At 38.1% G+C, this 57,671-nt stretch carries 54 protein-coding genes and 1 rRNA gene (1 of these 55 running past the window's edge); 14 read left to right on the top strand and 41 right to left on the bottom strand.

Translation table 11 applies throughout. From position 1 onward, the window contains the following. From AC3WSK_RS19895 to AC3WSK_RS19880, 4 genes are all read right to left on the bottom strand, one after another. A protein-coding gene (locus tag AC3WSK_RS19895) for a hypothetical protein (protein ID WP_427484557.1) crosses the window boundary here: on the bottom strand, positions 1-549 show its 5' end (the start). The gene continues 927 nt to the left of window position 1, outside the view; 549 of the gene's 1,476 nt are visible here — the first part of the coding sequence; its start codon is at positions 547-549; the stop codon falls past the left edge of the window. Positions 550-1,051: 502 nt separating this feature from the next. Beyond that, positions 1,052-2,410 (bottom strand): acetamidase/formamidase family protein, encoded by a 1,359-nt coding sequence (locus tag AC3WSK_RS19890; RefSeq protein WP_427484558.1) that lies wholly within the window; start codon positions 2,408-2,410, stop codon positions 1,052-1,054. A gap of 397 nt (positions 2,411-2,807) precedes the next feature. Further along, entirely contained in the window at positions 2,808-3,842 is a 1,035-nt protein-coding gene (locus AC3WSK_RS19885; RefSeq protein ID WP_427484559.1) for a DUF4179 domain-containing protein, read from the bottom strand. Further along, complete coding sequence (locus AC3WSK_RS19880) at positions 3,839-4,405, bottom strand: sigma-70 family RNA polymerase sigma factor (protein WP_427484560.1); 567 nt, start codon at positions 4,403-4,405, stop codon at positions 3,839-3,841. The genes AC3WSK_RS19885 and AC3WSK_RS19880 overlap by 4 nt, the downstream gene beginning before the upstream one ends. A gap of 263 nt (positions 4,406-4,668) precedes the next feature. Here AC3WSK_RS19880 and AC3WSK_RS19875 point away from each other — a divergent pair, with 263 nt between their 5' ends. Together AC3WSK_RS19875 and AC3WSK_RS19870 are read left to right on the top strand one after the other, a co-directional pair. Beyond that, the gene (locus tag AC3WSK_RS19875; protein ID WP_079562780.1) at positions 4,669-5,391 is read left to right on the top strand and encodes a response regulator transcription factor; all 723 of its coding nucleotides are present in this window, start codon (positions 4,669-4,671) and stop codon (positions 5,389-5,391) included. After that, positions 5,388-6,779 (top strand): sensor histidine kinase, encoded by a 1,392-nt coding sequence (locus AC3WSK_RS19870; protein ID WP_427484561.1) that lies wholly within the window; start codon positions 5,388-5,390, stop codon positions 6,777-6,779. Before AC3WSK_RS19875 ends, AC3WSK_RS19870 begins: the two co-directional genes overlap by 4 nt. 27 nt (positions 6,780-6,806) lie before the next feature. Here the strand turns inward: AC3WSK_RS19870 and AC3WSK_RS19865 are convergent, their stop codons facing one another. The 7 genes from AC3WSK_RS19865 to AC3WSK_RS19835 form a co-directional block, all read right to left on the bottom strand. Then, positions 6,807-7,169, bottom strand: coding sequence for a YxeA family protein (locus tag AC3WSK_RS19865; RefSeq protein WP_079562778.1), 363 nt, complete (start codon positions 7,167-7,169; stop codon positions 6,807-6,809). A 1-nt stretch (position 7,170) separates the two neighbouring features. Next, complete coding sequence (locus AC3WSK_RS19860; protein WP_492414384.1) at positions 7,171-9,039, bottom strand: FtsX-like permease family protein; 1,869 nt, start codon at positions 9,037-9,039, stop codon at positions 7,171-7,173. After that, positions 9,026-9,793 carry an ABC transporter ATP-binding protein gene (locus AC3WSK_RS19855; RefSeq protein WP_427484562.1) on the bottom strand — a complete coding sequence of 256 codons (768 nt, stop codon included), beginning with the start codon at positions 9,791-9,793 and terminating at the stop codon, positions 9,026-9,028. Before AC3WSK_RS19855 ends, AC3WSK_RS19860 begins: the two co-directional genes overlap by 14 nt. 272 nt (positions 9,794-10,065) lie before the next feature. Then, a complete protein-coding gene (locus tag AC3WSK_RS19850; RefSeq protein ID WP_427484563.1) occupies positions 10,066-10,539 on the bottom strand; it encodes a glutathione peroxidase in 474 nt (157 codons plus the stop codon). A gap of 18 nt (positions 10,540-10,557) precedes the next feature. After that, positions 10,558-11,892, bottom strand: a complete 1,335-nt coding sequence (locus AC3WSK_RS19845) for an FAD-dependent oxidoreductase (RefSeq protein ID WP_079562774.1) — start codon at positions 11,890-11,892, stop codon at positions 10,558-10,560. 13 nt (positions 11,893-11,905) lie between these two features. Then, on the bottom strand, positions 11,906-13,051 hold the full coding sequence (locus AC3WSK_RS19840) for a VanZ family protein (protein ID WP_427484565.1): 1,146 nt from the start codon (positions 13,049-13,051) through the stop codon (positions 11,906-11,908). Between the two features lie 331 nt (positions 13,052-13,382). After that, positions 13,383-13,670, bottom strand: a complete 288-nt coding sequence (locus AC3WSK_RS19835; protein ID WP_079562772.1) for a DUF6509 family protein — start codon at positions 13,668-13,670, stop codon at positions 13,383-13,385. A gap of 154 nt (positions 13,671-13,824) precedes the next feature. Between AC3WSK_RS19835 and AC3WSK_RS19830 the strand changes: the two genes are divergently transcribed. Further along, entirely contained in the window at positions 13,825-15,009 is a 1,185-nt protein-coding gene (locus AC3WSK_RS19830) for an alanyl-tRNA editing protein (protein ID WP_427484566.1), read from the top strand. 426 nt (positions 15,010-15,435) lie between these two features. On the opposite strand, the gene AC3WSK_RS19825 is transcribed toward AC3WSK_RS19830, so the two are convergent. The 11 genes from AC3WSK_RS19825 to AC3WSK_RS19775 all read right to left on the bottom strand — a co-directional run bounded on the left by AC3WSK_RS19825 (position 15,436) and on the right by AC3WSK_RS19775 (position 24,928). Then, on the bottom strand, positions 15,436-16,251 hold the full coding sequence (locus AC3WSK_RS19825) for a metallophosphoesterase (protein WP_079562770.1): 816 nt from the start codon (positions 16,249-16,251) through the stop codon (positions 15,436-15,438). A gap of 257 nt (positions 16,252-16,508) precedes the next feature. Next, the gene (locus AC3WSK_RS19820) at positions 16,509-17,231 is read right to left on the bottom strand and encodes an amino acid ABC transporter ATP-binding protein (protein WP_079562769.1); all 723 of its coding nucleotides are present in this window, start codon (positions 17,229-17,231) and stop codon (positions 16,509-16,511) included. Continuing rightward, positions 17,224-17,883: an amino acid ABC transporter permease gene (locus AC3WSK_RS19815; RefSeq protein WP_079562768.1), complete on the bottom strand. Its 660-nt coding sequence runs from the start codon at positions 17,881-17,883 to the stop codon at positions 17,224-17,226. Before AC3WSK_RS19815 ends, AC3WSK_RS19820 begins: the two co-directional genes overlap by 8 nt. Before the next feature lie 84 nt (positions 17,884-17,967). Further along, the gene (locus AC3WSK_RS19810) at positions 17,968-18,765 is read right to left on the bottom strand and encodes a transporter substrate-binding domain-containing protein (RefSeq protein ID WP_079562767.1); all 798 of its coding nucleotides are present in this window, start codon (positions 18,763-18,765) and stop codon (positions 17,968-17,970) included. A gap of 396 nt (positions 18,766-19,161) precedes the next feature. Next, positions 19,162-19,521 (bottom strand): Na+/H+ antiporter subunit G, encoded by a 360-nt coding sequence (locus AC3WSK_RS19805; RefSeq protein ID WP_079562765.1) that lies wholly within the window; start codon positions 19,519-19,521, stop codon positions 19,162-19,164. After that, positions 19,499-19,783 (bottom strand): Na(+)/H(+) antiporter subunit F1, encoded by a 285-nt coding sequence (locus AC3WSK_RS19800; protein ID WP_079562764.1) that lies wholly within the window; start codon positions 19,781-19,783, stop codon positions 19,499-19,501. The genes AC3WSK_RS19805 and AC3WSK_RS19800 overlap by 23 nt, the downstream gene beginning before the upstream one ends. Beyond that, positions 19,783-20,265, bottom strand: a complete 483-nt coding sequence (locus AC3WSK_RS19795; RefSeq protein WP_079562763.1) for a Na+/H+ antiporter subunit E — start codon at positions 20,263-20,265, stop codon at positions 19,783-19,785. Before AC3WSK_RS19795 ends, AC3WSK_RS19800 begins: the two co-directional genes overlap by 1 nt. Further along, positions 20,265-21,770 carry a Na+/H+ antiporter subunit D gene (locus AC3WSK_RS19790; RefSeq protein ID WP_079562762.1) on the bottom strand — a complete coding sequence of 502 codons (1,506 nt, stop codon included), beginning with the start codon at positions 21,768-21,770 and terminating at the stop codon, positions 20,265-20,267. The genes AC3WSK_RS19795 and AC3WSK_RS19790 overlap by 1 nt, the downstream gene beginning before the upstream one ends. Further along, positions 21,763-22,101 (bottom strand): Na(+)/H(+) antiporter subunit C, encoded by a 339-nt coding sequence (locus AC3WSK_RS19785; RefSeq protein WP_079562761.1) that lies wholly within the window; start codon positions 22,099-22,101, stop codon positions 21,763-21,765. The genes AC3WSK_RS19790 and AC3WSK_RS19785 overlap by 8 nt, the downstream gene beginning before the upstream one ends. A gap of 3 nt (positions 22,102-22,104) precedes the next feature. Next, positions 22,105-22,527: a Na(+)/H(+) antiporter subunit B gene (locus AC3WSK_RS19780; protein ID WP_079562760.1), complete on the bottom strand. Its 423-nt coding sequence runs from the start codon at positions 22,525-22,527 to the stop codon at positions 22,105-22,107. Next, a complete protein-coding gene (locus AC3WSK_RS19775) occupies positions 22,514-24,928 on the bottom strand; it encodes a Na+/H+ antiporter subunit A (RefSeq protein WP_427484568.1) in 2,415 nt (804 codons plus the stop codon). The genes AC3WSK_RS19780 and AC3WSK_RS19775 overlap by 14 nt, the downstream gene beginning before the upstream one ends. Positions 24,929-25,758: 830 nt before the next feature. Between AC3WSK_RS19775 and AC3WSK_RS19770 the strand changes: the two genes are divergently transcribed. Then, a complete protein-coding gene (locus AC3WSK_RS19770) occupies positions 25,759-26,448 on the top strand; it encodes an adenine nucleotide alpha hydrolase family protein (RefSeq protein ID WP_079562758.1) in 690 nt (229 codons plus the stop codon). Positions 26,449-26,559: 111 nt separating this feature from the next. Here AC3WSK_RS19770 and AC3WSK_RS19765 read toward each other — a convergent pair whose 3' ends face one another. Continuing rightward, on the bottom strand, positions 26,560-27,762 hold the full coding sequence (locus tag AC3WSK_RS19765; protein WP_079562757.1) for an MFS transporter: 1,203 nt from the start codon (positions 27,760-27,762) through the stop codon (positions 26,560-26,562). Positions 27,763-27,877: 115 nt separating this feature from the next. On the opposite strand from AC3WSK_RS19765, the gene AC3WSK_RS19760 reads away from it, so the two are divergent. Next, positions 27,878-28,597: a YetF domain-containing protein gene (locus tag AC3WSK_RS19760; RefSeq protein WP_079562756.1), complete on the top strand. Its 720-nt coding sequence runs from the start codon at positions 27,878-27,880 to the stop codon at positions 28,595-28,597. A 237-nt stretch (positions 28,598-28,834) separates the two neighbouring features. Here AC3WSK_RS19760 and AC3WSK_RS19755 read toward each other — a convergent pair whose 3' ends face one another. From AC3WSK_RS19755 to AC3WSK_RS19735, 5 genes are all read right to left on the bottom strand, one after another. Then, positions 28,835-29,617, bottom strand: a complete 783-nt coding sequence (locus AC3WSK_RS19755) for an ABC transporter permease (protein WP_079562755.1) — start codon at positions 29,615-29,617, stop codon at positions 28,835-28,837. After that, a complete protein-coding gene (locus tag AC3WSK_RS19750) occupies positions 29,614-30,507 on the bottom strand; it encodes an ABC transporter ATP-binding protein (protein ID WP_492414385.1) in 894 nt (297 codons plus the stop codon). The genes AC3WSK_RS19755 and AC3WSK_RS19750 overlap by 4 nt, the downstream gene beginning before the upstream one ends. Next, positions 30,504-30,707 (bottom strand): PLDc N-terminal domain-containing protein, encoded by a 204-nt coding sequence (locus AC3WSK_RS19745; RefSeq protein ID WP_079562753.1) that lies wholly within the window; start codon positions 30,705-30,707, stop codon positions 30,504-30,506. The genes AC3WSK_RS19750 and AC3WSK_RS19745 overlap by 4 nt, the downstream gene beginning before the upstream one ends. Before the next feature lie 213 nt (positions 30,708-30,920). Further along, positions 30,921-31,352 carry a protein-tyrosine phosphatase family protein gene (locus AC3WSK_RS19740; RefSeq protein WP_492414386.1) on the bottom strand — a complete coding sequence of 144 codons (432 nt, stop codon included), beginning with the start codon at positions 31,350-31,352 and terminating at the stop codon, positions 30,921-30,923. A 20-nt stretch (positions 31,353-31,372) separates the two neighbouring features. After that, positions 31,373-32,320 carry a carbohydrate kinase family protein gene (locus AC3WSK_RS19735; RefSeq protein WP_427484571.1) on the bottom strand — a complete coding sequence of 316 codons (948 nt, stop codon included), beginning with the start codon at positions 32,318-32,320 and terminating at the stop codon, positions 31,373-31,375. A 237-nt stretch (positions 32,321-32,557) separates the two neighbouring features. On the opposite strand from AC3WSK_RS19735, the gene AC3WSK_RS19730 reads away from it, so the two are divergent. Together AC3WSK_RS19730 and AC3WSK_RS19725 are read left to right on the top strand one after the other, a co-directional pair. After that, complete coding sequence (locus AC3WSK_RS19730) at positions 32,558-33,121, top strand: GNAT family N-acetyltransferase (RefSeq protein ID WP_079562750.1); 564 nt, start codon at positions 32,558-32,560, stop codon at positions 33,119-33,121. Positions 33,122-33,138: 17 nt separating this feature from the next. Continuing rightward, positions 33,139-34,056: an EamA family transporter gene (locus AC3WSK_RS19725; RefSeq protein ID WP_079562749.1), complete on the top strand. Its 918-nt coding sequence runs from the start codon at positions 33,139-33,141 to the stop codon at positions 34,054-34,056. A 281-nt stretch (positions 34,057-34,337) separates the two neighbouring features. On the opposite strand, the gene AC3WSK_RS19720 is transcribed toward AC3WSK_RS19725, so the two are convergent. Next, positions 34,338-34,685, bottom strand: coding sequence for an isochorismatase family protein (locus AC3WSK_RS19720; RefSeq protein ID WP_427484572.1), 348 nt, complete (start codon positions 34,683-34,685; stop codon positions 34,338-34,340). A gap of 692 nt (positions 34,686-35,377) precedes the next feature. On the opposite strand from AC3WSK_RS19720, the gene AC3WSK_RS19715 reads away from it, so the two are divergent. The 5 genes from AC3WSK_RS19715 (at position 35,378) to AC3WSK_RS19695 (ending at position 42,061) form a co-directional block, all read left to right on the top strand. Continuing rightward, positions 35,378-36,478, top strand: a complete 1,101-nt coding sequence (locus AC3WSK_RS19715; protein WP_492414387.1) for an extracellular solute-binding protein — start codon at positions 35,378-35,380, stop codon at positions 36,476-36,478. A 292-nt stretch (positions 36,479-36,770) separates the two neighbouring features. Beyond that, entirely contained in the window at positions 36,771-37,841 is a 1,071-nt protein-coding gene (locus AC3WSK_RS19710; RefSeq protein WP_492414388.1) for an ABC transporter ATP-binding protein, read from the top strand. 12 nt (positions 37,842-37,853) lie between these two features. Further along, a complete protein-coding gene (locus AC3WSK_RS19705) occupies positions 37,854-39,575 on the top strand; it encodes an ABC transporter permease (RefSeq protein ID WP_079562745.1) in 1,722 nt (573 codons plus the stop codon). A gap of 27 nt (positions 39,576-39,602) precedes the next feature. Beyond that, a complete protein-coding gene (gene argH / locus AC3WSK_RS19700; protein WP_079562744.1) occupies positions 39,603-41,117 on the top strand; it encodes an argininosuccinate lyase in 1,515 nt (504 codons plus the stop codon). Then, positions 41,114-42,061: an N-acetylglucosamine kinase gene (locus tag AC3WSK_RS19695; RefSeq protein ID WP_492414389.1), complete on the top strand. Its 948-nt coding sequence runs from the start codon at positions 41,114-41,116 to the stop codon at positions 42,059-42,061. Before argH ends, AC3WSK_RS19695 begins: the two co-directional genes overlap by 4 nt. A 213-nt stretch (positions 42,062-42,274) precedes the next feature. Here AC3WSK_RS19695 and AC3WSK_RS19690 read toward each other — a convergent pair whose 3' ends face one another. The 4 genes from AC3WSK_RS19690 to AC3WSK_RS19675 all read right to left on the bottom strand — a co-directional run bounded on the left by AC3WSK_RS19690 (position 42,275) and on the right by AC3WSK_RS19675 (position 46,130). Continuing rightward, positions 42,275-43,582 (bottom strand): transglutaminase domain-containing protein, encoded by a 1,308-nt coding sequence (locus tag AC3WSK_RS19690; protein WP_492535116.1) that lies wholly within the window; start codon positions 43,580-43,582, stop codon positions 42,275-42,277. A gap of 100 nt (positions 43,583-43,682) precedes the next feature. After that, positions 43,683-44,837, bottom strand: a complete 1,155-nt coding sequence (locus AC3WSK_RS19685) for a transglutaminase domain-containing protein (RefSeq protein WP_079562741.1) — start codon at positions 44,835-44,837, stop codon at positions 43,683-43,685. A gap of 247 nt (positions 44,838-45,084) precedes the next feature. Next, positions 45,085-45,345 (bottom strand): metal-sensitive transcriptional regulator, encoded by a 261-nt coding sequence (locus AC3WSK_RS19680; protein WP_010857552.1) that lies wholly within the window; start codon positions 45,343-45,345, stop codon positions 45,085-45,087. Between the two features lie 74 nt (positions 45,346-45,419). After that, the gene (locus tag AC3WSK_RS19675) at positions 45,420-46,130 is read right to left on the bottom strand and encodes a glycosyltransferase family 2 protein (RefSeq protein ID WP_492414391.1); all 711 of its coding nucleotides are present in this window, start codon (positions 46,128-46,130) and stop codon (positions 45,420-45,422) included. Between the two features lie 369 nt (positions 46,131-46,499). On the opposite strand from AC3WSK_RS19675, the gene AC3WSK_RS19670 reads away from it, so the two are divergent. Further along, positions 46,500-48,437, top strand: a complete 1,938-nt coding sequence (locus AC3WSK_RS19670; protein WP_492414392.1) for an SEL1-like repeat protein — start codon at positions 46,500-46,502, stop codon at positions 48,435-48,437. Positions 48,438-48,926: 489 nt separating this feature from the next. On the opposite strand, the gene AC3WSK_RS19665 is transcribed toward AC3WSK_RS19670, so the two are convergent. From AC3WSK_RS19665 to aceA, 7 genes are all read right to left on the bottom strand, one after another. After that, positions 48,927-49,331: a hypothetical protein gene (locus AC3WSK_RS19665; RefSeq protein WP_079562739.1), complete on the bottom strand. Its 405-nt coding sequence runs from the start codon at positions 49,329-49,331 to the stop codon at positions 48,927-48,929. A 76-nt stretch (positions 49,332-49,407) separates the two neighbouring features. After that, complete coding sequence (locus tag AC3WSK_RS19660) at positions 49,408-50,778, bottom strand: sensor histidine kinase (RefSeq protein ID WP_492414394.1); 1,371 nt, start codon at positions 50,776-50,778, stop codon at positions 49,408-49,410. Continuing rightward, positions 50,778-51,449 carry a response regulator transcription factor gene (locus AC3WSK_RS19655; RefSeq protein WP_079562738.1) on the bottom strand — a complete coding sequence of 224 codons (672 nt, stop codon included), beginning with the start codon at positions 51,447-51,449 and terminating at the stop codon, positions 50,778-50,780. Before AC3WSK_RS19655 ends, AC3WSK_RS19660 begins: the two co-directional genes overlap by 1 nt. Positions 51,450-51,589: 140 nt before the next feature. Further along, positions 51,590-52,687: a DUF1648 domain-containing protein gene (locus AC3WSK_RS19650; RefSeq protein ID WP_427484577.1), complete on the bottom strand. Its 1,098-nt coding sequence runs from the start codon at positions 52,685-52,687 to the stop codon at positions 51,590-51,592. Positions 52,688-52,690: 3 nt separating this feature from the next. After that, the gene (locus AC3WSK_RS19645) at positions 52,691-53,086 is read right to left on the bottom strand and encodes a GntR family transcriptional regulator (protein ID WP_427484578.1); all 396 of its coding nucleotides are present in this window, start codon (positions 53,084-53,086) and stop codon (positions 52,691-52,693) included. A 471-nt stretch (positions 53,087-53,557) separates the two neighbouring features. Then, the gene (aceB, locus tag AC3WSK_RS19640) at positions 53,558-55,156 is read right to left on the bottom strand and encodes a malate synthase A (RefSeq protein ID WP_492414393.1); all 1,599 of its coding nucleotides are present in this window, start codon (positions 55,154-55,156) and stop codon (positions 53,558-53,560) included. 110 nt (positions 55,157-55,266) lie between these two features. Next, positions 55,267-56,550, bottom strand: coding sequence for an isocitrate lyase (gene aceA / locus AC3WSK_RS19635; RefSeq protein WP_079562735.1), 1,284 nt, complete (start codon positions 56,548-56,550; stop codon positions 55,267-55,269). Between the two features lie 214 nt (positions 56,551-56,764). Here aceA and AC3WSK_RS19630 point away from each other — a divergent pair, with 214 nt between their 5' ends. Next, positions 56,765-57,436, top strand: a complete 672-nt coding sequence (locus tag AC3WSK_RS19630) for a LytTR family DNA-binding domain-containing protein (protein WP_079562734.1) — start codon at positions 56,765-56,767, stop codon at positions 57,434-57,436. Between the two features lie 159 nt (positions 57,437-57,595). Here AC3WSK_RS19630 and rrf read toward each other — a convergent pair. Next, positions 57,596-57,671, bottom strand: a 5S ribosomal RNA gene (gene rrf, locus AC3WSK_RS19625); the annotation flags it as partial.

The following is a 57,671-nucleotide window of genomic DNA, read 5'->3' as shown; positions in this document are numbered from 1 at the left end:
TAATGGTTTGTGGATAAACAGTGAATAAACTTTTTTCATAAATAGCCAATGCCAAAAGTGAGTATCTTCTTTATAAATCATATGCACTAAATATTCATTTTCAAATTTATATAAAAATATAGTTTGTAGCTCGTTGACTGGCATTGTAATTTGCATTCGCTTTCCGAAAATTAGCCAGATTAATCGCTCTAAGTCCATTGTGTGTTGTGCAAAAAGTTGCTCAAAAAAGGTCTCCTTGCCTTTTTGCGTATAAAAAAAAGCATTGAGACGTTCATTCACAAATTTAGTATCCAAGCCATACTTGTTAAAAAAAGTTTGCATATCTATCGTTACACGACCCCAATATTTTCGCGCAGTTGAAAACGCAATATTCATCGCAGTTTCCTCATTCACTAAAAATAAATTCGGTGAAAGTGCAGTACCTAGAATTTTCGGGTCTGCCGGTGAATCACTCTCTGCCTCTAACCATTTTGACAGTAATTTTTCAGCACCCTTTTCACCATTATGTTTATATGTCATGAATAACTGCTCATCACAATCCAACAGCATGCAACTGGAGCCCCCCATCAAATTCAACCAACAACGATCTTCCCCTATTCTGTAAAATACTTGCCAAACCTTTTAACTCTCTTTCTTCAATATAACAAATCTTATCAATCATATGCTAAAGAAATAGAAATATACATAAAAGAAGACAACAAAAGTATTCGTGCAAAATCGACAACTTCAGCTGCAGCAGCATAAAAAAAGCCATCTATAAGGGGCAAATCCCTCGTGGATGGGTTAAAAAATTAAGTTAAGGCTAAAAAAAGAACGTTAAATGAACTCATTGGACAATCACTCATAAGTTAGTAGCCCTAGCTCAATAAAAGCTAGCGCCATAGTACGCACGAAAGCTATGCATCATTCACCAATACAATCGGGAAAAATCAATTTTCACAACAATAGACGAACAACTAACAAAATAGTCACAAGAAAACACGTCAAATTTTTTGACGTGTTTTTTTCTGCATCGAAAGCGAAGCGACAATTTGGACTTCACCGTACGCATTTAATCATATTGTTTTTTCACAGGTTTATAAATTCGTGCTTTTTTCAGGACAGTTTTAGGTACTTGGAAGGTTGCTGTTACGACGCCTGGATGACGGCCAATTTCAATCGATCCTGTAATCGTCGCTCGATTCATAATTTCTGGTTCGCTCATCTCAAACAGCCTTGCAGCACGGCTTATAGCATTAGTTGTTGCTTCATTTAACGATGTTCCTGAGCCAACAATTGATACTGGGAATGCTTCCTCCACTTGTTTAACGCCAAATTCCTCTGCAAGCTCACGTGCACGACGTTTTTCTTCCTTTGTAAAAGGTTTAGCCGTATAAGGTAAATCCTCTGTATTTGGCAATAAAATAGGGCCGTCCAAAGCTACTTTTTTCAGTACGCTTACCTGAAGCTGAACTATACCAGCAACATCCGTTGTATGTCCTGCAATTTCTCCATCTCCTTGCATTGCGTGCATATCACCAATATACACACCGCCACCTGGAACCTTTACTGGACAAATAATGGTTGCGCCCTCACGAACACGGCTTATATCCATATGTCCATCTGTACGGTGTGTATCTAATTCAGTCTGCGTAAATGCATATTCATGTGGTGCACCGATTAAAAACGAACCAAAATCACCAGCATTGTGGGAGTCTGGCATTGCCTTTGAAGGCGTCGTTCCAAGCTGCCCTAAAAACGGTCGCATTCTTGCCATAACACCTATCAAATCACTTGGTGCTAACGCAACTACAGGATTTTGCACAGAGTTTTCAGGTGTACGCATATAATTTTTCGCATCCAGTGCAATACGGCGAGCCCCTTCTCGTCCAACCGTGACACCAATATTCCCCTTATGATCTAACGCCATAGTATAGCCATTCGTCATGTTAAATGGTGATGTTTCAGTATCACATGTCGAACAGCGAATAGCCTGCCGACCTATCCCTTTGACAACTGTATTCGGATGAAGCTTACCACAGCCCGGGCATTTTACTGATACGAATGGATCCCCAATGAAACGATCTATAATTGCCTCATCATGCCCAGACGCTGTTGCTACAGATGTTACCTGTAGTGATTTAATCTTGATAACAATGGCATCTCCTACCTCTGCACCTTCTACAAATACAGGCTTTGTTACTTCATGCCCACCACGAATCGTTGGTGTTAGCATCGGCCCCCAGCATCCTGGTGTCGTATTAGCTATGATTGTCCCACCGTCTTTGACAGGTCCAAGCATTTTCTGTTGTGGATCTAAAATACCATCTATGAACTCATTTACGAATAATGTTTCGACGGCTTGCGGCTGCTGTACAAGATCTTCATTTTGTATTTCTTCTTTTTCTAGCACATGCAATTCGTTTATCATTTTTTCGTCACGCCCCTAGTTTTTATTTTATGTATATTGATCTTTGTTAAATTTGATTTCAACGCTTGATATCTCTCTTTGTAGTAAATTGTCGATTGTAAAATTTAATTTCGACATTAAGCTCGATAATTCCTTCCATTTCGAGGAAGATGTCATGAATCGTATGTATTGAATAATCAAAGTAGCGTTGTTCTTCTCTCCTAGTGCTTTTCCTGTATGTAAATGCATGATTTTTGTCCAATAGAAGTAGATATGGGCTACAAAGTACATGGAAAATTATGACGTTTATTTTGTGTGTTTTCAACCATATACACATAAAAAGCACAGACTCTTACAAATGTATTGTAAAAGTCTGTACTTTATTTTGTAATAAACTTCATTTCTTTGTAAGCGTGCGTTAATTTAATGAGATTGTCACAGGATCCATCTCTCTTAATTCCGTGCCTTTTCCTGAGCCTAAGGAGAAATAAATAACAGGAACAAATGTAATGGATGTAGCAGTTGGATTGATCGCCTGTACAGTAGCACTTGATTTATAAGAAATTCCACCGTCTCGACTTGATGAACCATTTCCATTTACTACATAGGTGTTCCCTAGATTATCTCGTAGTTCATCAAATTGAACTGTAACATCTGGCCACTTTTTTAACACTTCTGGGATAACTTCATATTCATAATGAATAACAGTGGACATATCATTTTTTCCAAGGGCGGTAAATCGAGCAATGACATCATAGTTTGTAACAGTTTCGTTGACTAGCTGTAGCTCACCTGCTAACTTAGAGACTTTAAAATTAAATGCCCAATCCCCTTCCACTTTTATATCGTTATTCATGTTGAGAAAAGCTTCTGGTTTCCATGTTACTTCTAATTCATCTGGTGCTTCTTTATCAAAATAAGGTGTTGTATTTGCTAATCCGATATATTTATTATCACCTATCTTTTCCAGTCGGCTACTTCCTCCACCACCTATAGCTCCTTTGATATCCATGAAGTCTCCTTCTATAAACGGAGAATCTCCTAAATCTTTATCTGTTTCAAGTGCAAAAGAAATTGTCAGAGATGTACCGTCATACACAGCATTTTCAATCATCATAGATAAGCCATTACTAGAATGAACCTGTCCAATTTCCGTTGCGTGACTATCAAAGTTCTCAAACATTGTGTTTTTATTATCAAAATTGCTAGCAATGTTTTTCATAAACGGAATTTGTGAAGCAAGTGTAGGAAAAGCAATGCTTACGGTAGTTACCATACTGATGCCAATTATTGCTGCCGCTGCTGTATGACGCACCCATTTTGGCATACGCTTTCTTGTTGCTTGCTTCTTTAAAATCGTTTGTTTAAGGTTCCTCTTTCGCTGTGCAGATAATTCAATTGGTTCAATTTTATCCACATCCAGGTCCAGCCACTCTTTATAAGTCTTTGTCATATAAATGCCTCCTTCAACTGTATTGTTGATGCTAGTTTCTTCTTCCCTCTATAAAGCCGATTTTCTACGGCTGCTTTTGATAAATGCAGTGCTTCTGCTATCTCGGAATTCGTTAATTGCAAATAATACCTCATCATGAAAATATCTCGATCAATATTTTCTAAGTGACTAATAGCTAATAACAAATCGTTTCGTTGCTCCTTTTTCAAAAGCTCCTGCTGTGTATCTTTTATATCAGCCTTTTGCAAGAGCTCCTCATCTCCCTTTTCTCTTTGTTGTTGTTTTTCAAGTTTACGGAATAAATCTATGGCTTTATATTTTGTCAGCATCCCTATCCATTTTTTAAAATCCTCAGATTCGCCCTTAAATTGCTTTGCATTTTGCCAAATAGCTAGGAATACATAATTAACACAGTCATCAATAGAATCTTTATTAATACTGGAAAGAATCTTATAAGCTATGGCATGCACGAAGCCAGAATAATGCTCAATTACAAACTCAAGCGCATCTTCTTTTTGGTTTTGCAGACGGCTAATAAAGTTTTTAGCTGTACATCTCACCATTTCTCCCCCCTTATGTTTATTTGAAAAAGCTTCTTCACTAACTATATCGAAGCTCACTCACCAAAACTCTCAACTATTTTTGTGAGAAATGATGATTTTCATTAAAAAATCATCATTCGTGCTTCAATCTCCTCTTTCAAACAAATTTCATTTATAATGAGTCACATAAAGTGATTTCTCTACTGCTAAACATATTAGCTATACACTATTCTTGAAATACTAATAACAGTTTTTAATAAAAAAGAAGAAAGGACGTGTGAACCATGAAAGAACCAACTATTCTAGTGGTGGACGATGAGGCAGATTTAGCAAACCTTCTAAAAGTCAGCCTACAAAAAGAAGGCTATAAACAAATTCATACAGCTGGCTCCATTCAAGAAGCCTGGATGAGCTTTCAACAAACACAACCCGATATTGTACTTCTTGATGTGATGCTTCCTGATGGCGAGGGCTACGATTTATGTCGTCGTATTCGGGAAGTATCGCATGTGCCAGTGCTTTTCATGTCAGCGAAAAATGATGAAATTGATAAAATTTTAGGGCTTGCCATCGGAGGAGACGACTATATTACGAAACCTTTTAGTCCTAAAGAGGTCGCCTATCGTGTGAAGGCACAGCTTCGCAGAGCTGGCTATCAAACGCAGGAAGTAGCACCAGATCCTTCCGCGAAGTCAATTCAAGTTGGCCCATTCTTACTTAATGGTGATGAAACGGAGGTACATAAGGACGAAGTTTTATTGGAGCTAACAGCGAAAGAGATCGGCTTGATGGCTTGCTTTATGAATAATCCTAATCGAATTTTAAGTAAAGAAACTCTATTTGAGCGTGTATGGGGAGAGGACTTTTTCGGCTCAGACAATACCGTAATGGTGCATATTCGACGGCTGCGTGAAAAGGTTGAAAACGATGCATCAAAACCTGTGTATATTACAACTGTAAAAGGGCTTGGCTATAAATTTGTCGTTCCAAAAGAGGAGCAAGTATGAAATGGAAATTAACAGCTAGATTTCTTCTGTCTGTGCTGTCTATTGTTATTATTGTTATTTTCCTGAATACAGCCATTTTAATTGGTTTTTTCATTTTCCAACAGGTAAATAAATACGATAAAACAACTTCGTATTCAGAGGAAAACTTCGTGCGCGAGTTCCAACAGTATATTGATATAAGTAATGGAACGGTATCGGTAAGCAAGGATGGACTTCAACAATTGCATCAGCGAAATGCTTGGATTCAATTACTTGATAATAATGGACAGGTCATTGAAGCCCATTTTTCTCCAGAGAAGGCTCCTGCACACTATGCGCCGATTGATTTAATTCAAGTTTATAAATATAAAGAGTTCGACGTAGATACAACCGTATATGTAGGAAGTAAAGAAAGTATTAGTTATCTTATCGGTATTGAGGGCAGTGGCGTTACTAGATATGTCACTCATTTTTCTGGCTCATCCGTCTTACAGTTTATTGGCAAGTTTGGTTTGCTTATTGTCATTGCTGATTTATTAGTAGCTACACTCGTTGGCTGGCTTTTCGGTCGAACGTTGACCAAGCCCCTACACGCAATGATTGAACGTATTCGTCATTTAAAAAATCATGAGCATGTTTCTAGTAAAATGCCAGGTGGTGTTTACAAACCTGTTTTCGAGAATTTAAATGAAGTATCAAAAGAGCTTGCCGCACACGAGCAGGAACGTAAAAGATTAGAAATGATGCGTGAGGAATGGATCAGCAATGTGTCACACGATATGAAAACACCTCTTGCTTCGATTCGTGGTTATGCGGAGCTACTGAATGATGGAAAATTGACTGCTGATGAACAAAGAGACTACGCTCACATTATCGAAAAACAATCATTGCATATGCAAGATTTACTCGATGATTTAAATTTAACTATGCGCTTAAGACATCAGCAGCTTCCGCTCAGCTTAACCGAAGTAAATATGGTGCAATTTATTCGTGAAATCGTTATAGATACACTCAATACCCCTCAATATGAGGAAGCCAATATTGAGTTTAATGCAACTAACGATGTCATCAAGCATCACATTGACGAGCACTTTATGCGACGAGCGATTATGAATTTTTTACACAATGCATTGCTTCATAATCCTTCTGATGTATCAGTTACTATTCTTGTTGAAGATCATTCCATTACGATTTCTGATAACGGTAAAGGCATTTCTGCTGAAGATCTTGAACATATTTTCGAGCGCTATTATCGAGGGACAAATACTGAGCAAACACACGGTACTGGCTTAGGTACTGCAATTGCTAGAGACATTATTGAAGCGCACGGAGGAACTGTAACAATTACCTCCGAAGGACAACAAGGTACAACTGTTAGCATTCAATTTCAAATAGAAAAAAAGGAGTAGCCCTAAACTAGGGACTACTCCTTCTTCTTATTTTTTCATTAGCTCTTGCACTTTTTTTGGTAGCTCATGGAATTTTACTTCATCATATGATGATACTTCCGTTTCTTTTTTTACATAAAGCTTCAAGTATGCATCGTGACGTAAATTTTTCTGAGCTGAAAACTCCAATGTTTGCTCTTCACCGTTCTCGTCATAAGCAGGTAGCTCGTACAAATAGGACTTCATAATTTCTCCAGTATCTAGCTTATATTCCTTTAGATCACCATCAGAAGTGATATGAACATAGTATGCTTCTTTATTTAAACGGTTAAAATCTACGGTCATTAGAACAACAAGACCCGCTACGAACAATAAAAACAATGCTCCTATACCTAAGAATACTTTTTTCATTTTAATTCCCCTGTCTAACAATTTTATAGAATGAACGAACTGTAAAGATATAATATATGCCGTAAATTGCAGAATAAGCAATCATCCACAGTATTACTGGTTTCGTTATATCCATACCAAATAGCTGTGAAAAGGCTAGCAGCGCAAATGCACTATGTGCGATACCAACAACGAGTGGTGCACTAAAGATAACGGCAACCTGTCCTGCAACTGTTTTTAATATCTGTTTTTTATTAACACCGATTTTATTTAAAATCGCATATTTAGACTGATCTTCCTCAGCCTCTGTTAAAATTTTAAAGTAAATAATACTTCCTGTCGCCGCTAAAAATACTAATCCTAAAAAGCTTCCTACAAACAATAGTGATCCTACAGTAGCTAAACTAGCCTCATAACTTTGTGGAACACTTGAAAACCCATCCTGCTGTTCAGTAGCTAGTTGATTGGAAATCTCCTTTGAAATATCCTGTTGCTTCAAGTCATTATCCATACCAACTACCTGCATTTTAACACTTTCTGCATTTGTTGCTGTGAACACTTTATCATTAACAACGAGTACTGTACCAGCTGGTAAAAAGTTTAACACACTCTCCGTATACATTTTATCAACATGGAATGATTCCCCGTTCTCCAATTTAAACTCTTCACCCGTAAAATCATGTGAAAAACGTTCATCGAAAGTTGTATCAAGTAACACTGTTGAACCATCTGCAATGTGCAGTTCTTCATCTTTCCCCTGCAATTTTGCTAAACGATTATAGTCAGATTCCTTTAATAATGTATATTCAAAATACGAATATTCATTATCGACACGTAAATTTTTTACAGAAAGCGCTTCGTTGTACAAGACGTCTTCTTGCGAAAATTTTACTGTCTCACCCTTCCACATAAATGTGTTAGGTAACATTTGACGTACAGTTGCTTCCGCATTGTAATACATCCCGAAAACGCCGCCACCTGCTGTAATCGTCGTCGCACTTAAAATAGCGATGATCGAAAGCGATTTAGCGTTTGCTCGAATACGGTACAATAATTGTGATACCCCGATTAAGTTCAAGCCTTTCCATGACCAAGAAGTTGCATTTTTCAACGCCGTTAACACAAATACGCTAACACTATGGAATAACAGATATGTCCCTGCAATGGTCACACCTATAACCATTAATGGCGTACCTAGTATTGTGAAGAATCTCCAGATATCACTTGTAAATATATCGTCAGATGCTGTGTAATAACCAAATGCAATTAGCGCTGCCCCAAGAATAGCTGCTACTAATGATGCACGTGGAATCTTCTCTCCTTGCTTCTCAGCATGGAACAAGTCAATCAGTTTAAATTGATAAATGACACGATAGCCCTGTAAAGATGTGAATAAAAATAGTAGCGCAAAAATGCCTGTTGTATTTACTAGAGCCTCAGAGGAAAAAGTTAAACTTCCTACAACCTCATAGCCCATTAAACGAACTAAAATCATTAATAGCCCTTGTGACATAAAGAATCCAAGAACAATTCCTAGTACTAGAGAGACAAGCCCAATCACTAAATTCTCGAAAAAGAGCATTAAGCCAATTTTCTGCTTACGCACACCTAGTAAAGAGTAAAGTGCTACTTCCTTTTTTCGTCTCTTCATAAAGAACGAATTGGAATACGCCATAAAGATGATGATGAAGAATAATAGCACAACGGATGATGCACTCATCAATCCTTTAATTTGCTGCGATGATTGTTTTAATGCTGAAAGATCATCATTATATTTCAATGTCACAAACGTAAAGTAGATGACGATACTAAAAACCATCGAGGCGATATATAAAAAGTAGTTCGACAAATTACGTTGAACATTTTTTCGCGCTAAACTAAATAACGTCATTTACTCCACCTCCGATGCCAGCAAGCACCTGTAAAATCTCTTGGAAGAACTGCTTTCTTGTTTGAGTACCACGATGAATTTCCTTAGAAAGCTGTCCGTCCTGAATAAATAGAATGCGCTGACAGAAGCTTGCTGCAAATGCATCATGCGTAACCATCATAATAGTGGACGCTTGAGAATTATTTAAATCACTTAAGCTTTCAAGCAAATCTGTTGCTGATTTTGAATCAAGAGCACCTGTAGGCTCATCCGCAAAAATTAATTTCGGTTCTGTAACTAATGCACGTGATGATGCTGTACGTTGCTTCTGCCCACCTGAAATTTGATATGGGTATTTATCAAGTAAGTCTTTTATCCCAAACAGTGTAGCTATGCGTTCTACCCTTGCGTTAATTGCCTTTGTTGGCACTTTTGCAATCGCAAGAGGCAGTACGATATTTTCACGAACTGTTAAAGAATCGAGTAAGTTATAGTCTTGGAAGATAAAGCCTAGATTGTCGCGACGAAAATCTGCTAACTCTGCATCCTTCATGCACGCTAAGTTTGTATCACCAATAATAATTTCACCAGTCGTTGGCGTATCAATTGTAGCTAACACATTTAATAACGTCGATTTCCCAGCCCCTGAAGGCCCCATTACACCAACAAACTCTCCTTTTTCTACTTCAAATGATATATTCGATAGCGCTGTAAATGTATTTGCGCCTTTGCCGTAAGTCTTTTCTACATTTTGAACCTTTAATAATGGCGTCATAAACGCTCACCTCTTCTTTCTGACTTTAGTATACGCCCTCAAACTTACAACAAATTTGTCCCAAGCTTACAACAACCTTAAATCAACCTATCCACATGACATACGTTTTAACAAAATATCGCCTAACTTTTGAAGTTTATCGCCCAATTTTTTAGTTTTATCGATAAACTTTTGCATTTTATCACCCAACTTATAATTTTTATCGACATCCACCCTCAAATGAGCATAAAAAAGGATTCACACACAAAACTGTGCGTGAATCCTCAACTTTATTATGATAAAACTTCTTTAATATCGTCCTCAAAGCTACTTGGCTTATCAGCTGATCCATAGCGTCCGACAACTTCACCATTGCGATTCACAAGGAATTTTGTGAAATTCCATTTTATACTGTTGCCGAGAAAGCCTTTTGAATGCGATGTCAAATGCTCAAAAATAGAGTGTGCACCCTTACCATTGACCTTCACAATTTCATGCATAGGGAACGTCACGCCATATGTTAAACGGCATTGTGACGCCGCTTCCTCAGCAGTCGCCACTTCTTGTTTAAACTGATTGGATGGGAAGCCAAGAACAACAAGACCTTCATCCTGATATTTTTTATATAGATCTTCTAATTCTTCAAACTGCGGTGTAAAACCACATTTGGAAGCCGTATTAACAATTAGCATTGCCTTGCCCTGATAACGATCTAAGCTATATTCAGTACCATCTCCCAAAGCAACCTGAATGTCGTAAATGCTCATTTCTAATAACCCCTTTCGTTATAAACGCGCATTTATTCTGGCCACCTGCTGTAGTGGATCCCAAACACCATTAAATGGAGGCGCGTAGGCTAAATCTAAATCTAGTAAATCAGGTAACGTCATTTTATTGTATAAGGCTGTCGCAAACACATCGATCCGTTTATCAATACCTGCCGGACCGACAATTTGTGCGCCTAAAAGCTGTTGATCTCGTTTACGAACAACAATTTTAATGAACATCCGTTGGGCACCTGGATAATATCCCGCAATATGGCGCGCAGACAATTTAAAGGCTTCATATTCAAAACCTAGCTCTTTAGCATTACGCTCATTAATACCTGTCGTGGCAATCGTTAAATTGAAAAACTTTAAGATCGACGTACCTACAATCCCGCGAAACGGCGCAAACTTGCCCGACATATTGAGTCCTGCTAAACGACCTTGCTTATTAGCTGTCGTTCCAAGAGGTATATAATCTAGGCGTTCTTTCACAATATTAAAATGCGTTGCACAATCTCCCGCAGCATAAATATTTTCAACAGATGTCTCTAAATGTCGATTGACAATAACCGCACCATTTTTCTCTAGTGCTATACCTGTACCTTCTAAAAATTGAGTATTTGGTTTAATCCCCGCAGCCATAATGACTAAATCCGTATCAAATGCGCCATTGTCTGTTATAACACGCTCAACACGGTGATTCCCCTCAAATGCCTCTACTTTTGTATTTAGCACAAGCTCGACATCATTCTTTTTCGCTTCTTCATGAACATGTTGTGCAAGCTCTTCATCTAGGATTCTTGCAACATAGCTACCTCGTTGAATCAATCTTACTTTTTTGCCGCAAGCATGGATCGTCTCGGCCATTTCTAGCCCAATATAGCCTGCGCCTATAATTGTTACATTTTCTATATCCGGCGTTAAATCGGCTAGTAACTCATCTAGCTGAGGTATTGTTTTCACCGTGTGTATACCCGCTAAATCCGAACCTTTCTTCACCGGCATAATAGGATCCGCGCCTGTTGCAATAAGGAGCTTATCATAAGGAATTTCAAATGATTCACCAGATGACTGTGTTCCAAAAACAAGCTTCTTGTCTACATCAATTCCGTTAACCTCATGACCAACACGAGCATCAATACCGTACTTATCACGAAAAGTTTCTACATCTCTTGCTATAAGACGCTTTGTCGATGAAATACGCCCATCTACAACATAGGGCAAGCCACACTGCCCATATGAATAAATAAATCCACGTTCTACAGATATAATCTCTGCCCCAGGTACATTTCGATATATTTCCATTGCTGCTGACATTCCGGCAGCATCTCCTCCGATGATTACGTATTTCATCCAACAATCCCCCCTATTTTTTTCTCGTTGCTAATAAGCCTGCATAATAGTCCATATAAAAACGGCGTCTACCTCCACTTACAATGACACGAATAACATGAATAGCAATAACTATCATTAGAACAAAGTTCGCTATAAAGGCTGACAATGTAATGACAATTTGTAGTACATAAAATGGTGAATCCATATCTAATTCTATGTTCCCTATAATTGTTATAATCTCCGACGTGCAGACTATCACGAGAATAGCAACACAACGACGCAACGATTGACTGACAATACTTTTGCCGTTTTCACTGACCATTGTAAATCGCATAAACTTCATCCCTAATGTTGCACCTTTTGTAAAACTCGGAACAACACCAAAGAGCAACAAATACAAAGCAATTTTTATTAAAAACTCAAAAATGCCACTATAGCCTATTACGACACTAACGAAGAACAAAATGACTTGCGCTATAAATAAATCTATTGCTAGTGCCAACAATATCGATAATGGTTTGACAATATCTTTCTCGACCATTTCTGCTGCTTTAGCCGTCACCTTTTCATGAGAAGGAAACAGCGCCCACACAACAGGGGCTAAGAAGAACCCTAATAGTGCACCAACACTGTTAAGTATTAAATCATCCACATCAAAAATTCGATACGCACAATTAAAGATGCCATAAATCCCTGTATATTGGGTTACCTCATAAAACAATGTTAGCAAAAAGCTAAATAGAAATGCACGTTTCCAGTACTTTCTTTTTTTAAGGAAATAACGCAAGTACACGCCAAAAGGCATGAGCAGCAAGAAATTAAAAAATGCCTGAAAAAAAGCAGGCTGCTTCGGTATATAAATCCATGTTGAAGGATTCGTCAAAACAATCCCACTATCCTTTAAAATATCCGTAACAAATTGAAAAGGATGTAAATTATAATGGACTGTATCTGGGGCTTGCAAAGAGCAAGTATCACGTGTTTCTGGGAAAGGCAATAAAACTAAGCATAATGCCGATAAAAAGTAAAAAATAAATGAGAACGTAATAATCGTTTTGGATACAGATAAATAGCCATATTTCCGATACGTATAAATAAGCCAAGGTACAAATAGCATAAAGGATGAGAAAATTGTTATTAATAAAGCTACCATTATAGAATGTGTATAAACTGACATAGAACACCTCTTCGTTTAAAAATCGGCTATTCACCATAGGTTTGTTTTCCGTTCTGGCTGAGCACTTTCTGGGACGGTGCATCCAATTAGCCGCTTTGGTGATTAAGCCTAAGAATTTCTTAAACTTAGTTTACCCTTTTAACACAACACTACTATTTCATTAATCTTAAATAATCCTTAATTAGTGATGTAAAGTTAAAATTCCACTTAAACTCCCATGAGACAAACAAGTGTACACCAATGTAACTCGTGCCTGTCCACAGAAAGCAAAGCGGAATTTTATCGAATAAGAAAATATTTATTTTTGTTGGAAATGCTTTTACGCAGACCTCTACGCTTTTGCGATTTCCTCTTTGCAGAATGTTAAAATCTCTTCTAGCTCTTCATCCTCTAATGCAAAATCTAAATACTCACTTTCTGCTTTTTCTATGATGAAGTAATTTAAAATAAATGACTCTTCACCTTTTTCAGCGATTAGTACACGAATTTCAATTCCTGCTTCGTGATAAAGCTCATCTTCTTCATCAATATCTACATCTAAAATAAATTCGTAACGCTTGCCTTCAATAATGTTTGTTGGATCTAAAATTTCTTCCATTGAGAATTGTGTAATTTCCATTGTACGATCTCCTTTAAGTTAACCTATTCTTATATATTAAATCAAATTCAGCATGGGTCAAATAGAAAACTCGTATACACTCGAAAGTAATTATGCCACAATGAAAATAAATTAATTGAGAGACGTGATTCTCTTACATAAAGGAGGCTTTTTCTTGAAAGAGCTACTATATTATCAAGATGTTATGTTACGTGAATTTAATGCAAAAATTATCAATAAAGGAAGAGATGCAGATGGCCGTAACTACGTGGTGCTATCAAATACTGCATTTTATCCAACGGGAGGCGGACAACCTCATGACACTGGTACTTTAAACGATATCGAGGTTATCGAGGTCGAGAAAATCAATGATGAAATTCGCCATTATATTCAAGGCGACCCTACTAGCTTAGTTGGAGAAGTGCATGGACAATTGAATTGGCAACGACGGTTTGATCATATGCAGCAGCATGCAGGTCAACATATTTTAACTGCGGCCTTTGTCGAGCTTTTCGATGCACAAACTGTTAGCTTCCATTTAGGTAGTGAGCAAGTCACAATTGATATTGCCGTGGATGTCCTAACGGAAGAACAGCTTGTTGCCGCGGAAGCCCGTGCCAATGAAATTATTTTAGAGAACCGCCCAATTGACACGACATGGATTACAGAAAAAGAACTAGAGAACTACAGCCTACGTAAAGATGTAGCCGTTACAGGAGATATTAGACTTGTTATTATTCCAGACTTTGATTACAACGGTTGTGGTGGTACACATCCAACATCAACAGGACAAGTCAGCGCAATAAAAATCCTAGGCACAGAAAAAATGAAGGGCAATATTCGTGTCTCCTTTGTATGTGGCCATCGAGTTTTAGCGGAGCTAGCCATGCGAAAGAAAGTTCTAGCTGACGTTGCAAGACAATTAAGTGTACCTGAAATTGAAGCAGCTACAGCACTTACAAAAATCTTAACAACACAGAAAAATACAGAAAAGGCACTTGTGGCGGCAAAAGAAGAGCTGCTAAATTACGAAGCAAAAGCGTTAGTTTCTAGTAAAGAACGCCTTATTACTGCCGCTTTTACTCAACGGACTATGCAAGAGCTTCAAAAATTAGCTCGAACTGTTGTCACTGAGCAGGTAGAAGCTATCGTATTACTTGTTTCAGAAAATGAAGACAAGCTTCAGTTTGTTGCAGCACGTGGTGCAAAAGTTGAAAAGAGTATGAAGGACATTGCCGGGAAGGCACTGCCACTCATTAATGGAAAAGGCGGCGGCAGTGATCAGATGGTACAAGGCGGTGGCGAGCGTATTATCTCTACCGAGCAACTATTTGAAGCAATGCAAGAAGTACTAAACTAACCTTTTCGATTACAACAAAGGAGCTGTTCCATTACTAGGATGGCTCCTTTATTCATTTATGCATTCCACCACTTGCTGCACATTCTATCGCCGACATCTCCCCATCGATAATTATCCACAGACAATTGCTCAGCTAAAGTAATCAATCCACCAACAAATTATTTTATCCACAAGTTATCCACAAACAATACACAAATTACCCACAAGTCCTCTCGATTATATCTAATTGATTCACCAGATAAAAAAACTTTCCATAATGATTTATAAAAACAGAATAGTTCCTAGTACCACCCGAACTACTCTTTGAATTACCAAACAAGGCTGATTTTATATCGGGATGGGCATGGGTTCTACTTTGATTATGAAATACTCATTTATCTTGTTAAACGTATAACAAAAAAGCACTGCGTAGCAAAGACGCAGTGCTTACTTTTTCTTTAATTCCATTACAAGAATTTCTGGTGGATTAAAAATTCGAATAGGTACTGTACTATTACCTAATCCTCGACTAACGGCCATAGTTGTTGTTCCTTCTTCAAAAACACCTGCCGTATACTTCGGAAGTATTCCCTGTCCTCGTGCGAAAAGACCACCAATACCAGGAATTCGAACTTGTCCACCATGTGCATGCCCTGCAAATACTAAATCAATTCCATATTCCACATACGTATTAAACACTTCTGGTCGATGCGCTAGTAAAATCGTTAATATATTTGGTGGAACATCTTTTGTTGCTATTTCTAGCATTTCTTTCGTTGTTCTACCCGATAACGGATCTTCGATGCCAACAATTGCCAAGCGCTCCCCGTCGCGCTCAATAATGGCCGATTCATTGGACAATACATGTACACCTAACGATGATAGCTCGTCATAAATTACATTCACTTTATTCGTCGCTACTTCATGGTTTCCTAGTACATAATAAACATCCGCTAATTTAACTAATCCCCTAACAGCCTGCAAGCTTCGCTCCAAATTATAACGATTACTATCAACTAAATCACCTGTAATAAAAATCAGGTCAGGATTTGTTGCTTTCACCTTTGCTATGAGTTTCTCTTGATGTTCACCAAAGAGAGCATCCTGTAAATCTGTTATTTGCGTAATGCGTAGTCCATCAAAGCCGGCGGGCGCTTTTTCTGACTCGAATTCATACTTGCTTACAACCAGCCAATGATTGTTTACGTACAAAAAAATGACTATAAAAACAACAAAAAAAGCTACATATAATAATTTTTTCAATCGCAATCGCTCACTTTGTGGCTACTTTTTCAGAAAAAATCTGACTCTCCTATTATAAGCATAAAACAAGGTAATTGTAAGCATATGCACATAAAATCATTAGATTGCACAAAAAGAGTAGCTCGAAATGTACCGATGACCGAGGATCTAACTAGCCAGTTTTTCTATAGGGGATCCCATGTATGGATACCTCAACAAATGAAAATAAAAAACGCATTTAGACACTCCTTTAAAAGAGTCTAAATGCGTTTTATTACTTATAATACTTTTTCTAAAAAATCTTTCGCACGTTGTGTAGATGGTGATGAGAAAAACTGTTCTGGTGGTGCGTCCTCAATTAACTTTCCGCCATCAAGGAATAGTATACGGTCAGCCACTTCACGTGCAAAGCCCATTTCATGCGTTACGATTAACATCGTCATACCCGTATCAGCAAGATTTTTCATAACGGCTAATACCTCTTTTACCATTTCAGGGTCAAGAGCTGAAGTAGGCTCGTCAAATAAAATTACTTTTGGATCCATTGCTAGTGCTCGAGCAATAGCAACACGTTGCTTCTGTCCTCCCGATAGACGGCTTGGATATTCATTACGCTTATCAAATAAGCCTACTTTCGTTAATAAATCTTCAGCCTTTTTGATAGCCGCTGTCTTATCTATTCCTTTTACATTAATCGGTGCGTATGTTAAATTTTCAAGTACCGTTTTATGAGGAAAAAGATGAAAATGCTGAAATACCATACCGACCTCTTCACGGATTTTCATAATGTTTGTCCCTTTGTCCGTTAGAACGTCACCCGCAATTGTAATCTTTCCACTCGTTGGCTCTTCTAATAAATTTAAGCAGCGCAGGAATGTTGATTTACCAGACCCTGATGGACCAATAATAGCAATTACTTCTTTTTCTTTAACTTCTGTTGAAATACCCTTTAGTACTTCGTTTTGTCCATATGATTTGTGTAAATCTTCAATTTTAATCACTTCTTCTCATTCCTTTCTCAATTCGTCTACCAAGGAACGTTAATACAAGCGTCATAATGTAGTAGATTACACCCGCAAATAGTAAAGGCTCAAGATAGCGATATGTTGAACCGCCTACAATGTAAGCACGGCGCATAATATCAAGTGCACTAATAACCGTCACGACAGCCGTTTCTTTATTTAATGTAATAAACTCATTCACTAATGATGGTAAAATATTTTTTACGGCTTGTGGGATAATAATATCTTTCATCATTTTCGCATATGGAATACCTAGCGCTTGTGCCGCTTCCATCTGTCCTTTATCAACCGCATTAATACCAGCGCGAATGATTTCTGAAATATAAGCACCTGAGTTTAACCCGAATGCAATAATAGCCGTTGGAACTGGGTCAATTTGAATATCTAATAATTGTGGCACTGCATAATAGATAATCATTAATTGTAGTACGAGCGGTGTACCACGGAAAATTGATGTATAAAAATCTGCAAACCAACGTAAAACACTCACTTTACCAATTTTGCATAACGCTAGTAATATACCAACTATAAAACCGATGATTGATGCACCGAATGCAATTTGAAGTGTAACACCTATCCCTTTTAATATATAAGGAATAGAGGGAATGATAGCTGTAAAATCTAAATTCACAGTGCCCCCTCCTTTCTTGTTCTTTTTTCAGGAAATGAAAGATATAAGCGATAGCTCAAGATAGAGCTATCGCAGTAAACTTACTTATTTAACTTTTAACCATTTTTCTTCTAGCTCTTGAATTTTACCTTCAGCAGCTAATTCTTTTAATGCTTTGTTAATTTTATCTTTAAGATCGCTACCTTTTGGAACAGCGATCGCTTTAAAGTCTTCAGGTTGCTCTTTAACAGGGAACGCTTCTAGTTTATCGTTCGTATCAAGATAGCCTTTCGCTACGCCACTTTCTACAATCCCAGCATCTAAACGCTTAGACATCATGTCTTGAACAATTTCAGGAATTCGAGTACGACCTTCAACAGTGGCATCTACTTCTTTAGCAATTTTATTTCCTAAAGTTTCTTGAATAGAAGCGTTTTGAACACCAATTTTTTTACCGGCTAAATCAGCCTCTTTTTTAATACCGCTATCCTTTTTCACGATAAATACTTGCTCTGTTTGATTATATTTATCAGAGAAATCTACAACTTTTTCACGTTCTTCATTAGGTGACATACCAGAGATAACAATATCAATTTTTCCGGCTTGTAGAGCTGGCACTAAACTATTGAAGTCGATATCTTGAACTTCTATTTCTGCACCAATCTTTTCACCAACTAATTTAATTAAATCAATATCAAAACCAATAATATCATCACCTTTTGCAGCATCAACATACTCAAATGGTGCATAATCAGATGAAGTACCTACTTTTAATACTTGCTTTTGTTCTGTGCCTTCGTTAGCATTTGAACCTTTATCGCTTGCCTTATCATCTTTTGCGCCACATGCCGCTAGGACAGCAATTACTAGCACGAGCATAACCATGAAAAATTTGTTTTTCATATTCAACAATCTCCTTTTATTTATGTTTTATTATCTATAATACTCTTGTTCTTGAAAATAAACGCATGGATATTTATACAACTAGGAGAATAAATATCTATCTGCTAATAAGATATACTCTTTCGAAGTAATAATCAAGCTAATCTGAAAATTTCCCGATAAAATATTATATACATAATTTTCGGAAAAATCAATCCATTTAGATTTACGACCGACAAAATAAGCTCCTCGATCATACTCCACCGGCCGCTTCATTTGTACTCCCAACAACTTATACATGGCGTACGTTTTAACAAAAAAGACCCCGAAAATGGGGTCTCAGATTATTAACTAACGCTACTCCTACGGGATAAGCTAGAGCCAAGCCCGAGATACCTTTGGAGGTTGCCACTTATTTTATTTTTCATCTGCAAATAGCTTTTCCTTTAGCTCATCCTCTCCGGACCCTTCTGCTAAAGGTACGCGAGATCGATACGCAGCACGACATATTAAATGCCCTGCTACAGGAGCTGTTACAAAAACGAAGCCAATTCCTAATATTAAACGTACACTAACATATCCATCATGAACCCAAAAGTAAATAAATGCGCCTAATAGACATGTTAAGACCGACAATGTCGAACTTTTCGTTGCGGCATGTGAACGCGTGTATACGTCCGGTAAACGAATCATCCCAAATGCACTAATAACACTTACAATGGAGCCAATCAATATAAGTATAACTGCCGCCCATTCAATCATTTGATTTACGTTCAACAATCACACCTCTTTCAATATATTTCGTAAATGCAATCGTGCCGATAAAAGCTAAAATCCCTAATATTAATATCGCCTCTAAATACGCCTTTGTTTTCAAAATAATAGAGACGATAGCGATTGCTGAAAGTAGATTAACACCTATTGTATCAAGTGCAATAGCACGGTCAGGTAACGAAGGGCCTCGTATCACACGAAAAAGTGACAACGCAATCGATACACTGAATAATGCAAGAGCTAAAAGTAAAATTTTATCAATCATTAACGTGTCACCTCCATGATCGCTTGTTCAAATTTCCCTATTGAACGAATGACTGCTTCTTTCGATTGTTCAATATCCATTGCATGAATATAAAACATATCTCCCTCTTCAGAAACTTCCATCACGACTGAACCTGGAGTCAGTGTGAGCAACAATGCAAGAGCTGTTATTTCCCAATCTCCTTTTAGCGCTGTTTTATACGTAAATATTCCAGGAGTTATAGTGAGCTTCGGCGTCGTAATTTGTTTTAATACGCTGTAACTCGATAATAGTAGCTCCCAATTAAAGAGCCATAATAATTTAATGATTGAAAACACACGTCGTAAATAAAATTGTGTGCCGTAAAAGCGGTGCATCGCATATAAAATCCCTATTCCGACGATAAAGCCCATTAGAAATGTCGAAAACTGTGGTACCACTTCATCCTGTAACAAGAGCCAAAGTGTTGCGATAAATAAATTCAGAATAAATTGCATCGCCATTATTCATTCACCTCACCTTGCCATGTTGTGCCATCTAGCACTGCATCAATATAGATTGATGGCGTATAGAGTGTCTCTGCCGCGTCTGTTACATACGGAGCCATCCATTCAGCTCCAATTCCTAAAGCAATCGTACAAGCGGCCAACAATGTTAATGGTAAAACCATACGCTTTGGTAACGGCTTTTCATCCTCTAGGCTAATAATCGTTTCCCCAAAGAATGAGGAAAGAAATATTCGTAATAGGGAATACAAAACAATTAAACTAGATAAAAATCCTAGCCCTAGTAGAACAAAATTACCGCCCTCAATAGCTCCTTGTCCTATTAAAACCTTCCCTAAAAAGCCACTCAATGGTGGTATCCCAGCAAGGGAACACATGACAATAAAGAATAACCAGCCAAAAAGAGGGTAATTTCGAATAAGCCCACTCATTTTATCAATAACCGTTTCGCCAGTAACATACATCATCATGCCAACTGCTAAAAACAGCATGGCCTTAGCTACCATATCGTGCATCAAATAGTATGTTACGCCCTGTAAGGCAGACTCGGTACCGATCGCTAGACCAGCTACTATAAAGCCCACACCAATAAGGACATTATACGAGGCAATTGTTCTTACATCTCGTCCTGCTAGTGCTCCCATACATCCAGCAATAATCGTCAGTCCCGCCATAATTCCTAGTATCATATGAGTCACTTCAGTATTATTCGGGAAAAGTAATGTAAAAGTGCGGACGAGCGCATAAATTCCAACTTTTGTTAATAATGCAGCAAAAAGTGCGGCTATAGCTGTTGGTGGTGCACTGTATGAGCCTGGGAGCCAGAAGAATAATAATAGGCCAGCCTTCAAGCTAAAGACAATTAAGAAAATAAGAGCCACAGTCGTGATCAGTGGGTCAGCTCCTAGCTCCATCACGCGGACTGAAATATGTGCCATATTCAACGTTCCAACGGTTCCATATAAAAAAGCTAATGCCACTAGGAAAATCCAAGATGCAACAATATTAATAAGGACATATTTTAATGCCTCTCGCAGCTGAACTTTCTCGCCGCCTAAACTAATGAGTGCATATGAAGCAAGTAACATCACCTCAAAGCACACAAACAAGTTAAAAACATCACCTGTTAGAAATGAGCCATTCACACCCGCCACCATAAGTAGGACAAACGGGTAAAAATACATCTTTTCAAAGCTCTTACCGATTGTAAAAAAGGCATATAACAGACAAATGGCTGCGACAATATTCGCTACTAATACGAGAAGCATTGCGAACGAATCAGCAACAAATAAAATGCCGAATGGCGGTGCCCAGCCACTAAAATCAATACGCATTACACCCTGTTTTTGAATCTCTAGCAATAAAATAACACTAATAAAGGCAACAAAGCTTAATGTCAATAAACTAATGATGCGCTGCAAAAATACATTGTCACGTAAAAACACAAGTAAAATGGCCGTAATAACCGGCACGATTAATGGTAAAACAATCATATTACTCATCCGGCGTACCTCTCAATTCATCAAAATTCGCCGAACCGTTCGTTTTATAAGCTCGGTAACCGAGAACAAGCACAAATGCCGTCACCGCGAAGCTAATCACGATTGCAGTTAAAATCAAAGCTTGCGGCAGAGCATCTGTGTAAGGACCTTCTGATTCCTCTAAAAGTGGTACATTCCCCTTCTTCAGTCCACCCATCGTTAAAATCAGTAAATGTGCCGCATGCGATAATACCGCCGTTCCTAAAATCACACGTAATAACTGTTTCGAGAGGATTAAGTACGTCGCAACAGCTACTAATACACCAACTAACACTAGTATTAAAGACTCCATTGGCTACTCATCCTCACTTATACTTAAAATAATTGTGACTACAACACCAACTACTGTTAAAGCTACACCAGCCTCGAAAATGGTTACCGTCGAAAAGCCCATCTTCCCGAATATCGGTACATTTATATAGCTATGTGTCTGCGTTAAAAACGGAGCATCAAAAAATAGTGAGCCAATTGCTGTGCCCGTCGCAAGTAATACGCCAAGTGCAGCAACTTTTTTAAAATCAAAAGGCATCCCTTTATGCACTGTTTCAATGTCATACGCTAAATATAGTAGAACAATGCCGGAGGCTAGTACGAGACCACCTATAAAACCCCCACCCGGAGCATGATGTCCTGCAAAGAATAAATAAATACCAAGGGTTAAAATTATGAATACGACTGTCTTTGTGACAGTACGTAAAATGACGTCATTGATTTTCATGATCCGTTTCCTCCTTTCGTGGCTTTAGCTTCGTTAATGTATACACTCCTAAGCCAGCAATCAGAAGAACGACAACTTCTAGCATCGTATCAAACGCACGGAAATCGCCTAATATGGTGTTGACGATATTTGAACCACCCGCCAGCTTGTAAGAATCATTGAAGTAAGTAGCTACTGGCTCAAAGCGATCGAAATGGACAACCGCTAAGCCTACTAATGTAACTGTGGCGCCAACGAAAATGGATATAATGACCTTAGACCATTTCATTTTTTTGCGGGAGGCTTCAGGCATTAAATCAGGTAAATATTTAAAGCATAGAAGGAATAAAGCAGTTGTCACAGATTCAACGACTAATTGCGTTAATGCTAAATCAGGCGCACGGAAAATCACAAAGAAAAATGCGATTGAATAGCCAAGTACGCCATTCAATAACATTGCTGTTACGCGTCCCTTAGCAAAAATTATCCATACGGCAGCGAACATCATGACAAACACTAAAATGAGCTCATAGGACTCAACTGCGGAATCCTTCGCAAAATTAAATGCAATAGCATCCGACCAAATAAAATATCCTGCGATAATGGCAACAAAGAATACATATATATAGACAAAATAATGTGTTAAATTACCTGTCATATACCGATTCGTAAGCTTTGCCGAACTATTTTCACCAAACTCAATCAAACGATTGTAATACATATTAAACGTATATCTTTGTGGGAATATCCGATACAAAGGCTTCCAGCTTTTTAACGTTTTAAACAAGATAATCCCTATAATAATGACACCAACAGTCATTAACAATTCAGCATTAATGCCATGCCAAGCATGAATATGTGGTGTTAATTCACTAGCCGATGGGAATGCTGGATAAATACTTGCCATAGCAGGCTCTAAAATATAATGCCCTAGCACATTCGGGAAGAAGAAAATCCCAACTACAAAGACGCACAAAATGATTGGCGAAAGTAGCATACCTAACGGAGCCTCATGCGGTTTTTTATCCAACTTATCAAGCTGTAGTTTTCCGAAAAACGTTCGACTAATTAAAATCATACAGTACACAAATGTAAAGATACTTGCTACCCATGCCACTATTGGAAATAATAATCCCAAATCAGAAATTGAAAATGCCTCTACATTGCGAATAGTTAATGCTGCAGCGAAAAACATTTCTTTACTTAAGAAACCGTTAAATGGAGGTAAGCCGGCCATAGAAAATCCACCAATAACTGCAATGGTGAAAGTTATAGGCATTAAAGCCATTAACCCTCCAAGACGACGAATATCACGTGTGCCCACCTCATGATCGACAATACCGACCATCATGAAAAGTGCACCTTTAAACGTGGAGTGATTAATAAGATGAAACAACGCCGCAAAGCTTGCCTGCGTGTAAAGAACAGTATCTGCAGCATAGCCGTAATAATGTGCTACTGATCCTAGTCCAAATAAACTCATAATCAAACCGAGTTGACTAACCGTTGAAAAGGCCAGTAACGCCTTTAAATCTGTTTGCCTCACAGCATTAAATGAGCCCCAGAACAACGTTACAAGACCAATCACACTGACTAGCCAGAACCAAACAGCCTCTCCTCCAAACACTGGAGAAAAACGTGCAACTAAATAAATCCCGGCCTTTACCATTGTTGCCGAGTGTAAGTAAGCACTGACAGGAGTTGGCGCCTCCATCGCATCAGGAAGCCAAATATGGAAAGGAAACTGTGCAGATTTTGTAAATGCACCGATTAGAATAAGGATTAACGCTGGAATAAACAGTGTGTGATCTCGTATAACCTCTACGTCGGCTACGATTTCACGAATACTAAATGTACCCGATGCTACATACAGCATCAAAAAGCCTGCAAGCATTGAAAGGCCACCAAAAACGGTAATAGTCATCGCTTTTCTTGCACCAGCACGAGATGCTTTTCGATGATGCCAAAATGCAATTAACAGGAATGATGACACACTTGTTAGCTCCCAAAATGTGTATAATACCATTAGATTATCTGAAAAGACGACGCCAAGCATTGCACCCATGAATAGTAATAAATAGCAGTAAAAATGGTGAAGAGATTCTTTCGTTGATAAATAAAATATAGAATATAAAATGACTAAACTACCTACACCCGTAATCAGCAAGCCAAAAATCATACTGAGTCCGTCGAGGTAAGTTGTGAAATTTATATTAAAAGAGGGAATCCACTCATATGTATGAATAAACGTTTTACCCTCGGCAATTTGAGGAATATAGCGCGCGAGTAAAAGAAATAGGATGAATGGAACGGATAAAACAAACCAGCCAAGATGTGCAACACGCCTTAACCGCCTATAAAGTAGTGGAATAAGCGCAGCACAAACAAATGGTAAAAGTATCGCAATGAGAACTGTAACCAAGTGAAAACCTCCTACTATCAATTTCGTTCAGCAACTGTTTACTATAGTGCGAAAAACTGTGACAACCGATAATAAAGTATTCCCAAATCTACTGAAGTTACTACTGTTTATACTTTATTTCGAACACAAAAATTCTATAGTAATCGCTGGAGACTCTAACTTTATTCAGCAAACGTTTACACTGAAAAAAAGTTAAGCCTTTTTGCCTCCCACCAGGAAGATATTAGATCAATAAAGCTAATTAACATATCAGAAATTTTCTTGAAATTTGATTTTTTCACGTAATAAACTTGAATTGGAAAGTAAGCGGTATGCGTTGTAATAATAGACATTATAAATATAGACAAATCTAGATTATTCAACATTCAACACATACTTTATGCAGAGAGAAGCTTTTGATGGTAGCACTGCATAAAACCTGGGGAACTTTTTTAGCTATTTAGCTTCATATCCTGAGAAGCAATAACCAATATCGCCTTAATCCTATAGAGAATGGCATGATTTTTAAACGAGATAATATGTACACACACAATGGCGTACCAAGTCACTTGACTATCTATTTAACTAACTGCATAATAGTGTGGCATATAGAAGCAATTGGTTTAAATGCACGAAATGCATAAATCAAATAACTGTAAAGTATAAAGATAACCCAGTTTTCTCAAGGTTTTCCCGATATATTGTCATTAACTTTTATACGTTTTTTAGTATACAATATAAATGAGCATAATGCACTGTATCAGCATCGATTTTAGCTGTTTTAGGATATTTTTTTCAAAATCGACAGTAGAATTAATAAAATAACAACATGATAAGAGGTGTTAATTTTTATGAAGCATGTAAAAGGGCGTTTAGACGAAAGTATATTAGTTTGTGTTTACTATGGGCTTAACGGCGAGCGATTAATACGACGCGGTCATAAAATGGCTACAATGCTAGATTGTCCACTCTATATCCTTTCAGTCGATTCGCAACCCCTTGATGCCTTTGACGCAGAGAAGTCGAGCTACATTGAGCAATGGAAAAAGTTATCTGATGAGCTTGAAATTGAAGAGTTCATATTACAAGATAATGAAAAGCGTCCAATACAAAAGGTTATAGCAGAAGTGGCAAAAAATTACGGAATTTCTCAAATTATCGTAGGCCAAAGCGCACAAAGCCGCTGGGAAGAGATTACAAAAGGTTCTTTCCTAAATGTTTTATTAAAAGAGGTTCCTTTCGTTGATTTTCACATCGTGGCTGTCCAACGTCCAACTGACGATGATGATGCAAACGATACATATGAGAAAGGTGTACGTGCTTATTTAATTCAAGAACATGGAGACTTTAAAGTAGCATTTACATGTCCTAAATATGTATCCATTGAAGGGATATTCTTCAAAGAGGTTGGTACTGACTTTGATAATGGTATTTTTAAATTCACTTACAATGATAAAATGCATGAAGTTCACATATCAGAGGGCTATATACTAGATAAGGGAAAACTTCCTTCTGAATTTTTATCACCATTACGTCAATAATAAAAACGCGTTTCTCTAATAATTAGAGAACGCGTTTTTGCTTATCGATAAAATAATGAATACCTTTCACTTTGGAGGAAACAAACTCGATGCTCCTCGCGATCTTTATGATTACACCGCCGAAGCTGGCTTATCCTTAGGTAAGAAAAAGGCTACTAGTAATAATAATGGTAGCAAAGATACAACCATCATCGTAAAATCAATTCCCCTATGATCCATCAATACACCAATGACCATCGCACCTATTGCCCCCATTCCGAAAGCAAAGCCAGTTGTTAAACCAGCCATTGTACCAATTTTTGTTGGAACAAGCTCCTGTGCGTAAACCACCGTTACCGAGAAACTAATCATAATGAGTGTACCGATAATTACTAAAAATATAATAGCTGCCCATAATGGTACATATGGCAACGCTAAACAAAATGGCATCGGTACAACAACGGACAGTAAAATAACATTTTTTCTACCAATTCGATCTGATAATGAACCCCCAAAAAATGTACCAATAACGCCAAATGCCATAAAGGTGAATATTAAAACTTGGCCTAGTTGAAGGCTAACGCCATAATGATTCATTAAATAAAACACATAAAAACTTGTAATATTAGTTGTATAAAATGATCTCGCAAAAATAATAGTAAATAGTAACGTCAACGCAATGCCTACTTGTTTCTTCGTTAATGGAGGCAAGTTAGAAACTAATACTCGCTTTTTCTTTGCCATACGTTCTTGCTCCAACTGCTTCTTATACCACTTTGCAATTTTACTTAATAGTAGAATACCTATTGCTGCCACTACTAAGACCATTGCTGCACCACGCTGTCCAAAGATAGCGAAAACATAAGCGCTAATTAATGGTGCGAGTGCTTGCCCAGAGTTACCTCCGACTTGATAAATCGATTGAGCAAGTCCTCTTTTTGAGCCTGCTGCCATAAATGAAACACGTGAACCCTCAGGATGGAAAATAGCTGAGCCAAACCCTAAAAATAATACTGCAATAATTATTATCGAATATTGTGATGTGAACGCTATAATGGCTATGCCAATAAATGAACTAATCATACCAATTGGTAATGCATAGGGCATCGGCTTTTTATCGCTAACAAAACCTACAACCGGTTGCAAGGCAGAGGCAAACATATTTAATGCGAACGAAATAAGACCTATTTGAGTGAAAGTTAACCCTAAATCACTCTTTAATATTGGGAACATCGCTGGTATAACAGCTTGCATCGTATCATTGATAAGATGGGCAATACCTATTGCTATCATAATTGGATACACTGGGTTATTTAAATTTCCGACTTGTTTCATGCTGCCACCTCACTTTTAAAATTATCTCAAAATTTGGTTACAAATGATTGTCGCATACTATTGACCTTTTTGCACAAGCTATTTTCAATAGCGGTTTTAAGGAGTTGATTTATGTATGGACGATTTTATTCACGCTCATTTTTGGGAAATGATACTTAGAGCAACACTTTCTTTTTTCGCACTACTAATGGTAGCCCGAATTCTTGGAAAAAAACAGCTTGGTCAGCTTACATTTTTCCACTATACAACAGGTATCACATTTGGGTCGATTGCTTCTGAAATAGCAGCACAGGCAGAAACACCCTTTTTAGATGGACTTATTGCATTAATTTGGTGGGGCGTTTTAACATATTTGATGACTATCCTTACTATTAAATCTAAAAGAGCTCGTGTAATTGTTGATGATAAGCCAACAATCCTTATTCAAAATGGACTTATTTTAGAATCTGCTTTAAGGAAAAATCGTTTGCATATGGATGAGTTAACAATGATGCTACGAGAACAAGCTGTATTCTCTGTTCAAGATGTGCAATATGCACTACTTGAAACTACCGGTAAACTTAGTGTGCTACCAAAACCTACTGAACAACCGGCTACAAAACAAGATGTAAAGGCCGATGTAACACCACCAACTTATATTCCAACAGAGGTGGCTTCAGATGGGCAAATTATTTATGAAAACTTAGTTGAACTTGAGTTGACGGAAGAGTGGCTTATGAAAAAGTTAAAAAAACAAAATGTCCAATCCGTTACAGATGTCTTTTTTGCCCAAGTTCAAGCAAACGGCTCCTTATATATAAGCTTGAAGGATAAAGCAAGACGATCAAGCCCTTAACAGCTTGTCTCGTCTTGTTTTATTTATTAATATCTAACGGTGTCACAATGCCGATTCGTTTTCGAGGCGGCGTTACTTAAAAAAAACACCAACCCGATAAAAATCTACCAAGTTGATGCTCATGAATATAATTAAGTTATTTAAAAACAAAGTTAGACATGGAGTCCCCTAGGGCCGATTCGATGTCGATCATTTCGGTAATGCCACAGGACGTGGCGTTTTTAGACTGAGAAGAAGTTAGATTTTCGTCATCGATGCGTTTTTCTTCATCGTCAAAGCTCCGATACTCATACAAATTATCGTGATCGCTAATGTAATAGATAGACTCCACCAATAATCCGACATCTCCATCGTGCCCCTCATTAATTGAACGCCATATACCGGCAGTTTCCACGGTGATATTGTCCAAAATGCCCCTACTATAGCATCCACTATTTGCCCGATAAATATGACAGCGAATGCACATGCTGTTGCTACCACTGTTGTAAAAGCCGCACTCATCATTAATGTCACTGCTATCACGAAGAGTAGCCAAGAAAAATACGTGAAAAAACTTGCCATAAGTGTCCCTATCTCAAATGTCCCATAAAGCACGACCGTATAGTATACGCTCGCAGCAAAACCAGCTAAAATGCTAATTAAGCTTACAGTACTCATGACGATAAATTTGCTCATAAAATAAGCGCCGAACGATATAGGACGGACATACAATAAAGTAGCCATCCCACTTGCTCTTTCTTTACTAATTGCTCCTACAAAAGAAGCTATTATTACGAGTAAACCTATCGTTTGAAATTGGCCAATGGAAGCTTGTAATAGGTCAACTGGCATTAATTCCGGCATCAACATTTCAAAGCCTTCTGGTAAGTTACCAATAGCATTTAAAATATCCATCATGTAATAGTTTGTTAGCGGATCACTCATACCAAGCAACGCAAATACAAGAGGTATCCATAAAAACTTCCAACTTCGCCAAGCTTCTCTGAATTCCTTTTGCAGAAGTACAGTAAATCCTCTCATATTTTTCTCGCCACCTTCATGAAAATCTCTTCAAGTGATGCTGTTTGCCGCTCCACTTTTCGTATTTTATAAGGATTACTACTTAAATATTGAAGGAGCTCTTGCATACTCGGCTTTTCATTAATAATTTCTATATATACATTACGACCCTTTGCTTCTCCAACAAGTTCAGATTGACTGGCAAAAAGTTTTGCCTCTTTTTCAGTGCTAAATTCTACAACATAATTTGGTTCATCGAAACGTTGTCGAACTTCACGTAATGTCCCCTGTTCCACTAACTTCCCATCACGTAAAAACAATAATTGATCGGTCATCTCTTCGGCATCATTTAAAATATGCGTCGAATATAAAATAGTTGTTTCTAGTTGTAAGCCCTTTAACAAATCAAGAACTTCTCTACGACCTACCGGATCCAATGCAGATACAGGTTCATCCAATAACAGTAATTTAGGCTTATGCACAATTGCCTGGGAAATTCCAAGCCGTTGCTTCATGCCACCAGAAAATGTAGCAATTTTTTTATTTAAATCATTACCTAGACCTACAAACTCAAGTGTTTTTTGTGCCTCTACTATTGCTTTTTTTGGAGGCACACCATTTAACTTTGCAGCCATTTCAGTAAACTCTAACGCACTTAACCAAGGATGGAATTGTGGATATTGCGGCAAGAAACCAATATTAGCTCTTAAATTACCATCTAGCATTTTCACACTTCCAGAGGTTGGTTTTAATAAACCTGTTAACATCGATAATGTCGTTGTTTTACCAGCGCCATTAGGTCCAATTAAAGCTGTCGATGTATTTTTTTCTAATGTGAATTCCACTCCGTCCACAACTACTCTTTCTGCAAATTGCTTTGTAAGTCCTGTTACCTGAAGTAATATTGTCATGATTGTTTTCTCCCCACTATAAAGTACGCAATCGAACCAATGTAACTAGTAAAAATGATAAGAAACACCCATAAAATTTTAGGCCCATTTGTTGCATGGATTTTTCGTAAATCAACTAGAGCTATAATCATTAAAATAAATTGGACAACAATTAGTGGTGCTATGACTGCCCATGGAACTTCCGCTAACTCCTCCATCATAGAGATCACCTCACCTTTGTTATATCATTACTATAACAAAAACTGTTCTAATGTGCATAGCACAATTTTATGTATGTTGAGAATGGTCAATCTATGCACATGACATACGTTTTAACAAAATGTCATCCAACTTTTTAATTTTATCGGAATACTTTCAGATTTTATCGACTAACTAAAAAAGAAGGTGCACCAAAATCTGGTACACCTTCTCATTTATTTATATAACTTCTGCAAAGCATCTGCCATTTTTGGTCGAATGGTTACTTGTGGACGCGCGTTCTTTACAGCTGCTTCCGCTTCCTCTAGAGAATCCGTCATGCCAAGCTCCATTAGTACAGCAGTGGCTGCCACTCCTGCGCGACCTCCCCCATTTCCACAATGGAAGTACACTTTCTGCCCACTCTCATAGGCAGTAACAATTTCTTTCGCAACTTTTTGAATAGATGGTGCTACTTCTATGTCCTCATCAGCAATTGGCATATGCTTGTACACATATGAAGCCGCATCTTGCTCCTCATTAGATAGGCCATTTACGCGAACATCAATCACAATATCCACCGTTTCTTGTTCAAAAGCTACATCTGCATCTTTCGCACCGCCAAAGAATAATCGATCCTTCACTAATACATCGTAACTTTTCTCCATTGTATGCACACTCCAAACGACTATTTAAGTAAATGCTTAATATCATCAAAGTATGGAAGAGCTGTTAATGCCCCTGCTTTAGTAGCTGCCAAAGCACCTAGCTTATTGCCAAAACTTGCACAACGAGCAAGTTCTTCCTCTGTTGTAGGTAAACCATTATAATGAACATCGCGTAATACACCAGCCATAAATGCATCTCCAGCACCTGTAGTATCTACTGGCACAACCTTTTCTGTCGGTACATGGATAACCTCACCATTTAATACCGCATATGTGCCATTTTCCCCTACTGTTACTAAAATAATAGGCACTAAATAGCTGTTTAATTGCTCAATTCCCTCTTCCAAGCTTGTTGTTTCTGTCAGGAAAAATAATTCCTCATCAGTGACCTTTAAAATATCTACGTTCTCGAAAAATGACGTGATCGTTTCACGGCAAATCTGCTCACTACTCCAACGTAGAGGGCGAATATTCGCATCCATTGCAATAATTGCGCCTTTTTCTTTTGCCATCTCTACAGCAGCACGTGTTGTCTCAAGGGCTGTAGGATGGAACATAGTTCCCGAGCACACTGTTAAAGCAGATGCATGTTTAAAAGCTGCTTCATTTAATTGCCTTGCTTCTACTTGTAAATCTGGCGTCTCATCGACATAATCTTTAAAAATTCGTTCGCATGCCTCCGTTAAATGAACATAGACACCGCTAACACGCTTCGCAGGGTCAAATACCGCATAATCCAGGTTTACTCCTTCTTGCGCAAGGCCATCTCGAACGAATTGAGAGCCTTCGTCGTCTCCAGTAATCGTAATTAATGCAGATGGGGCACCGATACGGCTAATTCCCGCAGCAACATTTACCGTCGCACCGCCCATATATTTAGTAAAAGATGTATTTGTTACATCATCAGCGATATAGTCAATAAAAGCATCTCCATAAACTAAAATATAATCCTTATCTTCCTTTGTCATTGTTGTCCTCCCGAAACTCTAGTCTTTATAGATTAACACGAAATCAGATATCGTATAAAGTTTTAAACTTTCGGAAAAATAATCAATTATGCCTTAGCTTAATTGTTGCTGTCGCTTCGCTTTCGAGCAGATAAACAATACGGTAAAGATGCCGTCAGAATATCACCATTTATTCAAAAACTTGAGTCATCCTTTATCTTTGTTATACTTGCGTATAGAAAGGTAGGGATTTTGACAATGAGTATTACAATTCGACAAGCGCAACCGCAGGATGCCCATGCCGTTATACCACTAATTATTGATGCGATTGGTGAAATTGCCAACCGTTTAACAGGAGAACAGACAGCTGAAGCAGTAGAACAAGAACTTACTGTACTATTCAAGCGTGAGGATAATCGACATTCCTATTTAAATACTTTTGTAGCTGTTGAGAATGAGCAAGTACTAGGAATTCTTGTTTACTATAATGGTGTCCAAGCCATTCATATGGATGCGAATCTCGTAAAATGGCTTGAAGAAAAAAATGCACCATCCGTCATCATCGATAAAGAAGCTCATGAAGATGAATATTATATTGATACTATTTGTGTATCACCAGAAGCTCGCGGTAAAGGAATAGGAACATTATTATTACAATTCGCCTTAGAGGAAACGCAAAAACGAGGCTATTCAAAATTATCATTAAATGTTGAATCGGAAAAAGAGGACGCTCGTCGCCTTTATGAACGTATGGGCTTTGTTATTACAGAGCCGTGGTCCATAATCGATGAACCATTTCATCATATGGTCAAGCAATTTTAGGAAGTGAAATAAAAAACATGAAAAAGAACTTAATTTATCCTCTATTGATTGTCATTGCTTCTAGTAGCTACGGAATACTATCGACAATTGTCAAAGTAGCTATGCAGCATGGCTTTACAACAGGAGAGGCAGTATCAAGTCAATATATTATTGGCTTTATGCTTGTTGCAACTATTTTTATAGTGACACAAAGACAGTTACCGAAGATTTCTAAAAAGGGACTGCTAATTTTAGTGTGCGCCGGGATACTTACCGGTACTACAGGTATTGTATACGGAGAATCGTTAAAGTATCTTCCCGCATCTCTTGCAGTAGTAATGCTCTTCCAATTCACGTGGATAGGCTTATTAATAGATTGCGCACTTCATAAACGCTTACCAAGTCGGACTGAAGTGATTTCTATCATTGTATTATTTGCTGGAACTATTTTAGCGGCTGGTGTACTGAATGTAGATTTAAGCGGTATTGCTATTCAAGGCTGGCTGCTAGGTTTTGCTGCTGCCTTTACTTTTGCTTGCTTTATCCAATTTAACTCTCGTCATGTAGAAGGTATTACAACTACATCACGCGTGTTGATTGTTTCCTTTGTCGCCCTTATCATAATTAGTATTTTCTTAAACCCTGAAGTTCTTTGGAACGGTAAATTATTCGCCGGTGGTTTATGGAAATTCGGACTAGCATTGGGACTCTTCGGTATTATTTTGCCGATTTATTTATTCTCTATAGCTGTTCCGAAAGTGGGAGGAGCCCTTGCTTCTATTTTAAGTGCTATCGAGTTACCCGTGGCTGTAACTGTTTCAGTTATTGTTTTACATGAACCTTTAACTCTTTTACAAATAGCGGGTATTATTTTGGTTATTCTAGGTATGATGCTACCGGCAATACTTTCGCATCGACGACAAAAGGATAAAGTAATTGAGTCCGTCCATAAATAACTATTGTTGCATCAAAAAACACTAAACATATTGAGGCTAAAAAAAACTACTCAAAATTTAAAAAGCGCGAGAAATCAATTTTAGAATCGTTGATTTCTCGCGCTTTTCTATATGTTCCTAGCACACACTAAACCGAAAAAATGGTTTATGATTTATTCAAAAATTCATTATTACCTAAACAAATTAGAAAGCCCTGGATTTATCGAAGTTGCTAAAACAAAAGTAAAAATAGGCTTATCCATTTCTATCTTCCTATCGCTAAAGCTTTCATTCCTGATATTTCAATTATCAATAACAATTTCTTTACACTGTTCAATATATTCATCATAATATAGAACTTCTACATAATCAGACCAATTGAGTATAGTGCCTACAAAATCTACAATATCTATTCCTGGCATTTCATACGAATTTTCATCACCAGTTGTACCGCAAGCATCTTCTATCATGGTCGTCTGAAACCCTAAGTGGCTTGCAACAATTGAGGTAAAAAGGCACCAATATTCAATGTTAAATCCTGTGATTAATAAAAGTTCTACTCCTTTTTGTTGAAGATATTTATAAAAGTTTTTATTACTAAATGCATTTGGATTTTTCTTTTCGAACACGGGATATTCTTTTATATCCATTTGTATATCCTCATTAACATCATCATTTTCTACAATGTTTTTTACAAATATAATCTCTTTTTCTTCTCACTCAAATGAATCCACCAATTTTTGTATATTATCCAGTACTTATTTTTGATCTATAAAATCTAATATATAACTTTGATAATCAATTATTAGTAAAGCTTCTTTCATGAGTTTCTCCCCCAGTCGTATAATTCGTTCCTTAAAGTTTAGAGATATTCTTGCTTTAAATCGTAGCATTCATTTCAAAATTACTAAAATCAATCTTTGTTCACTTTTGAACATATTTTAATAATCTATTCTTAAAGTCCCCAAAATTGGGTCTTCTCGCTACTTTAAAGAGTTTTCGACTCTAGATCTCTTATACCTCGGTATAAGTGCGTCCGGAATCGGCTTTGTGCCTGCACAAAGAACTCCTTTTCGATTCCGCGACATCCGCTGGAGGCTTTGGGCCAACGTGATGTTGGTCACTCAGTCGTTGCCACAGGACGTGGCATTCTTAGACTGAGTTCCTCTATTTCAGCGGGTGTTTGGGCACCCGCTGAAAGAAGTTAAACACCATTGCTATCTAGTATTTATTCAGCTATGATGAATCCAATTATAATTTTTTAATTATTCTAACATTAATGTAAGGTCTCCGGATTATACTGCTATATGTAAGTTTTTCATTATTAGGGAGGGGGAAGATTATGCAGAAAACACGTATCTTCGGCTTTTTACTTGTGCTGATGGTTGTTATCTTAGCTGCTTGTAGTAGTGATAATAAGACTTCTACAAAAGATACAACAAATAGCAAAGCGTCCGATTCTGAAAAGACCGATGTGGCAGCTACGCCATCTGGAAAGCTTGTGATCTATACGGGGCGCGATGAAGAAATGGTGCAAAAGGTAATCGATCAGTTTAATGAAAAGTACCCGGACATTGAAGTGGAATTTTTAACGATGGGTGCGCAGCAAATTTTAGAACGCCTACGTGGTGAAAAGGCTAATCCTCAGGCTGATTTTTGGTGGGGCGGTACGCAATCTGCACTAACTGTCGGCGCCGATGAAGATTTACTTCAGGCTTGGAAGCCTAGCTTTAACGACTCTATTGATGCGGCTTATAAAGATGCAGATGGTCGTTGGTTTGGTGAAATGTTACTCCCCGAAGTTATTATGATTAACAGTGATGTATTAAAGAAAGAAACGGGCCCACAGGATTGGGATGATTTATTAGATCCAAAGTGGAAGGATAAAATTTTAATTCGAGGTGTATTAGCTTCTGGGACGATGCGTACTATTTACTCCTCTATGATCTTACGTCAAGGCGCAGATTCACCTGATAAGGGCTACGATTGGCTATTAAAATTAGAAGCCAACACTAAGGAATATACACAAGATCCAAATGCACTTTATTTAAAGATGACACGACAAGAAGGCAGCGTTTCTTTATGGAATTTACAAGATATTTTATTAAAGAAATATACGACTGATTATCCGTTCGATTACATTTATCCGAAAAGTGGTGCACCGATTTTAGTTGACGGTGTTGGTGTTGTAAACAATGCTAAAAACTTAGAAAATGCAAAGCTCTTTACAGAATTCATATTTGAAAAAGGTATGGTGACTCAACTAGCCAACGATTACTATCAAATTCCTACTCGCTCAGATATCGATAAAGAGGCAATGCCTGAGTGGTATAAAGAATTAGATTTAAAAACTTTTGATATAGATTGGAAGCTCATGACTGAGAAAGAAGCTGAATGGATGGAGCATTGGGATAACAATATTAAAGGCCGAGGAAAAAAGTGACCGATGACTAAAAAGTTATGAACTTGCCCTATGTTGCTGACAGGCTCTTCACAAAAATAATTAGGAATGACATTAGTGAAATTGTCTGCTTTGTATATAAGTTGATCTTCGTTACGACTGGGCGACTCCATGGGGATCAGCAATAGAGGAACGGAAATCAACCCCACGTTATGGTGATGAGCCTTTTTATATCATAAGACATCTATGAATATTGTTCATATCTTTAAGCCTCGAGTATATTTCGCTCGAGGCTTCATGCAACTAATTTTCTAACGAGAAAGGAGCATTTCAGTTGAAAAGTGTGAAAATAGAAAATGTCTCTAAGAAATTCGGTCACATTCACGGCGTAAAAGATTTAGATCTTCATATTAAATCTGGTGAATTTTTTACATTCCTCGGTCCAAGTGGTTGTGGGAAAACGACAACTCTTAGGATGATTGCAGGCTTTTATTACCCGACTGACGGGAAAATTCTTTTCGATGATTTTGATGTGACAAGGCTTCAACCTAATAAACGGAACATTGGTATGGTGTTTCAAAATTATGCCCTCTTTCCACACATGACGGTAGACGAAAACATCGCCTTTGGATTACAAGTACGAAAATTTTCAAAGGCAGAGATTAAGCAAAAAGTTGACCGTATTAGAGGGCTTGTCCATTTATCGCAATATGGTAATCGGAAAATTAATGAATTATCTGGTGGGCAGCAGCAACGAGTTGCATTAGCAAGGGCGCTTGTCATAGAGCCTGATATTTTATTATTAGACGAGCCCTTGTCAAATTTAGATGCTAAACTACGTGAAGAAACCCGCGTCGAAATAAAACGTATTCAATCCGAGCTCGGTGTTACAACCATCTATGTTACGCATGATCAAATGGAAGCTATGTCTATGTCAGATCGGATAATGGTCATGGAGCATGGAAACGTCAGACAAATCGGTACACCACAAGAAATTTATAACCGACCTTCAAACCGCTTCGTAGCAGATTTTATTGGCGAGACGAACTTAATTGAAGCGACAATCGATGCTATTAACGGTAACGATATACAAGTAAAAACAGCGAGTGGACTTATTCTCACTGGGCGAAAGCAACAAAGCTCCCCCACTTTAACGCATATGATTGGAGACAAAGTGTTTATTTCTATTCGTCCTGAATCTATTCATGAAGGTACTGGTGAAAACACATTAACGGGTAAAATCACTTTTGTTGAATTTACAGGAATTAGTGTGAACTACATTGTAGAATGTCTAGATTTTTCACTAAAAGTAATGATTATTAATATGAATGGTCAATTCAAAAAAATTGGTGAAGAAATCACTCTAACTATAGCCCAAGATTCACTGTATTTTTTAGGAGAATAGGAGGGTACTAACATGGAAAAAACACACCACAGTTCTTCTGAAGGAAATGCATGGACACGTTTAACTAGCGCGAACTGGTTTGTCTATATTTTAGTTGCACCTTTATTTTTAGTGTTGTTTGCCTATGTGGTATACCCGTTCTATCAAACGTTTAAAGAGAGCTTTTCAGGTGATGATGCACTCTCTAATTATAAAAATTTCTTTAATATAGCTAGCCCAGCAAATATAGAGGCATTGTGGACTAGTATATATATATCCGCTATCAGTGTTATTTGTTGTGCGATCGTCGGTGTAACTATGGCATTTCTTCTGGAACGCTATAATTTCCCAGGTAGACGGATACTCTCTGTTTTAGTATTGGTACCTATGGCTCTTCCGCCGTTAGTAGGTGTACTGTCCTTTACTTTTTTGTATGGAGACAGTGGTATTTTCCCCCGTGCATTTCAGCACCTATTCGGTTTAGAGCAAGTACCCTTTTCATTAAAAGGCATATGGGGGGTTATCGTAGTACATACATTCACTATGTACACTTACTTCTACTTAACCGCCTCAGCAGCTATAAAAGGTCTTGATCCAGCTTTAGAAGAAGCCGCTACTAGTTTAGGTGCCGGGCGTATTCGGGTATGGACAAAGGTTATTTTGCCCATGTTAACACCTTCGATTGTTGCCTCCTCCTTACTCGTCTTTATGATATCTATGGCATCCTACACTGCACCTCTAATGTTCGGTGTCGAACGTACAATGACCATGCAAATCTATTTATCTCGTACGAATGGGAATTTAGATATGGCAGCGACGCAATCTATGATTTTATCCTTTGTGTCCATTACCTTTTTAATTGTGATGCGCTGGTATCAAAACCGTCGAAATTATCAAAACCTCAGTAAAGGTATTAGTGTTCACCGTTCTGAAGTGTCTTCAAGAAGCATGAAAATTATGGCAACTATTGCGTCTTTCATAGGCACATTAATTTTAATTTTACCGATTTTAGTACTTATTTTAATTTCATTTTCCGTTGATGGTGCATGGAAAACACAAATTCTCCCAACAGACTATACATTGGATCATTATCAAGCACTTTTTACAGATGAACGGACGTGGCGACCGATTTGGAACTCCATTCAAATGGGGATTGTTGCAACTTTCGGCAACATTCTTTTCGGTGTTGCAGCAGCCTATGCAATGGTTCGCTTAAACTTTAAAGGTAAAACATTACTCGATATTTTAATTATGGTTCCTTGGGCATTGCCAGGAACGGTTGTAGCTGTCAATTTGATTGCAGCCTTTAGTACAGAAAATATATTCGCCTTTAATCAAGTTCTTGTCGGGACGTTCTGGATTTTGCCATTAGCTTATTTTATTAGACATTTACCTCTTGTTTTCCGCTCGACATCGGCATCACTTGTTCAATTAGATCAATCTATCGAAGAAGCGTCACGGAGTTTAGGTGCAACATGGTGGTATTCATTTAGACGTATTGTACTTCCCCTTACATTTACGGGCATTTTGGCAGGTACGTTACTAGCACTTGTTCAAAGCTTTGGCGAATTCGTAGCGTCTATTCTTATTTACAGTACGTCGACCATCCCATTATCAGTGGCGATCTTCCAAAAACTATATTCGTTTAAATTTGGAACTGCTTGTGCATATGGCGTCTTACAAATTTGTTTAATTTTAATTGTGCTTATTATTTCTGAGAAGTTATCTAAAGGCAGTGCTGGTTCGGCCATATAACTGCTAATCTAATAGGAGGCAATTCATATGTTTGAAGATTTTCGCAACAAAACACAGCAAGAAGATGGGATGATCTTCCCTTCTAATATTTATCGTAAAATTGTCTTACAGCCGGCTTACGATGAAGCCAAGAAAAACTTTTTAACAATTATTCTACAAATCAATATTGCACACTTAAAAATGTTAGAAGAACAGGGACTAGTAAAAAAAGAAGAAGCTAAAGAAATTGGAATCGCTCTAAAAAAACTAGATTTGAACTATTATCGTATAGAGGATTACAGCCCACTATATGAGGATTTGTTTTTCCGCATCGAAAATAAATTGATAGAGCTTGCTGGCGATGTTGCAGGAAATCTTCACATTGGGAGAAGTCGTAATGATATGGGCATTGCCATCTATCGCATGACTTTAAGAAAAAAATTGTTATTGCTAATGCGAGAATTACTGACATTACGGGATGATTTAATCGCAGCTGCTGAGGAGCACGTTGATACGATTATGATTGGCTATACACATACGCAGCAGGCACAGCCAACAACTTTTGCTCATTATTTGAAGGCTGTCATCGATCAACTTGAACGCGATTTTGAACGTTTACAGCATGTCTACAAAACGGTGAATCGCAGTAGTATGGGAGCAGCAGCATTAACGACAACAGGCTTCAATATTAATCGAGAGCGCATGCGTGAGTTATTGGCCTTCGATGATATTATCGAGAATGCGTGGGATGCTGTTGCTGGTGCAGATTATATCGCAGAGGCAGCGAGTATCGTTCAGCTTGCGGCACTTAATCTTGGCCGTACATCCCAGGATTTTCTACTATGGGCTACACAGGAATTCAATGCATTTACGTTGGCGAGCCCGTACGTACAAGTTAGCTCAATCATGCCACAAAAACGCAATCCTGTTTCAATAGAGCATACACGTTCATTGCTATCAGCAGTTGTTGGTGACGCTAGTACAGTATTACAGATGGTACATAATACACCTTTTGGAGATATTGTAGACACAGAAGATGATATGCAACCATATTTATGGCGCGCCATCGACCGTTTAATAGGTATTTACGAACTATTTGGTTCGCTAGTTGTCACGATGGATGTAAACAAGAAAAAACTAAGAAATCGAGCAAACAATAGCTTTGCCAATGTCACAGAGCTTGCCGATACGTTAGTGCGTTCTGAAGGGATTTCATTCCGGCAGGCACATAGTATTGTTAGTAAATGTATTAAAGTATTGCTCTCTCATGGGGAGGAATCTTTAGCAAGTCTTACATGGGGGCTTACCAATACACAAGCCAAATTAATTACGGGTAAACCATTAAAAATTTCTGAGGAAGATTTTTATAACACATTAAAACCGGAGACCTTCGTTGGTGTACGTACATTACCTGGTGGTCCAGCACCCGCAACGATGAAAGCATCTCTTGAACACTGCAAGGCAAATTCTCATAATCTTTATGAGTGGATTCGTTTGAAGGAATTTAAAATTATTGAAGCAGAAAAACAATTAACAGTATTTTTAGAGGAATGGAATCAATGATGGGATGGCTACTTATTATTGACGGTGGTGCTACAAAAACGGCATGTGCGCTCGTACATGCCGAGTCTGGTGAAATAATCTATACGACATCAACAAGTGGCTCGAATTATCAAGCAATCGGTGCTGAAACTGCTACAGAAATAGTGCAAGCGTTATTAGCAAATGTGCAGGACTTTTTGCAAAAGCAAGATGACTCTACTATTGCTGTAGCTACCTTTGCAATGGCTGGGATTGATTCTCCCAAAGATCATGAAATCGTATCAACAATCGTTCATAGCGCCGTATCAGCATTACAGCTAAAAATAGATACGCTTATTATAGAAAATGATGCGCAAGCCACTTTACTCGGCGTTACTGCTGGACAGGCAGGCGCGTTACTCATCGCTGGAACAGGAGCCATTGCTTACGCATTTACCGGTACACAAATAGTACGTGCAGGTGGCTGGGGGCATCGTACTGGAGATGAAGGCAGTGGCTATTGGCTAGGACAAGAAGTAATACGCGCCATTTTCCGCATGGAGGACGGGCGCGGTGAGCCGACCCTATTAAAAAATGCTGTCTATAATCACTTACGGATCCGAGACGTCACAGAGCTAGCTACATGGCTTTTCCACCCATCTTACACGAACGCGCAGCTTGCAAAAATGGGGGCATTTTTAGCAGATGCCGTGGACAAAAAGGATCCATGCGCCATCCAAATATCAATGTGTGCTGCCCATGAGCTAGCGCTCCTTGCATGTGCTGTGTTGAAAAAAATTGACTATCAAGGCGACGCTTTTAGCCTTTATTGTAATGGTGGAGCCATTAAGCATAATCCATTAATTTTTAAAACTTTTTCACAGGAAATGAAATCGATGTATCCGCAAATTGAAGTTTCTCTGTGTCAGCATCCGCCAATCCATTATCTTATAGAGCGGACAAAAAAGGCCTATGACAATCTGTAATGTCATAGGCTCTTCATGTTGTTGAAAACTATTATGTTCAATGAAATCAAGGTGTGTATTTAAACAAAGTATTACTCTTCTGCAAAACGAGGGGTCGAATTCCGTTCCGGCTGGGCGCTTTCCTGGGGGCGTCCAGTCTCCACTCCAATCAACCACTTCACATAACGTGTATCTTCTGGCATGTCACTCATATCATTTTATTGATCAATCAAGTTAAAGCGCTATTTTTTTCAGTTCATTTGTCGTGAAATATAAATAGTTGTCCTTCACAAATAAATCCTTCGTTTCTTCCCTATTTAATATTTGTTCTCCGCTTCCATCCGGACGAATCTTCGTTAAATACGCTCCGTGTGAATAATTACTAAAATATAGCCAGCCATCAGCATAAACGAGATACTGGGCACGCGAATTAGAAACTCGTTTCGATTTACCTGTTTCTAAATCAAGCACATATAATTTATTATTTTCAGAAACATTACTATAAAATATTTGTTGCCCTACCTTTGCAGCGAAATCTACATTGTGAAAGTAGTTATACTTTGTACTCGTTGCTTTCGGGTAGTCTTCAGCAATCCACGTATGATCTTTTGCCATCGTTCGATCATCCACTAAAAAATATTGATAACGCACTGCCCCTTTACGATCAGGCACCGGATCATTCCATGTAGTATCGAGGTGGTACCATTGACCATCCAGCTTTACTAAATTCCATGCATGTCCTTCCTGTCCGACATAGCCTACTATATATTTTGTTTCTATACCTAACTTTTGTAACATCGAATGAGCCAACAATGCATATCCCTGACAAACACCACCATGTTCCGCAAGCACTGTGTAAGCGCTATGTGGACTTGAATTCGTTTGATCCGTATAGGCGGTATTGGCAACGATATAATCATTGACAGCCCTAACCTTTTCTACATTACTTAATGATTGTTTATCGATAGAAGCTACAACCTCTTGAACATTCATTTCAACATATCCGGACTGCTCTGGTGTCATTAAATAACTTTGCTCCCCAAAGACTTTGGCCGCTCTTCCTCCATATTCAAAACGAATTGAGTGTTTACTAATATGACCGTATACATAATCATCTCGTTTAATAGCATTTTCATAAGCTTCTTCCACTAACTGTTCAATTCGTTGTGTATTGCCTTTATATTGAATCTCAAACGTAGGCGAAAAACTACTGTAGTACGTATACATCGCATCAGCCATTTCCTTTGCATTTGTTACAACTAACTTTGCTTCAGGTTTTTTGACTGCAGGAGCTGTAACGGCTACTCCTTCTTCTTGTTTGTCTTCTATAGGTGGTGTGGCCGTTTCAATGGAGGTATTCTCTGAAAGTTTAGCAGTAACGTCTATGATTTTTTCCTTTGTTGAAAGAAGCATCGTTTCTATCTCATCATTATTGGTCCAAGTTATCACTTGCTGTACAACTGCCTTACCAGCCGTATAAATTGGGTCAATAAAAATAATGATTATTACGATAATGGCTAACTTTTTCCACAAAATCCTCACCTCCAACTGGTTTCCTGTATTCATTATATACAAAAAAAGCACAAAGAACTCAGTTGGAGGTCCTTTTGTGCTTTCATTTTATCAATAGATAAGGATATTCTTATTTAATTTTAAGTTTCTGTTCGATGCCCTTAACATTATAAACTAAAAAATTATCATTAATTCTTAAATCTGTAACTGCTTGTTTCACGAGCACCTCAGTTTTTAATGTTTTTAGATTTAATTTTGTTAAATAACCGCTGTTACTGTAATCACTGAAATATAAAAAGTCATCTGCTCCAGTAATATACAAGGCACGTTTATCAATGACCTTTGTTTTCTTACCACCTGCTAGATCAAGCTTATACAATTTATCTTTATCAGCTGTATTACTAAAGTATAGTGTATTTTTATCCTGATATGCAAAATGAACATTTAGCATATAGTTATATTTTGCACTTGTTGCAGCTGGATAATTTGATGCTATCCATTTATGATCTTTCTTTAGTTGTGCATCCGTTACTAAAAAATAATCGTACGAAGAAGCCCCTAAACGATTTGGTAATGGATCATTCCATGTTGTATCTAAATGATACCACTGACCATCAACCTTTACTAAATTCCATGCATGTGCCTCGTTACCATTAACAGTACCAACAACATACTTTGCATCGAATCCAGCTTGATCCAACATTTTATAAGCCGTTAACGCATAACCCTGACACACAGCTTGTCCTTCCATTAACAATGCATAAGCACTATGGGGACTAGCCTTTGTTTTAGTACCATATGAAGCATTTGACACGATATAATCATTAATCGCTTTTACTTTTTCGAATTCTGTCATCGAAGGCTTAATAATCGCTTTTAATAATTGATCAACCTTTTTTTGCACCGCCGCTTCTTGCGTTTGGTTTGTCAAATACTTCACTTTAAACGTTACATTGCCTGTTGAGTCTGCAGAAATATTGGTACTTTCCATATGACCACCCGCATAGACTGCTTGCTCCTGTGCTTTTTTAAAGGACTCCATAAAATTCTTTTTGAAATCTGTCATTGGTCCACTATATGTAATGTTAATTTCGGGAGCGAAATTATTTAATTGCTTTACGATTTCTGTTGTGAATTGATCCCAAGTTGTTACGTTAGTACTAGCTACTACATGATAAGCACTCACCGGGGAAGTATTTACTGAACGAGCGTCTGCCTGTTGAGCATAAGCTGCTGTTGGACTTAACATCAGCAATGCTGCTCCACCTATCAACCATTTTTTCACAATAAATCACCTTCCCATTTGTTATATTCTTGTAATTAGAATAACAGAGAAAGTGACTACGAATCTATCGGACAAGTTCACTAACTGTGACTTTTAACTATATAACCACCATTCATCACATAGGCACAAACTCCCTTTAATAAAAAATAAGTATCGAATTAAACTATATTTTTGTACAAAAATAAAAACTCACCTGTTTTTAGTGAGTTTTCTAAGCCCTTTTCTAGCGCGCAGGCTTCTCTTTATGTTAACGACTTTTTACTACTAAATTAACTGCCTCTTGAATAACTTCATTCATTTTCTCGCCATCACCTTCAGCATTTTGTACACATTCTAAAAGATTCGTGCTAACAATGACACCAACTGTGCGATCTACTGCTGAACGTACTGCCGATAATTGAGTAATGACTGCCTTACAGTCCTTTTCTTCTTCCATCATTTTTAAAATCCCACGTAGCTGGCCTTCCATGCGCTTTACACGATTTTTCACTTGATCTGAATATTCCATCATCATTGCTCCTTCTTTCTATACTCGCTACGCCCTTGAGTAATTATTATCCTATTACAAAATGTAACATGTAGCTATTTTTCCCTTGGTTTTAAATAATTCATAAGCATGGTAGCAATAATTGACCCTGCATTTGTTATTTCATCATACTGTATCACTGTATTTTTCTTTATTCGTAACTGACCTATCTCTACCTCAAAAATTGGACACTTTCTTTTAAGCGCAGCGACTAGCATATTGGTGTCGTAGTCATATCGTTCACCTTTCACTTTCATCAGCCACGGTAGTTCCTTTATAGAAATAAACCGCAAACCTGTTTGGGTATCCACTAATCTTCTATGATAAAGGATTTCAAAAAACAAACTTGTTGCACGATTACCCCAATAGGATAAAAGATTACTATCCGCCGAATGGAAGTTACGTACTCCTAATACAATCCCTTCAGAAAATACCTTTGTCATCGTTAAAACGAGCTTTACATCTTGTAAAGTATGTTGCCCATGAGCACCTACTGTAATAACACCTTGAAACATGCTTCTTTGCGACCTTACATAGGAAAAAGCTGTTTTTAGTGCGCCGCCCTTACCAATATTGTGGTCATGCTCTAGTACTCGACAGCAATCAATCTTTTTTAACTCTTCAAATACATATGCATATTTTTGATCGCTACCATCATTGACAATAATAATTTGGCTAATAGTGGTGGCTAATAATTGATGGACATAGGTTATAAGTGACTGTTGTGGATTATAGGCTGGTATAATTGCTGCAATATTTTTCATCATCTCTATCCCCCGGATAACATGAAACTTTGACAGATGTACTTTTTTAATCGCTACTTCAAACCTCGACGAGTCTCCTTATATCACATAGTATCATTTAACGAGGACAATTCAACAATAACGGTATTTTCCCGATATATGAAAAAAGAGGACTTCATCGTAACGTATGGTTGATTTCCGTTCCGACTGGGCGCTTTATAGCTGCCGCTTCGCTGCAGGGTCTCGGGCCAACATGATGTTTTTTGCGCGAAAGCGTAGTGCTAACGTAGCGGCAGCAGCACGAGGTCGGTCACGAAGATCAACTAATATAGATAGTGTACGTTTTTACATATTAAATATCTAGATTTCGGTAATGAGCATAAGAAAAACTTTATGAAAGAGGTGAGTGCTATCGTCATTCAATATGATATTTTCCAAGATCATTGTAAGAAATTAAAAGCTTTGTCCTTCATTAAATTGGCTAAAAATTTACAGGATGCTAGCTCTCTCGCCACGTCAAAGCCAGCTCTATCTTTACAAAAATCACTCCTTGTACTGGAGGAAATTTTATATGAGCTTTATAAACTAGAAATGGATTCAGAACCAAAGCTAAAAAACATTCGGTCATTACTCAATAATCGTAGCTTTGTTGCAAAAATTCATCCACGTCGCATTTATTTACTAATGAATCTTGTAAACAAAATGACTTCTAGTAATAGTAGTGAAATTGTGGAGTCAAAGGTCGCAAAAATTGTTCTTGATTATATAAGTGATATTGTAGAATGGTTTATTAAACGCTATGACCGTAGCGTAAAGGCAAAGATGATTCGCATAGCCCCTAGTTTTGAAAATAGTACTTCAGTTTTTGATATAAATATGCTTCTTCAAGATAACCAATCAGCTGAGGCCTATAAAAGTGCCGCAAACTGGTTTGAGCTTGCGGCAAAACAAGGGAATGCAAGTGCTCAATATAATTTAGGTGCTCTTTATAATCAAGGTCGTGGTGTTAAGAAGGATTATGCAGTTGCAAAAATGTGGTATGAACGTGCCGCAGCTCAAAATGATGCAAATGCACTTTATAGCTTAGGCGTGCTCTATCATTTAGGACATGGTGTTGTACAAGACTATGAAGAAGCTACTCGCTATTATAAAGCTGCTGCAGATTTAGAAAACGCAGATGCACAGTACAATCTGGGGGTTCTATACAATCAAGGTCTTGGTATGCCACAAAACTTTGCAGAGGCAGCAAAATGGTACATGCTAGCAGCCAATCAAGGGAATACAAGTGCTCAAAATAACCTTGGATTCCTTTATCACAATGGAACCGGCGTCGAGCAATGCTATGAGGAAGCTATAGCCTATTTTGAAATGGCCGCATTAGCTGGTGATGCAAGTCCTCAGTATAATCTTGGCTATATGTACCTTAAAGGTCGTGGGATCTCACAAAATTTTGAAGAAGCTGCGCAATGGTTCCATTTAGCTGCACTTCAAGACCATACTAATGCAGAATTTCAATTGGCAATGCTATATAACACTGGTCAAGGTATTCCTCAGGATCGTATAGAGGCTATAAAATGGTTTAAACTCGCAGCACATAAAGGACACTTAAATGCTCAATACTGTCTCGGTGTACTCTATGTCAAAGAAAACGATATATCTTCAGCTGAAAAATGGTTACAGTTAGCCACTAGCACTGGACATATAAGTGCAGGATTTGAGCTTGGACGTATTTATGTATACCAACTTCAGCAACCAGAAAAAGCGCTCCCTTACTTCAAAGCTGCTGCTGAAAAGGGGTATGCTGATGCTCAGTACGAGCTCGGATTATTATATGAAGCTAACTTGAATTATGATGAAGCAGTGAAATGGTGGAGAGCCGCTACTGATCAGTCCCATATTCAGGCTGAATATCAATTAGGGTTATTATATGAGCATGGATTGGGGGTCGAGCAGGACTTAGAAGAGGCACGGCGCTGCTATCGACTAGCAGCCATCCAAGGACATTCAGGTGCTCAATATCAGCTCGGTAATTTATTTGATAAGGGAAAAGGTGTCGCACAAGATTATACCGAGGCAGCAAAATGGCTTGAACAAGCTGCCGCTACAGGACATGCCAAAGCACAATATCAATTAGCTCAAATGCACAGTCATGGACAAGGGGTACCGAAGGATTTTGTGAAAGCAGCCCAGCTGTATCGACTCGCTGCCAATCAAGGGCATCAAAAAGCGCAATTCCAGCTCGGTATGCTTTACAAAAAAGGACATGGTGTCGCACAAGACTATACCGAGGCAACAAAATGGCTTAAAAAGTCTCTTGAAAATATGAAATAAAGTACTCACCCTCATAACGTGGGGGTGATTTCTTTTAGGCTACTCGCATTCCTATAGATGAGCGTGGAGCCGCATCCCGCGCTTCCACACAGATACATCGCTACCGAAGTTTCATTTTATCATTAAATTAGAGCGATATGCAGAAGATACATTGCTATGTGAAGTGGTTGATCTTCGTTACGACTGGGCGACTCCTTGGGGATCAGCGATATAGAGGAACGAAGGCTAAAAGCATCACGCCCTGTGATAACGCCTTCGTGACCAACATCGTGTTGGCCCGAGACCCTGCAGCGCAGCGAAGCGGCTCATCGGACGCCCCCAGGAAGCTTTGCTCTGTGCGAAAGCGTAGTGCTAACGTAGCGACAGCAACAAAGCGCCCAGTCGGAACGGGAATCAACCCCTCGTTTTGCAGAAGAACCATACATTATTTAAAGGCTTCAATAGCATAAAATACCGTGCCACCTCATAAAGACAGTGACACGGTATTTTCTAGTTTTTCATTTCTTCTTTTAGATTCACCATAAATGTTACAGCGATAAATAAAGCAAAGCTAATTAATAGCGTTGTCCCACCTATAATAAAGAAAATTAATGTAAATGTACTGCTAAAATGAAATGGATTTATATTGTAGAACCACATGCCTAGTGTTAAACCAAAAACCCCGAGAATAGCCGTCCAACCATGTGCTGTTACTAATTTTTGCGATTTCACTTTAAAAGCTCGATAGAAAATGCCCCATGCAAACATACTTAACCAACCTACGAGCAAAATATGTGCATGTATCGGTCTATATTCATAACTACCTGAGGCGGAAATATGTGAGCCTAGATACGTTCCCAATAAAGCAAAAATCGCAGCAAGACGAATAAGGCGTATACTCCATTTTAGTTCCATACAATAACTCCCCCTAAGTTTTTTCAACTTAGTCAGCAGTTTATCTCGTGAACATGAACTTTACATGAACTCCTCATTACAATTTTGGTAAGTGAACGCGGACCTTTGTGCCGGAATTCATAACACTTTCTATATGAACCGTTCCCCCATGTAGCTCGGCAATTTGCTTCACAATGGCTAGTCCAAGCCCAGTACCTTGCTTTGTTCTGGACTCATCTACTCGATAAAAGCGATCAAATACCTTTTGTAGTTGTTCAGCAGTCAATCCTATGCCACTGTCCTCAATAAGTACTTCAATTGAGGTTGAGAATTCTTGCAAGTGAATATGAATTTCTCCACCTTCGACATTATATTTAATAGCGTTCGTCAATAAATTATCCCAAACATTTTGCAATAGCCCAGCATCACCATTACATATTATTGGTTCTAGCTGATACGATAATTGTACATTGGCATCTTCAAGCTGCCAGCGGTATTTTCTTACTGTTTCCTTTAATTGCTCATCTAAACGATAAGGCTCACGCTTTAACAACCTTGTAGATTGATCGAGTGACGTTAGTAAAAGTAATTGCTTAGTTAATGTCGACAAACGCTTCGTTTCTAGTTCAATAATCGTTGTATATTCCTGCCTTTCCTTGTCGGTAAGCAAGGGATTCTTTAGTAAATCTACATAGCCTTGAATATTCAACAACGGCGACTGAAAATCATGGGACACATTACTAATAAACTCTTTACGTATTCGATCATTTTCCTGTAATTTTTCTGTCATGACATTAAAACTTTCTGCTAATTGTCCAATCTCATCAGCTCGCTCTATATCTAGTAGCGTATCGAATTTTTCATGTGCAAGCTGATGTGTTGCCTCTGTTAGTTGTGTAATAGGGCGAATTAGTGCCTTAGCAAAAAGTAGCATTGCCAACAGACTAAGTACTGCCATCGCTAAAATAAGTCCACCAAGTATCGTATGAACCTCAGAAAACAACAAGCGAATATCGGGTCTAATGAACAGTGCATACTGCTTATTTTCATAAGTAAATGGCACACCTATCGTATTTATTAGCTCATTCGCAAAAAAGCCTGTCACAAAAGTCTCTTTAGGAAAATCACGCATACCATGATAAATTTCCCCGTTTAAAACACGCTCGACAGTTTTGGGCGGTAGTGCTTTATCACGATACTTACCGCCGAAAAAATGTCCTGCGTCACCGGTTGTTACATAAATCTGATAACCTATTTCCCCAAGAGTTGTTAAATAATTTTCTAAATCGCTAGGCTTTGACGACTCAATGTATTTTGCAATATCTTGCGCAATCTTCACGTTTTTCGCATCGTTTTTTTCCTTTACAACTTGATGATAATAAATATTCGTCGCTAAAAAGCCGATACACAAGCTGCCGATCATAACGAGCATTGTCGTGACAACAAATTTACTATATAACGTTTTCATCATCCAATAACCTCTAGCTTATAGCCAACGCCTCGCACCGTTGTAATCTCAACACCTGTTTCATAACGATGCAGCCGCTCACGAATCCGCTTCACATGCGTATTTAAAGTCTGCTCATCTCCATCGTAGTCATAGCCCCACACTTGCTCCATAATAAAACTACGTGTAAACACCTGATTCGGGCGGGAAGCAAGTAAAGCCAATAGTTCAAACTCCTTTAAAGGCAGAACCAGTGTATCTTCCCCAATGACCACCTCAAAGCTACGACGATCAATAACTAGCCTGCTCACCTGGATGGTTACCTGATTTTTTTTATCTAATCTACGCAATATCGCTGCTATGCGAAACAGCAATTCTTTAGGTTCAAAAGGCTTTACAACATAGTCATCTGAGCCTGCCAAAAAACCTCGTTCCTTGTCCTCAAGCTCACCTTTTGCTGTTAATAACAGTACAGGAATATCGTAGTCCTGGCTCAATGTCTTAGTTAATGTAAAACCATCCATACCCGGCATCATAACATCTACAACAGCTAAATCAGGCAAGTTTCCCTCAAGTAGTTGAAGGGCCTGTTGTCCGCTTTCCGCTTGTATCACCTGATAGCCCTCTTTTGTCAGATAAATATTTACTAGCTGTAAAATATGTACATCATCATCTACAACGAGAATTTTCATTCAAACTTACCCCCATCCAACTTGTTTCCGGTACACTACTTTAACAAAAAATCCGCTCCATTCCGTGTGGGCGATCTGCAAATGCAATGATCGCTGTCTCGCGGGAGTGTAGCGAATTTTTTACTTCTTTCGCATTTATATTATAACGAAAAGAAAGAAATCAACAGCAATATAAGTAACGGCAAACCAATTACGATATAGCCTCGTGGATTTGCAAAGTTCATCGTCCAACCGACCCCAAAACGCTTCTCTACAAAAACGGAAGGATCTTGACGATTCACATAAATTAATCCACCTTTCCAATAGCGATCCTCATCAACATCCATTACTTCTGAAACAACATTATTTCCATATTCCACTCTCAGCTTGCGTTTTTTCCATGCGTAAATAAGGACAGAGCCAAAAACAAGGCATAAAAATAAAATAAATATCGGTAATAGCCTATTTCCTGAAGTCATTGAAGGATAGATATTGCTTAACTGTAATACTGTAAATAATATAGTAAGGGCATAGCTTAACAACATAATGTTCCAGCTCATATACTTTCGGCTTTTCAACTGATCTTCTAATGATTCTTCCTTACGATTAACGGCCAACTTGATTGCAGAACGCTTTATGGAATCTACAACTCCCCACATCATACATTGCATCATCAGCATAACAAGCGGCATTGAAACCGCTGTAAAATATGTTTTACTTCTCCAAGAATCCGCTTCTCCGCTAGGTCCCCAGTGTACAGCAATATGATCCGGTATTTGATCATAATGGAGGATTGTAAAGATAATTAAAAACGCTGTAACACCAAAAGGAACTACATAAAATGGCCAAGGAAGCATTTCATCACGACTACGTGCCGTTAAGTCAACTGCACGAACTTGTTTAATATTCAAGCCCCATTGCTCTTGCCTTTTGAGTTTTAAAACTTTTTGATGGTTTATCCAATATAGTGTCATACTGACTGCAAGCATTGCAAATAAGCACCCAAGCAGTAAAATACCTTGCATAAACTCAGATGGTGCAAGGTAATAATAGCTGGCAATCATAATCATTAAAAATAGGACACCAGATATTCCAACGATTTGTGCATAATGCTTTTTCATATTACGTAATGCAGGATGTTTTACATTTTGTTCAGGTACAGTAACGCCAAAAATGGTTGTCTCACGTACTATATATGGAACAAATACTTGTAGAGATAATGTTAAGAGGTAGACGGTTAAGAAAACGAAAAGTAGCATATGCTACACCCCTTCTGCAGGTATTTGCAAATCGGAAAATACCTTTTTTATCATGTGCTCGATTTGTTCGGCTGTTGCGCCGAGCACCATTCCTTCTACCACAACAGGCTTTAGGTTTTTTTCAATTTGTTTAAATTGTTCAGGAGTTAACGCTCGCTCCTCTGTTGAACGAATAATAGCACCTGATTTGGCTCTAATAGTAATAATCCCCTTTTGCTCTAGCTCATGATAGCTTTTATTAACCGTATGCATATTTACGCCCAGATCAGCCGCTAAACTACGTACAGATGGTAGGGTATCTCCTGGTTTCATTTCTCCTCTTGCAATACCTTCAATAATTTGCCGTGTTACCTGTTCATAGATTGGTACATCAGATTGTGGCTCTATTTGAATAAACATTACTATCATCTCCAAAATTGTTATATAGCTAATATAACAAATAATCATTCTTTGTGCATAAAAAACGAGACCAATTGAACAATCAAAAAAAGAGATGTCTCATGATAGACATTCCCTTTCAACTATTGCTAATGCATCATAAATTTCGTCAACTACCGGCATCGCCCCGGGAGCCAGCAATATTTCCATTTTATACTCCCTCCTTGCAATGTTTTAGAAGATAAAAAAATGCCTTACAAGCTCCCCATCTAAGCTCGTAAGACATCCTTTACCCTTTTAAATCCCTTTATTCATGACCCCTTTTTTGTAACCGTGTTCAATTTTCAGTAAGGAACAGGGGAACAGACCCCGCTCGTTACATTAGTAGAATAAGGTGGACTCCATTCGAGTTTAGTCCACAACAATTTAGGAAAGCTTGGATATGTTCGTTTAATAGATTCGTATCTCAAATCAATCTATGCTGAAAGCAAGTTAAGCTAATTTTTCGTAACCTGGAAGCGTCAAGAATTCCGCAAATTCGTCTTGTTCAATTAAAGATTTAAACAGCTCAGCAGCTTCTTCATAGCGGCCACTGTTATAGACTTGTTCCCCAACAGCCTCTTTAATTTTCACAAGCTCTTCCTCCAAGATTTCTAATACAAAGGCCAATGTAATACCACGGCCATCACCCAAGATACCTTTTGGATGGCGAATCCATTGCCATACTTGTGTACGAGAGATTTCTGCAGTTGCAGCATCCTCCATTAAGTTGTTAATCGGTGCAGCTCCGTTGCCTCGTAGCCAAGAAGCAATGTACTGAACCCCTACGCTACAGTTAATTCGAAGCCCTTCAAGTGTAATTGTACCTTCTGGAACAGCTACTAAATCTTCCGCTGTAACATTTACATCCTCACGTTTTTTATCGATTTGGTTTGGTGTCGTCATAATCGCATCAAACTGTTCCATCGCCGTTGCAACCATACCTGGATGTGCTACCCAAGTTCCATCATGGCCATCTGTTGCCTCACGACGCTTATCTTCGGCAACCTTTGCAAACGCTACAGCATTCGCATCGTCATCCCCTTTAACAGGAATTTGTGCTGCCATACCGCCCATTGCAGGAGCATTACGTTTATGACATGTTTGAATACATAAAGACGTATATGCCTTCATGAATGGTACAGTCATTGTTACTTGTCCACGGTCCGGTAAAATTACATCAGGTTGATTACGTAGACGCTTGATGTAGCTGAAAATGTAATCCCAGCGTCCACAATTCAGACCAGCTGAATGTTCACGCAGTTCATATAAAATTTCATCCATTTCAAATGCAGCTAAAATTGTTTCGATTAATACAGTAGCCTTAATTGTCCCTTGTGGGATTCCGATATAATCTTGTGCAAACACAAAGACATCATTCCATAAGCGAGCCTCCAAATGGCTTTCAAGCTTCGGCAAGTAGAAATATGGTCCTGTATCTTGTGCCAATGCATTTTTAGCATTATGGAATAAATACAGACCGAAATCAAAGAAACTACCAGAGATCGGTTCGCCATCTACTAGTACATGCTTTTCAAGTAAATGAAGACCACGTGGACGCACTAATAACACAGCTGTGTTTTCGTTTAACTTATACGTTTTACCATTAGATGCTTGTGTAAACTCAATTGCTTTATTAATAGCATCACGCATATTTATTTGGCCGCCAATCATGTTTTCCCATGTCGGAGCAGATGCATCCTCAAAGCAAGCCATAAACATTTTTGCACCAGAGTTTAAAGCATTAATAACCATTTTACGGTCAACAGGTCCTGTAATTTCTACACGACGGTCTTGCAAATCTGCTGGAAGTGGTGCAATTGTCCAATTTCCCTCACGGATATGCTTTGTCTCTGGTAAGAAGTCGAGTTTCTCACCTGCATCAAGACGCTTTTGGCGTTCTTGACGAGCCTCTAACAGCTCTTTTCGACGAGCATCAAATTTTTCGTGCAGGGCAAGAACAAACTCAACGGCTTCTGGTGTTAAAATTTCTTTTGTTTGCTCATTTTGTTCCCCAACAATTTTAAGCTTACCTGTTGTTGCTTGTTCCATCAGTTATTTCCCCCACCTTTGCGATTTTAAGTAGTCTTCTCCCGCTTTAGGAGGAGCGGGAGAGACTAATCTATGATTATGAATTTAGGAATACACGTACTTTATGAAACTTATACGAATTGTTCTGTTTCAGTAGAGCCAGCCATCGCTGTTGTAGAAGAAGTACCACCAGAGATAACTTGAGATACGTCATCAAAGTAACCAGTACCTACTTCACGTTGGTGGCGAGTAGCTGTGTAGCCTTTTGATTCTGATGCAAACTCAGCTTGTTGTAGCTTAGAGTATGCAGCCATACCATTATCTTTATAATCATGCGCAAGCTCGAACATAGAGTGGTTTAATGCGTGGAAACCAGCTAATGTTACGAATTGGAATTTGTATCCCAATTTACCTAACTCGCGTTGATATTCTGCGATTTCTTCTTCTGATAGATTTGCTTTCCAGTTAAATGAAGGTGAGCAGTTGTATGCTAGCAATTTACCAGGGAATTCTGCATGAATAGCTGCCGCAAATTCACGAGCTTCCTCAAGAGATGGTTTAGAAGTTTCACACCAAATTAAATCTGCATACGGCGCGTAAGCTAACCCACGAGCAATTGCTTGTTTGATACCTGGTTTTGTACGGAAGAAGCCTTCTGGAGTACGTTCACCAGTAATAAACTCAGCATCACGTGGATCGATATCAGATGTTACCATATCTGCAGCATCAGCATCTGTACGAGCGATTAAAATTGTATCAACACCCATTACGTCTGTTGCAAGACGAGCAGCAATTAAGTTACGAACAGCATTTTGTGTTGGAAGTAAAACTTTACCGCCTAAGTGTCCACATTTTTTCTCAGAAGCTAATTGGTCTTCTAAGTGAACACCAGCAGCTCCAGCTTCAATCATACCTTTTACAAGCTCAAATACGTTTAGTGGACCACCGAAGCCAGCCTCAGCATCTGCCACGATTGGAGCGAACCAATCAAATTGATCAACACGTCCTTCAGCATGATCGATCTGATCTGCACGTTGTAAAGCTTGGTTAATACGCTTTACTACTGCTGGTACAGAGTTTGCTGGATATAAGGATTGGTCAGGGTACATTTGACCAGAAAGGTTAGCATCAGCAGCTACTTGCCAGCCTGATAAGTAGATTGCTTTTAATCCAGCTTTCACTTGTTGTACAGCTTGATTACCAGTTAATGCACCTAACGCATTAATGAACGGTTCTTCTTGTAAAGAGTTCCATAGTCGAGCCGCACCTTTAGTTGCTAAAGTTTGTTCAAGTACAACAGAGCCCTGTAACTTAACAACCTCTTCAGCTGAATATGCACGTTCAATACCTGCCCAACGAGTGTTCTCTGCCCATTGCTTTTCTAATGCTTGAATTTTTTCTTGACGTGTTGACATATTGAAATTCCACCTTCCCCTTTGTAGACAATATACTCTGTTAAAAAACTTTTAATCCGCTGTTCCATAACAGGTTTATTTGTTGTAAATTAATATATAACAGAACTTCTGAATTTTCATTATTTTTAGATAAAACACCAAATTTTAATGATGAAACCGCTTTTTTTGGCGATGAAATTTGGTAAACTGTTTACAAACAAGGGGGATATTCACAATGAATAATGAGTTTAATTCTTTGCCAAAAGATATTTCACAACAGTTTATTTCAATGCTAAAGGACTGGGTTCCAGTCAATTCATCCATCGCAATTGCCGCTGAAAACTCTTATATTTATTTTCATTCTGGACATCAAAACATTAACTTAGAAGTAGGCCAACAAGTACAATCCGGTAGCATTGCAGAACAAGTACTACGCACAAGAAAACGAACAGACGCCGTTCTAGATAATTCCTTATTCGAAACACCGTATTATGGGATAGGTTACCCTATTAACATTTTAGATGTACCTGCAGCACTTATTGTAGTATTACCTTCAACCTTTACCGAAAAGAAATTAGAGCCCTATCAATTTTTAACAGGAAAGCAAGAAGAAGAATGGAATCCTATTGCAATTGAAAAAATCTCTCATATTGAAAGTCTGCAGAAAAAAACGTGGTTTTATGTGGAGGGAGAACAATTTAAAACAAGTATTACACTGAAAGAACTCCAAATGCGTCTACCGTCATCTTTTATTCGCATTCATAGATCTTATATTGTTAATATTCATTTCATAAAAAAAATGGCTCGTGATCTTACTTCCAATTTTATTGTCACTTTAAAGGATGGAAGTGAACTACCCGTTAGCCAATCTTATTTAAATAATCTTCGAAATGCTCTTGAATTTTAGATTTTGTCTTAGCGTAATTACTATTATTGTGCTGTCGCTTTGCTTTCGCACAGAAAAACATTCGCTGAATAAAGATAAAAGGCTGTCCTATACATTGTTTGTATAAGACAGCCTAAAAAAAATAAAAAAGCCTGAGAAATAATTCTCAGACTTTAGATTGCCTAGCGACGTCCTACTCTCACAGGGGGAAGCCCCCAACTACCATCGGCGCTAAAGAGCTTAACTTCCGTGTTCG

Source organism: Lysinibacillus sp. EB271-A1-10B (assembly GCF_058791335.1).
This window is presented reverse-complemented; position numbering and strand designations above follow the sequence as displayed.

Bases quoted from the DNA above. Each gene is read 5' to 3' on its own strand.
- AC3WSK_RS19810 (WP_079562767.1), bottom strand. From the start codon at position 18,765: ATGAAAAACAAATTTTTCATGGTTATGCTCGTGCTAGTAATTGCTGTC.
- AC3WSK_RS19680 (WP_010857552.1), bottom strand. From the start codon at position 45,345: ATGGAATATTCAGATCAAGTGAAAAATCGTGTAAAGCGCATGGAAGGC.
- AC3WSK_RS19745 (WP_079562753.1), bottom strand. From the start codon at position 30,707: ATGATGGAGGAGTTAGCGGAAGTTCCATGGGCAGTCATAGCACCACTA.
- AC3WSK_RS19660 (WP_492414394.1), bottom strand. From the start codon at position 50,778: ATGAAAACGTTATATAGTAAATTTGTTGTCACGACAATGCTCGTTATG.
- AC3WSK_RS19665 (WP_079562739.1), bottom strand. From the start codon at position 49,331: ATGGAACTAAAATGGAGTATACGCCTTATTCGTCTTGCTGCGATTTTT.
- AC3WSK_RS19780 (WP_079562760.1), bottom strand. From the start codon at position 22,527: ATGAAAATCAATGACGTCATTTTACGTACTGTCACAAAGACAGTCGTA.
- AC3WSK_RS19730 (WP_079562750.1), top strand. From the start codon at position 32,558: ATGAGTATTACAATTCGACAAGCGCAACCGCAGGATGCCCATGCCGTT.
- AC3WSK_RS19650 (WP_427484577.1), bottom strand. From the start codon at position 52,687: ATGCTACTTTTCGTTTTCTTAACCGTCTACCTCTTAACATTATCTCTA.
- aceA (WP_079562735.1), bottom strand. From the start codon at position 56,550: ATGTCAACACGTCAAGAAAAAATTCAAGCATTAGAAAAGCAATGGGCA.
- AC3WSK_RS19865 (WP_079562778.1), bottom strand. From the start codon at position 7,169: ATGAAAAAAGTATTCTTAGGTATAGGAGCATTGTTTTTATTGTTCGTA.
- AC3WSK_RS19800 (WP_079562764.1), bottom strand. From the start codon at position 19,783: ATGATTGATAAAATTTTACTTTTAGCTCTTGCATTATTCAGTGTATCG.
- AC3WSK_RS19655 (WP_079562738.1), bottom strand. From the start codon at position 51,449: ATGAAAATTCTCGTTGTAGATGATGATGTACATATTTTACAGCTAGTA.
- AC3WSK_RS19840 (WP_427484565.1), bottom strand. From the start codon at position 13,051: ATGTCAGTTTATACACATTCTATAATGGTAGCTTTATTAATAACAATT.
- AC3WSK_RS19850 (WP_427484563.1), bottom strand. From the start codon at position 10,539: ATGAGCATTTACGACATTCAGGTTGCTTTGGGAGATGGTACTGAATAT.
- AC3WSK_RS19760 (WP_079562756.1), top strand. From the start codon at position 27,878: ATGGACGATTTTATTCACGCTCATTTTTGGGAAATGATACTTAGAGCA.
- AC3WSK_RS19740 (WP_492414386.1), bottom strand. From the start codon at position 31,352: ATGGAGAAAAGTTACGATGTATTAGTGAAGGATCGATTATTCTTTGGC.
- AC3WSK_RS19715 (WP_492414387.1), top strand. From the start codon at position 35,378: ATGCAGAAAACACGTATCTTCGGCTTTTTACTTGTGCTGATGGTTGTT.
- AC3WSK_RS19765 (WP_079562757.1), bottom strand. From the start codon at position 27,762: ATGAAACAAGTCGGAAATTTAAATAACCCAGTGTATCCAATTATGATA.
- aceB (WP_492414393.1), bottom strand. From the start codon at position 55,156: ATGGAACAAGCAACAACAGGTAAGCTTAAAATTGTTGGGGAACAAAAT.
- AC3WSK_RS19795 (WP_079562763.1), bottom strand. From the start codon at position 20,265: ATGGCGATGCAATTTATTCTGAATTTATTTATCGCAACACTTTGGCTC.
- AC3WSK_RS19890 (WP_427484558.1), bottom strand. From the start codon at position 2,410: ATGATAAACGAATTGCATGTGCTAGAAAAAGAAGAAATACAAAATGAA.
- AC3WSK_RS19835 (WP_079562772.1), bottom strand. From the start codon at position 13,670: ATGGAAATTACACAATTCTCAATGGAAGAAATTTTAGATCCAACAAAC.
- AC3WSK_RS19630 (WP_079562734.1), top strand. From the start codon at position 56,765: ATGAATAATGAGTTTAATTCTTTGCCAAAAGATATTTCACAACAGTTT.
- AC3WSK_RS19695 (WP_492414389.1), top strand. From the start codon at position 41,114: ATGATGGGATGGCTACTTATTATTGACGGTGGTGCTACAAAAACGGCA.
- AC3WSK_RS19860 (WP_492414384.1), bottom strand. From the start codon at position 9,039: ATGACGTTATTTAGTTTAGCGCGAAAAAATGTTCAACGTAATTTGTCG.
- AC3WSK_RS19880 (WP_427484560.1), bottom strand. From the start codon at position 4,405: ATGGTGAGATGTACAGCTAAAAACTTTATTAGCCGTCTGCAAAACCAA.
- AC3WSK_RS19705 (WP_079562745.1), top strand. From the start codon at position 37,854: ATGGAAAAAACACACCACAGTTCTTCTGAAGGAAATGCATGGACACGT.
- AC3WSK_RS19875 (WP_079562780.1), top strand. From the start codon at position 4,669: ATGAAAGAACCAACTATTCTAGTGGTGGACGATGAGGCAGATTTAGCA.
- AC3WSK_RS19790 (WP_079562762.1), bottom strand. From the start codon at position 21,770: ATGAGTAATATGATTGTTTTACCATTAATCGTGCCGGTTATTACGGCC.
- AC3WSK_RS19750 (WP_492414385.1), bottom strand. From the start codon at position 30,507: ATGACAATATTACTTCAGGTAACAGGACTTACAAAGCAATTTGCAGAA.
- AC3WSK_RS19870 (WP_427484561.1), top strand. From the start codon at position 5,388: ATGAAATGGAAATTAACAGCTAGATTTCTTCTGTCTGTGCTGTCTATT.
- AC3WSK_RS19720 (WP_427484572.1), bottom strand. From the start codon at position 34,685: ATGGATATAAAAGAATATCCCGTGTTCGAAAAGAAAAATCCAAATGCA.
- AC3WSK_RS19725 (WP_079562749.1), top strand. From the start codon at position 33,139: ATGAAAAAGAACTTAATTTATCCTCTATTGATTGTCATTGCTTCTAGT.
- AC3WSK_RS19645 (WP_427484578.1), bottom strand. From the start codon at position 53,086: ATGTTTATTCAAATAGAGCCACAATCTGATGTACCAATCTATGAACAG.
- AC3WSK_RS19885 (WP_427484559.1), bottom strand. From the start codon at position 3,842: ATGACAAAGACTTATAAAGAGTGGCTGGACCTGGATGTGGATAAAATT.
- AC3WSK_RS19855 (WP_427484562.1), bottom strand. From the start codon at position 9,793: ATGACGCCATTATTAAAGGTTCAAAATGTAGAAAAGACTTACGGCAAA.
- AC3WSK_RS19770 (WP_079562758.1), top strand. From the start codon at position 25,759: ATGAAGCATGTAAAAGGGCGTTTAGACGAAAGTATATTAGTTTGTGTT.
- AC3WSK_RS19675 (WP_492414391.1), bottom strand. From the start codon at position 46,130: ATGATGAAAAATATTGCAGCAATTATACCAGCCTATAATCCACAACAG.
- AC3WSK_RS19785 (WP_079562761.1), bottom strand. From the start codon at position 22,101: ATGGAGTCTTTAATACTAGTGTTAGTTGGTGTATTAGTAGCTGTTGCG.
- AC3WSK_RS19845 (WP_079562774.1), bottom strand. From the start codon at position 11,892: ATGAAATACGTAATCATCGGAGGAGATGCTGCCGGAATGTCAGCAGCA.
- argH (WP_079562744.1), top strand. From the start codon at position 39,603: ATGTTTGAAGATTTTCGCAACAAAACACAGCAAGAAGATGGGATGATC.
- AC3WSK_RS19670 (WP_492414392.1), top strand. From the start codon at position 46,500: ATGAAAGAGGTGAGTGCTATCGTCATTCAATATGATATTTTCCAAGAT.
- AC3WSK_RS19755 (WP_079562755.1), bottom strand. From the start codon at position 29,617: ATGAGAGGATTTACTGTACTTCTGCAAAAGGAATTCAGAGAAGCTTGG.
- AC3WSK_RS19735 (WP_427484571.1), bottom strand. From the start codon at position 32,320: ATGACAAAGGAAGATAAGGATTATATTTTAGTTTATGGAGATGCTTTT.